This window comes from Umezawaea sp. (assembly GCF_057122925.1).
The window spans coordinates 1-57,164 of record NZ_DBNGPQ010000081.1 but is presented as its reverse complement, the minus strand read 5'-3'; the positions used below and the strand labels follow the sequence as shown (position 1 = coordinate 57,164).

Below are 57,164 nucleotides of genomic sequence, written 5' to 3'. Positions count from 1 at the left end.
GCCGACGCGGGTGACGCGCGCAACGCCCAGCACGAGAAGGACAAGAAGGCCGGGCAGGACGCGCTGGACGCGTCGAACCAGCGCGCGTCCGACGGCGGTGCCGGTGTCGCCAACTCGAACGAGCTGCTGGACGCGGGCGCGCCGGGCCTCAAGTACTTCGAGAACTTCCTGCCGGTCTACGAGTACGCGAAGAAGATCATCGACGGCGGCAAGGTCAACACCGACGTCGGCAAGATGCGCGAGCGCTACGACGAGCAGCGCGACATCAACTTCCACAAGATCGACATCGACATCGTCGAGCTGCGCCAGGTCGCCCAGGACTCCCGCGACCGCCAGGGCGACGCCGAGAAGTCGATGAGCAAGCTCTGGTCCGGTTGGGACGGCAAGGCCGCCGACGCCTCCCGCGCGTTCGTGACGGGCATGTCGCAGAAGGCCGCCACCCACGCCGACGCCATCGACCACATCTCCGAGGTCACCAGGGCCGCGTGCCACACCGTGTCCGGTCTGGTGAACGCCAAGGCCAGGACGGTCCTCGAAGGCGTGCGCAACGTCAACGACATCGCGGGCCTGAGCCCCGACCAGATCAAGGAGGTCGTGGACGGCTGCACCGCCGAGGACGAGGCGAAGCTGCGCCGCGTCGCCGGGTTCGTGAACTACACGATCGACGACAGCTGCGGCGACGGCGACGAGTGGAAGCGACTCGTCCGCGACGAGGCGAACAAGTGGATCCGCAGCACGTTCAAGGCCGATGTGGACGGCAAGTGGCAGGTGTTCGACACCATCTGCACGACCACGAAGGACTCCGTCGACAAGGCCTGGGAAGAGCTGGGCAAGCAGATCGACGCGTTCAACACCAAGCCGTTCGACCCGCCGAAGCAGGAGACCCCGGCGGAGAAGCCGGGCGAGAACGGCAACGGCAACAACGGGAACTCGGGCAACACCGGGAACACCGGCACGGGCAGCACGGGCAGCGGCAGCACCGGCACGGGAAGCAGTGGCACGGGCGGCAGCGGGACCGGCGGCAGCGGCACCGGGTCGCCCCCGCCGACGCCCGCCGTCCCGGAGATGCCGAAGCCGGAGAACCCGCTCGACAAGGACGGCGACGGCAAGCCCGACGACGCCAACGGCGACGGGAAGCCGGACGACGCGAACGGTGACGGGAAGCCGGACGACGCGAACGGTGACGGCAAGCCGGACACCCCGGGGGGCGAGGGCGGCAAGCCGGGCGAGGAGAAGAACCCGGAGAGCGTCACGATCACCAGTGGCGCCAACGAGATCAAGGTCACCGAGCCGGACGCCCGCGGGCACGTGAAGGTGACCGTCGACACGCCGAACGCGCCGCCGAAGACCTACGACCTCGACTTCAGCAAGAACCCGGACGCCGCCAAGGCCCTGATGGGCCAGAACGGCGCCGCGGGCCTCGCGCAGGCCCTCTCGGGCCAGGGCGGCGGCACGGGCCAGGCCGGTGCGGGCCCCGTGCCCGGCTCGGGCCTGACGCCCGGCAGCGCACCCGCTCCTGGCGGTGGGGCGATCCCGATCGAGGCGGGTGCCGACGGCAAGGCCGTGATCGAGGCGGACGGCCTGTCCATCACCGCCGAGGTCGACCCGCTGACCGGTGAGATCAGCCTCACCGTCGACGACGGCGAGGGCGAGCCGCAGCAGTACGGCGTCGAGTTCGGCGAGGACGAGCCCGAGGGCGGCGGCCTCGCGGGTGGCGGACCGGCCGACGGGGGCAGGCCCGACGTCAGCGCGATGCCCGCCTTCACCGACGGCGAGCAGGGCTTCAGCACCATGCCCGCGTTCGCCGACGGCGGCCAGGGCGGGGGCACCGACGCGGCGTTCGGCCGGGACCTCGGTGGCCAGGGCTTCGCGGAGCCCGCGTTCGCGGACGCGGGTGGCCAGGGCCTCGGCGGGCAGGGGTTCACGGAGCCGGGGTTCGCGCCTGCTCCCGGTGAGCCGGGCCTCGGTGGGCAGGGCTTCACCGAGCCGGGGTTCGCGCCGGGTCTCGGTGACCAGGGCTTCAGCGGGCAGGGCTTCACGGAGCCGGGGCTCGCGCAGGGCTTCTCCGGGCAGGGCTTCACCGAGCCCAGCTTCAGCGACCAGGGCTTCGCCCAGCAGGGTTTCGCGCAGCAGGGCTTCACCGAACCGCAGGCGGCGCAGCCCGCCGGGTTCTCCGCGCCCGGCTTCGCCCAGCCGGGAGCCGACCCGGTGTTCCGGGAGCCGTCCCAGGACGGCACCACGTCCACGTCGGGTGCCTCGGCCCTGGGCGGTGGCGGTTTCGACCGCGCCGACTCGGTGCTCGGTCCGCAGGCCCCGACGTCCACGCCGGACCCCGCGATCGGCCCGCAGATCCCCGGCGCCTCGGCCGACCCCATGTGGGGTCCGCCCGCGCCGACCGGTGAGGCGGGTCTCGCCGACACGAGGGCGTCCCAGGCGGGCGAGCCCGGTTCGGCCTCCCTGCCGTCCATGCAGGACGGTGCGCACCCCGGCCAGACCGGCGGCGGCATGATGGGCGGCGGGATGATGGGCGGCGCACCCATGGGCGGTGGCGGCCAGCAGCAGGGCGGCGGCGACACGGAACGGGGTGCGAGCCAGTGGCGCACGACCGGTTCGCTGTTCGACGACGACGCCACCCTCGGCCGCGTGCAGGGCGCGCTCGGGGAGGAGAACGCACGATGACCGGGGTGAGGGCCGATGGCTGAGTTCGAGTCGTTGGAGAGCGTCAAGCGGAAGTTCGAGGGGATCAGGTCCGAGCACTCGGCGCGGATGGAGCTGGCGAGCCGCAAGTTCGAGGAGACGGACAAGGCCACCGCCCAGAGCCACAAGGAGTTCGTCGACAAGTCGAAGCGACTCGTCGACCGCTTGCGCGAGATGGCGAAGGCCCAGCGGGAGAACGCGGCCAAGAAGAAGCCGAGCGAACTCGCCTTCGGCATCGAGGACGACGAGCAGGGGCCGGACGAGTTCGCCGACCAGCTCGCCGCCGCGGAGCGCGCCAGGCTGGCCGCCGCGTCCCAGACGGCGGAGGGCTCGTTCCTCCAGGGCGCGCCGCCCGCGGCCCCGAGCCGGTGGGGCAGGGAGCAGCAGCCCGCCCCCGAACCGGTCGCCCAGGCCCCGGTGCGGCCACCGCTGCCGCCGCCGACCCGGCGGCCCGCGCAGCGTCCCGCCTCCGACGACGATGACGACTTCGGCAACGCGAGCTACCTCACGTGACGAGAAGGCCTCCCCGCCGCGGCGGGGAGGCCTTCTCCGTGCTCAGCGGTGCGGAGGTCCGGGAGGCGGACCGTAGCCGGGCGCCGGGGGTCCGTGACCGGTGGGCGGCTGTCCCGGTCCCTGCTGCTGTCCCGGTCCCTGCGGCGGACCCCACGCCCCCTGGCCCTGCTGCCCGTAGCCCTGGGGCGGTCCGTAGCCGGGCTGCTGGGGGCCGGGCGGCCCGTACCCCGGCGCTCCGGCGGGGCGGGGCGCACCCCGCAGCGCGCCCATCGCGGGCGGCAGCACGGTCAGGAGCGAGGCGAGGACGCCGAGGACGACGGCGGTCAGCTGGGAGCCGTCCACGCTGACCCCGGTGAAGCCGAAGTAGTTCTTGTAGACGATCTCCAGCACCAGCGGCGCGACGGCGAGGAGCGCACCCGCCCAGATCAGCGGCACGGCCGCCACCTTGCGCGCCACCAGCAGCACGGCGGCGAAGCCGAAGAGCAGCACGGGCAGGAACTGGGTCCACTCGGCGGCGGTGCTGAGCAGCGCCAGCGTGTCGGGGTCGCCGCCGGTGGCCTTCATCTGCACGTCGACGAGCTGGGGGTTGGTGTCGACCTCGTCGGCGTGCAGCACGCTGATCAGACCGAGCACGGCCCACAGGAGCGCCACTCCGGCCGCGGCGACCGCGCCGATCACGACGAAGGCCATGTTCCCGGCGCGCGGCGGTGGTCCGTGGCCCGGTGGGGGTTGTTGCTGTCCTGGCATCACGGGCTCGACGGTAGCGGGTCGTCCGACCGACCACCCCCGGCTTCGCGCAGGTCTACCTGGTCAGTGCCGGGCGCGGGCCAGCGCGGCGCGCTGGTAGGTCAGGGCGGCGCCCTTGACGTCGTTGTCCAGCAGCGCGTCGTAGGTCTTGTCGCCGGTCAGCGTCCGCAGCAGGAACGCGGTGGTGAACGCCTTCGCGAGCTTGTTCGCGGCGCGTTCCCCCTTGCCGTCCAGCATGAGCTCGCTCCAGTGCCTGCCCTCGGCGAACCCGAGGTGGCCCACCTTCGGCAGGGTGCGCACCTGCACCGGCCCGAGCCAGGCCTCCGCGATGGCCTCGGAGTGGCCGACGGGCGGGGCGATGCGGTCCTCGCCCGCGGCGAGGTGCAGCCCCGGCACGGTGACGCGGCGCGCGGCGTCCAGGGCGGACGGTCGGGTCTCGGTGGCGGCCAACGTGATCACCGCGCGGACGCGCTCGTCGTCGGCGGCGGCCAGCACGGCGGCGCCACCGCCGAGCGAGTGGCCCGCGACGGCGAGCTTGGCCGGGTCGACGCTGATGTCGCCGTCGCCGAGCCGGACGCCCGAGCAGATGTCCAGGGTCGTGCGGAGGTTCGCGGCGTGCAGCCGCGCGGACAGCAGAGGGCCGCGCTGGGTGTTCGGCGCGGCGGCGACGATGCCCCACGACGCGAGGTGGCGGAGCAGGCCGACGTAGCGGCCGACGGGTTGGAGCCAGCCGTGGCCGAACGCCACGGCGGGCAGCCCGAGGCCGGACGCGGGCGTGAACACCGCCCCTGGCAGCCCGACGAGTGCCAGCTCGCCCCGCAGCACCTCGTGCTTTCCGGGCTTGCTGAGCTGGTCCAACGCCTGCTTCGCCGAGTAGCCGCTCACCCCTGGAACCGTAGTGGATGGCGGTCGTTCCCGAGACTCGCGCCACACGGCCGGATTGGTCTACACCAAATTGACCTGTGACCTGCGCAAACCCCGACCGGTGACACTTTCGGGTTACGGCCGTGGTCTAGCTACTCTGTCCGGGTGTGCGGAATCGTGGGATACGTGGGTCACCGGGCGGCGCTCGACGTCGTGCTCGACGGACTGAGGCGGATGGAGTACCGGGGGTACGACTCCGCGGGCGTCGCAGTCCTGGACGGGGAGGGCGGTCTGACCGTCGAACGCAAGGCGGGCAGGCTGGCCAACCTGGAGGCTCGGCTCGACGAGGTCGGGCGCGGGTCCTTCGGCGGGACGGCGGGCATGGGCCACACCCGGTGGGCGACGCACGGCGCGCCCGTCGACCGGAACTCGCACCCGCACCGGGACTCGACCGGGCGGGTCGCGGTCGTCCACAACGGCATCATCGAGAACTTCATCGCGCTGCGGACCGAGCTGGAGTCGGCAGGCGTCGAGATGACCAGCGACACCGACTCCGAGACCGCCGCGCACCTCGTCGCGCGGGCGTACGCCGAGGGCGAGACCGCGGGTGACCTGACCGAGAGCGTCCGCTCCGTGGTCCGCCGCCTGGAGGGCGCGTTCACGCTGGTCGTGACGCACGCCGACGTGCCGGACCAGGTCGTCGCGGCCCGCCGCTCCTCGCCGCTCGTGGTCGGCGTCGGCGACGGCGAGCACTTCGTCGCCTCGGACGTGTCGGCGTTCATCGAGCACACCCGCCAGGCCGTCGAACTGGGCCAGGACCAGGTCGTCGTGATCACCGCGGGCGGCTACGAGGTCACCGACTTCCACGGCGAGCCCGCCACCGCGAAGCCGTTCACCGTGGACTGGGACCTGTCGGCCGCCGAGAAGGGCGGCCACGACTACTTCATGCTCAAGGAGATCGAGGAGCAGCCGGAAGCCCTCGCGAACACGCTGCGCGGGCACTTCGACGGCGGCCGGATCGTCCTGGACGAGCAGCGCCTGTCCGACCAGGACCTGCGCGACGTCGACAAGGTGTTCGTCGTGGCCTGCGGCTCGGCCTACCACTCCGGCCTGGTCGCGAAGTACGCCATCGAGCACTGGACCCGCCTCCCCGTGGAGGTCGAGCTGGCCAGCGAGTTCCGCTACCGCGACCCGGTGCTCGACCGCGACACGCTCGTCGTCGCCGTCTCGCAGTCCGGTGAGACGGCGGACACCCTGGAGGCCGTGCGGCACGCCCGCGAGCAGAAGGCCCGCGTGCTGGCCGTGTGCAACACCAACGGCGCCCAGATCCCGCGCGAGTCCGACGCGGTGCTCTACACCCACGCGGGCCCGGAGATCGGGGTCGCGTCCACCAAGGCGTTCCTCGCCCAGATCGCGGCGAACTACCTGGTCGGCCTGGCCCTGGCGCAGGCCCGCGGCACCAAGTACCCGGACGAGGTCGCCCGCGAGTTCCGCGAGCTGGAGGCCATGCCCGACGCGGTGGCCAAGGTGCTCGGCACGACCGAGCAGGTCCGCGCGCTCGGCCGCGAGCTGGCCGACTCGAAGGCGGTGCTGTTCCTGGGTCGCCACGTCGGCTACCCGGTGGCCCTCGAAGGCGCGCTCAAGCTCAAGGAACTGGCGTACATGCACGCCGAGGGCTTCGCGGCCGGTGAGCTGAAGCACGGTCCGATCGCGCTGATCGAGGAGGGCCTGCCGGTCGTCGTGGTCATGCCGTCGCCGAAGGGCCGCGCGGTGCTGCACTCGAAGATGGTGTCCAACATCAGCGAGATCCAGGCCCGCGGCGCGCGCACGATCGTGATCGCCGAGGAGGGCGACGAGACGGTCCGGCCGTTCGCCGACCACCTCATCGAGATCCCGGCCGTGCCGACGCTGCTCCAGCCGCTCATCTCGACGGTGCCGCTCCAGGTGCTGGCCGCCGAGATCGCCCGCAGCCGCGGCTACGACGTCGACAAGCCCCGCAACCTCGCCAAGTCCGTCACGGTCGAGTAGGTCGCCCTAGGCTTGATCCATGCGCGGTTTCTGGAACACCGAACACGTCAAGGCGGCCGAGGACCGGCTGCTGGCCAGGACCCCGGACGGCGCGCTGATGCGGCGCGCCGCCTTCGGCGTGGCCGTGGTCGCCCTGGAGCTGCTGGCGGGGCGCAGGCGGGTTGGCCTGCTCGTCGGGGCGGGCGGCAACGGCGGCGACGCCCTGTGGGCCGGGTACTTCCTCCGGCGCCGGGGCGTGGCCGTGACCGCGGTCCTGCTCACCCCCGACCGCGCGCACCCGGCGGGCCTGGCCGCGTTCCGCAGGGCGGGCGGCCGGGTCGCCACCGAGCTGCCCGAGGTGGACCTGGTCGTCGACGGGATCGTGGGCCTCTCGGCCCGCGGCCCGCTCCGGCCGGACGCCGCCGAGCACGTCGCCAAGGTCACCGCGCCGATCCTCGCCGTGGACCTGCCCAGCGGAGTCGACCCCGACACCGGCGTGACCAGCGGTCCGTTCGTCGAGGCGCACACCACCGCCACGTTCGGCTGCCACAAGCCGGTGCACGCGCTGGCCGACTGCGGCGACGTGCGGCTGGTCGACATCGGCCTCGGGCCCGAGCTGCACGGCCCGGACCTGATGGAGCTGGAGCACGCCGACGTGGCGCTGGCCTGGCCCGTGCCCGGCATCGGCGACGACAAGTACACCCAGGGCGTCACGGGCATCGCCGCCGGATCGGCCACCTACCCCGGCGCCGCCGTGCTCTCCACCGGCGCCTCGGTCCTGGCCACGTCGGGCATGGTCCGCTACGCGGGTCAGGCGGCCGACGCCGTCCGAGCCCGCTGGCCCGAGTCGATCTGCACCGGCTCCATCACCGACGCGGGCCGCGTCCAGGCGTGGTCCGTCGGACCGGGCCTCGGCACCGGGCTGAGCGCCGAGAACGTCCTCCGCCACGTGCTGGAGGCCGGTGTCCCGGTCTGCGCGGACGCCGACGCCATCACGATGTTCGCCAACAACCCGGACCTGTGGGACGCCCGCGACCCGGACACCACCGTCGTCCTCACCCCGCACGACCGCGAGTACGCGCGGCTGATGGGGGAGGAGGTCGGCACCGACCGGGTGGCCGCGGCGAAGCGGGCCGCCGAGCGGTTCAACGCCGTGCTGCTGCTCAAGGGGAACACCACGATCATCGCCGACCCCGGCGGCGCGGTCGCCGTGAACCGGTCCCGGTCGGCCTGGCCCGCGACGGCCGGTTCCGGTGACGTGCTGTCCGGCGTGCTCGGCTCGCTGCTCGCCGCGGGCGTCCACCCGCCGCTCGCGGCGGCCTGCGCCGCGCACGTGCACTCCCTCGCGGGCGAGATCGCCGCCGACGGCGCCCCGATCCCGGCGTCGTCGCTGATGGCCGCCATCCCGGACGCGATTCGTTCCGTGCGGGCTGTGACACCATGATTGGCGTCATGGCTGCCTCCACCCCCCGCGCCGAGGTCGTGGTCGACCTCGCCGCCTTCCGCCGCAACGTCGCCGTGCTGTCCGGCCTGGCCGACCGCACCGGCGCGGCGACCATGGTCGTGGTCAAGGCCGACGGCTACGGCCACGGTGCCGTGGACGTGGCCCGTGCCGCCCTCACCGCGGGCGCGACGTGGCTGGGCTCCTGCTCGCTGGCCGAGGCGCTGGCCCTGCGCGCGGCGGGCATCACCGCGCGCGTGCTGTCCTGGCTCGACCTGCCCGGCGAGGACTTCGCCGCGGGCGTGGCGGCCGACGTGGACATCTCGGTGGCGTCGACCCGGATGCTGCGCACCGTCGCGGAGGCCGCTCGGGCCGCGGGCGGGCGGGCCCGGATCCACCTCAAGATCGACACCGGTCTCTCCCGCAACGGCTGCCAGCCCGCGGACTGGCCCGCGCTGGTGGCGGAGGCCGCGGCCACCCCGGCCGTCGAGGTCGTGGCCGTCTGGTCCCACCTGGCCTGCGCGGACGAGATCGGCCACCCGTCGATCAGCCTCCAGGCCGAGCGCTTCGACACCGCCTACCGGCAGGCGCTGGCCGCCGGGCTCCGGCCGCTGCGCCACCTCGCCAACTCGGCGGCCCTGATCACCCGCCCCGACCTGCACTTCGACCTGGTCCGGCCGGGTATCGCCGCGTACGGCCTGAACCCGGTCCGCGTGCCGGTGGACCTGCGTCCGGTGATGACGTTCCGCGCGGGCGTGGCCCTCACCAAGCGCGTCCCGGCCGGGGAGTCGGTGTCGTACGGCCTCACCTGGACGACCCCGAGGGACACCACCCTCGCGCTGGTGCCCGCGGGCTACGCCGACGGCGTCCCCCGCAGCCTGTCCGGACGGATGGAGGTCCTGCTGGGGGGCCGACGGCTCCCGGTCGTGGGCCGCGTCTGCATGGACCAGGTCGTGGTGGACTGCGGCGCCCTCGACGTGGCCGAGGGCGACGAGGTCGTCCTCTTCGGCCCCGGCGACCGCGGTGAACCCACCGCGCGGGAGTGGGCGGACGCGATCGGCACGATCGACTACGAGATCGTCACCGGTATGCACCGCCCGAGGCTGCGCCGCACCTACGTGGGCGTCCCGGAGCTGGTCGAGACGTGAACTCCCTCTGGAAAACCCTGGGCCTGGCCACCGGTGTCCTCGGCGCCGCCGCGACCGGCGCGGTCGTGGGCGCGGCGGCCCACCGCAAGAAGGTCTCCGAGGAGCGCAAGGCCAGGGACCCGCTGGCCGACGAGCCGCTGGGCGAGCTGCCCGCGGACCGGGAGTCGACCGTCGCGGCGGACGACGGCGTCCCGCTGTCCGTGGAGGAGGTCCTCCCGGCCGACGGCGGCGACCCCGAGCTGAACGTGGTCCTCGTGCACGGTTTCGCGCTCGACCGCCGCTGCTGGCACTTCCAGCGCCGCGACCTGGCGGCGCTGGTCGAGCCGCGGGTCCGCCAGGTCCTCTACGACCAGCGCAGCCACGGCCGGTCGGGCCGGTCCACGCCCGAGGGCAGCACCATCGAGCAGCTGGCCCACGACCTGGACGCGGTGATCCGCGCGGTCGTCCCGGACGGTCCGCTGGTGCTCGTCGGCCACTCGATGGGCGGCATGACGATCATGGCGCTGGCCGAGCAGCGGCCGGAGCTGTTCGCCGACCGCGTGCGCGGCGTGGCCCTGGTCGGCACGGCGGCCGGGGCCGTCGGCGGCGCGGGCCTGTCGAAGTCGGTGCTGTCCCGCTACAACCCCGTCACCCTCGGCGTCGGCAGGCTGGCGGGCATCCAGCCGGGGTTCGTCGAGTGGGCGCGGCGGCGGGCGGACAAGGTCACCTGGGGCGGCATCAGGGTCCTGGCGTTCGGCGACCGCAAGGTCAGCCCGCTGCTGGTGGACCTGATGGAGAAGATGATCAACCAGGCCAGCGTCAAGGTCCTCACGGAGTTCCTGGAGACCCTGGGAACCCACAACCGCTACCGCGCCCTGGCCGGACTCCGCCACTGCGAGGTCCTGGTCGTCAGCGGTGACGCGGACCGGCTCACGCCGTTCTCCCACGCGGAGCGCATGGCGGAGGAGATGCCGGACGGCGAACTGGTGCGCGCGCCCGGCGCGGGCCACATGGTCATGCTGGAACAACCGGAACTGGTCACCGGGCACCTGATCGGTTTGATTCGGCGGTCCGCCGTCGAGCAGGACGAAAGTCGACGGCGATGGTGGCGACGAGCGTGAGCAAGACCCTGGAACTGCCCCGTGTGGAGGACACCGAGGCGTTCGGCGAACGGCTGGGGAAGGTCCTGCGGGGCGGTGACCTGCTGCTGCTGGCGGGACCGCTGGGCGCGGGCAAGACGGCGCTGGTGCGGGGCCTGGCGGTGGGGCTGGGCGTCACCGGCCGGGTCAGCTCGCCCACGTTCGTCATCGCGCGGCTCCACGAGCCCGCCGAGGGCGGTCGGGGCATCGCGCTGGTCCACGTCGACGCCTACCGGCTCGGCGGCGACCTGGAGGAGCTGGACGACCTCGACCTCGACACCGACCTGGTCGACTCGGTCGTGGCGGTCGAGTGGGGCGAGGGCGCGGCCGAGCGCCTCTCCGAGGACCACCTGCTGATCCGCCTGGAGCGGCGGGACGACGACGTGCGGCTGGCCCACCTGCTCCCGCACGGCTCGTGGGTGGACCGCGAACTGCCCTAGGGGCCGGCGACCCCCCTGACCACGCCCAGTTCCACGAGGTCCTGCGGGCGCAGCTTCAGCTGGTCCGCCGTGGCCTTCACCTGCGACGGGTCGCGCTTCAGGATCGCGGCGGCCAGTTCGGGGGCGATCACCGAGAAGTAGGCGTCCGGGGCGATCCACGTCTGGTCCGGTGACGCCAGGGCCAGCGCCCCGCCGGAGCCGCCCTCGCCGACGACCAGCGTCGTGACGGGCACCCGTGCGGCGGCCAGCGCGCCGAACAGCTCGGCGATGGCCGGTCCGACTCCCGCGCGTTCGGCGGCGGCGTCGTTGGCGGCCCCCGGCGTGTCCACCAGCGTCAGCACCGGCAGCCCGAGCCGTTCGGCGAGCCGGACGACCCGGCTGGCGGTCCGGAACCCCGCGGGTGTGTTGGCGGTCCCGGTCTGCGCCGCGTAGACGACGGACCGGCCCTCGTGCAGCCCGATCCCGCAGAGCATCCCCGGATCGACCCCGCCCGCCCGGTCGCCGCTGAACGGGATCCGCGCCGAGAAGTAGTCGTCAAGGTAGGCCTGCGCGCGGGGTCGTTCGGGGGCGCGCGCCCGTTCCACGGCCGCCCACCCGTCGGCGGGCAGGTCCGTCGCGCCCAGCGCGCGGGGCACCGACGCGGGCCGCAGGTCGCCGCCCATCAGCAGCGGCAGCAGCGCTCCCAGGACACCGCCCAGCTCGGCGGGCTCCACGACGAGGTCCACCGCGCCCGCCGCGAACTGGCCCTCGCTGGTGTAGGCGGGGTCGTCCAGGTCGGCGGCGGGCCGCACCCGTGACCCGGCGAAGCCCACCTGCGCGCCGGGCACGGCCAGCACCACGTCGGCACCCGCCCCCAGCGAGGCCCAGATGCCACCGGTGGTCGGGTCGCACAGCACGGACACGTGCGGCAGGCCCGCCTCGGCGTGCCGCGCGCACAGGCCGGAGATCCGCTGCAACTGGCGCAGCGACGCCATGCCCTCCTGCATCCGGCTGCCGCCGGTGGCGATGACCGACACCACCGGCAGGCCCTCCGCGCCCGCCTCGGTGAACGCCTCCTCGATCAGGTCCCCGGTGGCCGTGCCGACGGAGCCGCCGAGGAACCGGAAGTCGAACGAGATCGCCACGGCGTCGCCGCGCCGTTCCCACGACACCGACTCGTCGCCGCCGGTCTTGGACCGGGCCCGCCCCAGCTGGGCACCGTAACCCGCCCAACCGAGGGGGTTCATGCGCCGAGGGAACGCTTGAGGACCTTGCCCATGTCGTTGCGCGGCAGCGCTTCCAGGAACCGCACCACCCGCGGCCTCTTGTGCGGCGACAGCAGCCCGGCCACGTGGTCGGCCAGCTCGGCCTCGCTCGGGAACTCCCCGGTGGCGGGCACGACCCACGCCACGATCCGCTCGCCGAGGTCGTCGTCCGGCTCGCCGGTCACGGCCGCCTCGGCCACGCCGGGGTGCTCCAGCAGGGCGTTCTCGATCTCACCCGCACCGATCTTGTACCCGCCGCTCTTGATCAGGTCGGTGGCCCGCCGCCCGACGATCCGCACGTACCCGTCCGGGTCGAGCACGGCCATGTCACCGGTCCGGAACCAGCCGTCCACGAACGCGGCGGCCGTGGCGTCGGGCCGGTTCAGGTACTCCAGGAACAGGTTCGGCCCGCGCACCTCGATCTCGCCGATCCCGGTGTCGATCTCCCGGATCGCGTCGGCCGCGCCCTCCTCCCCGGCCAGACGGACCTCCACGCCGTCCAGGGGAAGACCGACGGTCCCCGGCCTGCGGTCGCCGGACGCGCGGACGCTGGTGTTCATCAGCGTCTCGCTCATCCCGTACCGCTCGACGACCCGCTGCCCGGTGGCCGCCGCGATCCGCTCGTGCACCGTCGCGGGCAGCGCGGCGGACCCGGACACCAGCAGCCGCGCGGCGGAGAACCCGGCGGCCAGGGACGGGTCGGCCTCCACCTCGGCGGCGATCCGCGAGTACATCGTCGGCACGCCGAACATCACGCCACCGCCCGCCAACGCCTCCGAGGCGGCGGCGACGGAGAACTTCCCGAGGTGCTTCGCGGTCCCGCCGCGCCGCAGCGGGCCGAGCACGCCGAGGCCGAGGCCGTGCACGTGGAACAGCGGCAGCGCGTGCACGACGACGTCGGCGGCCGTCCACTCCCACGCGGTGGCCAGCGAGTCCAGGTTGCTGCTCAGCGCCCGGTGGGGGAGCACCACGCCCTTCGGCGGGCCGGTGGTCCCCGACGTGTAGATGATCAGCGCGGGCGTCTCAGGGTCGAGCGACCGCACCTCGACCGGCGGCCCGGACGGCAGCGTCCCGTCCAGCACCAGGTCCGGCGAGCTGTCGGACATGATGTGCGCCAGCTCGCGCTCGCCGATCTTCGGGTTGATCGGCACCACGGGCACCCCGGCGAGCAGCGCGCCGACGATCGCCACGACCGCCTCGACGGTCGAGTGCGCCCACACCGCGACCCGCGACACCCCGGCCAGCCCGCCCGCGACCGACCGGGCCTCCTCGGCCAGCTCCCGGTAGGTCATGGTCCGACCGGGGAAGTCGAGCGCGATGTCGTCCGAGGGGGAGGCGAGCGCGGGGATCAACATCTGCGCAACGATGCCGGCCCCCGCGCCCGTCGTGCATCACAAGTGTGGTTCGAGCCACGCCACCAGGTGCGACTTCGGCTTCGCCCCCACCGCCCTGGCCACCAGTTCGCCGTCCTTGTACAGGTGCAGCGTGGGCGCGGCCATCACCGCGAGGTCCCGCGCGGTGCGCGGGTTGGCGTCGATGTCGAGCTTCGCGACGGTCAGCGCGCCCCCCTGTTCCGCCGCGATCTGCTCCAGCACCGGCTCGACCATCCGGCACGGCCCGCACCACACGGCGCTGAACTCGACCAGCACGGTCCCGGTGCCCACCACGTCGGCGAACGTCTCATCAGTCAGCGTCCTCAAGCTCGCTCCCACCACTCGTCGCGCACACAGGTGTGGAGAAGGGCACCCCGGCCAGCGCCAGCTGGTCCCGCAGCCGGTCGCGCACCGCCGTCATCCGGTCGATCAGGTCGTCGACCTCGGCGAGCTTGCGCCGGTAGACCGCGACCGACGCCGGGCACGAGTCGCCCGTCGGGTGCCCGTCCCTCAGGCACTCCACGAACGGCCGCGTCTCCTCCAGGGCGAACCCGATGCCGGTCAACGACCGGATCTCGGCGACCAGCCGCAGGTCGGAACGGTCGTAGGTCCGGTAGCCCCTGCCGTCCCGCCGAGCGGGCAGCAGGCCCTGCGCCTCGTAGTAGCGCAGGGCCCTGGTCGTCGTCCCGGCCAGCTCGGCCAGTTCCCCGATGCGCATGGCGACCTCCTCCGCGGGCGATGCTCCACCTTGACGCCGACGTCAAGGCAAGGGCGAGTGGCGAACACCCGTACCCTTGACAACCGTGCTCGTCCTCGCCATCGATACCGCCACACCCGCGGTCACCGCCGGTGTCGTCGACCTGACGGCTGATTCGCCGCCCCGACTGCTCGCCGAGCGGGTGACGCTCAACGCGAAGGCCCACGGCGAGCTGCTCACACCGCACCTCCAGGACGCCCTCGCGGAGGCGGGGAAGACGTTCGCCGACGTCGACGCGATCGTCGTCGGGGCGGGCCCCGGCCCGTTCACCGGCCTGCGGGTCGGCCTGGTCACGGCCGCCGCGCTCGGCCAGGCGCTCGGCCGCCCGGTGTACCCCGTGCCGACGCCGGACGCCGTCGCGCTCGCCGCGGCGACGGGCGAGCCGCTGCTGGTCGCCACCGACGCCCGGCGCAAGGAGGTCTACTGGGCCGTCTACGACGCCACCGGTCGCCGGGTCGAGGGGCCGGGGGTCGACCGGCCCGCCGACCTGGCCGACCGCGGCCTCGACGTGCGCGCGGCCGTGGGGGAGGGTGCCGCGCTCTACGCCGACGTCCTCGGCCTGCCGGTCGTCGCACCGCACCACCCGACCCCGCTGGCCCTCGTCGGGGTGGCCGCCGCCGAGCTGCTGGCGGGCGCCGAGCCCGGCCCGCTGACCCCGCTCTACCTGCGCAGGCCGGACGCCGTCGAGCCCGTCGGCCGCAAGAGGGTGACACGGGCATGAGCCGCGCCAGTCTGGTGTCGATCTCGCCGCTGCGCCGCGAGGACGTGCCGCGCTGCGTGGAGATCGAGCACGAGCTGTTCCCCGGCGACGACCCGTGGAGCGCGACCTCGTTCCTGTCCGAGATGGCGGTGGGCAACCACTACCTCGGCGCGTACCTGGCCGACGGCACGCTCATCGGCTACGGCGGACTCGCCGTCACGGGCCGCGCCCCGGACTTCGAGGCGAGCGTCCACACCCTCGCCGTCGACCTCGGCCACCAGCACCTCGGCATCGGCAAGCGCCTGCTCCGCGCCCTCCTGGAGCGCGCGGACGAGGTCCACGCGCCGGTGTTCCTGGAGGTCCGCACGGACAACGTGCCCGCCATCAGCCTCTACGTCGCGCACGGCTTCGAGAAGATCGGCCTGCGCCGCCGCTACTACATGCCATCCGGTGCCGACGCGTACACGATGGCCCGCCCCGCCGTTGTGAGGGAAAACCCGTGACCGACAGGCTCATCCTCGGCATCGAGAGCTCGTGCGACGAGACCGGTGTCGGCATCGTCCGCCTCAGCCCGAACGGCGAGGTGGAGCTGCTGTCGGACGAGGTCGCCTCCAGCGTCGAGCAGCACGCCAGGTTCGGCGGCGTCGTCCCCGAGGTCGCCAGCCGCGCCCACCTGGAGGCCATGGTCCCGACCATGCGCCGCTCGCTGGAGATCGCGGGCGTCGGCCTGTCCGACATCCACTCCATCGCCGTCACCGCCGGTCCCGGCCTCGCGGGCGCCCTGCTGGTCGGCGTCTCCGCCGCCAAGGCCTACGCCGCCGCGCTGGACAAGCCCCTCTACGGCGTCAACCACCTGGCGGGCCACGTCGCCGCCGACACGCTGGAGCACGGCCCGCTCCCCGAGCGCTGCCTCGCGCTGCTGGTCTCCGGCGGCCACTCCCAGCTCCTGCTGGTCGAGGGCCTCGCCCACAAGATCACCGAACTGGGCTCCACCGTCGACGACGCCGCGGGCGAGGCCTACGACAAGGTCGCCAGGCTGCTCGACCTCCCGTACCCCGGCGGCCCGCCGATCGACAAGCTCGCCAAGACGGGCAACGGCTGCGCCATCGCGTTCCCGCGCGGCCTCACCGGCCCCCGCGACGCCCGGTACGACTTCTCCTTCTCCGGCCTGAAGACCTCCGTGGCCCGCTGGGTCGAGAAGGCCGAGCGGGCGGGCGAGGAGATCCCGCTCGCCGACGTGGCCGCGTCGTTCCAGGAGGCCGTCGCCGACGTGCTGACCATGAAGGCCATCAGGGCCTGCAAGGACCTGGACGTCGACACGCTCGTCATCGCGGGCGGCGTCGCGGCGAACTCCCGCATCTCCGGTCTGGCCGCCGAGCGCTGCGCCGAGGCGGGCATCGACCTCCGCGTCCCGCGCCCGAAGCTGTGCGGCGACAACGGGGCGATGATCGCCGCCATCGGCGCCCACCTGGTGGCCGCGGGGGCCAAGCCGTCCCCGATCGACCTCTCCACCACCCCCGGCCTGCCCGTGAGCACGATCCAGGTGTGGTGAGGAGCCTGGTCCCGAGGCGTCCCGACCGCGAATCCACGCCCGCGCCGAACTGTCGGCCGCCCCTCCGTTGAGCGTTGGCACTCAAGTGGGTAGAGTGCTAATCACACGGCGCCAGTACCGCCCCGACCCCCGCGACGGCGGGGTGGCAGGTGCCGTAACCACCTGCCAACGCTTTCAATGACCGTGGAGGTCAGCCCGGTGAGCGTGAACATCAAGCCGCTCGAGGACAAGATCGTCGTCCAGGCCAGCGAGGCCGAGACCACGACCGCTTCCGGCCTCGTGATCCCGGACACCGCGAAGGAGAAGCCCCAGGAGGGCAAGGTCATCGCGGTCGGCCTGGGCCGAATCGACGACAAGGGCAACCGCGTCCCCGTGGACGTGGCTGTCGGCGACGTCGTCATCTACTCGAAGTACGGCGGCACCGAGGTCAAGTACAACGGCGAGGAGTACCTCATCCTCTCTGCCCGCGACGTGCTGGCCGTCATCAACTAGTCGTTCGGCTGACACGCAAGCGCCCCGGCGACCCCAGATCCGGGGCTACCGGGGCGTTTCGCACAAGAGAGGCTAGGCAATGCCCAAGCAGATCAGCTTCGACGAGGACGCTCGTCGGGCACTCGAGCGCGGCGTGAACAAGCTGGCCGACACGGTCAAGGTCACCCTTGGTCCGGCAGGCCGCCACGTCGTCCTCGACAAGAAGTTCGGTGGCCCGACGGTCACCAACGACGGTGTCACCATCGCTCGCGAGATCGAGCTGGAAGACGCCTTCGAGAACCTGGGCGCGCAGCTGGCGAAGGCCGTCGCGACCAAGACCAACGACGTCGCCGGTGACGGCACGACCACCGCCACGGTGCTCGCGCAGGCCATGGTGCGCGTCGGTCTCCGCAACGTCGCCGCGGGTGCGAACCCGACCGCGCTCGGCCTCGGCATCCAGGCCGCCGCCGACGCCGTCGTGGACGCGCTCAAGGCGAAGGCCACCCCGGTGAAGGGCCGCGACAACATCGCGCAGGTCGGCACCGTGTCCTCGCGCGACGAGTCCATCGGCGCCCTCCTCGGTGAGGCCATCGAGAAGGTCGGCGAGGACGGCGTGATCACCGTCGAGGAGTCCTCGACGATGCTCACCGAGCTCCAGATCACCGAGGGTGTCCAGTTCGACAAGGGCTACATCTCGGCGCACTTCGCCACGGACCTCGAGGCCCAGGAAGCGGTCTTCGAGGACGCCCTCATCCTGCTGCACCGCGAGAAGATCTCGGCCCTGGCCGACTTCCTGCCGCTGCTGGAGAAGGTCGCCGAGTCCGGCAAGTCCCTCGTCGTGATCGCCGAGGACGTCGAGGGCGAGGCGCTGTCCACCCTGGTGGTCAACGCCCTGCGCAAGACCCTCCGCGTCGTGGCCGTGAAGGCGCCGTTCTTCGGCGACCGCCGCAAGGCGTTCCTGGACGACCTCGCGGTCGTCACCGGCGGCCAGGTCATCGCCGCCGAGGTGGGCCTCAAGCTGTCCGAGGTCGGCCTCGACGTGCTGGGCTCCGCCCGTCGCATCGTGGTGTCCAAGGACAACACGACCATCGTCGACGGCGGTGGCTCGAAGGCCGACATCGCCGGTCGCGCGGAGCTGCTGCGCCGCGAGATCGAGGCGACCGACTCCGACTGGGACCGCGAGAAGCTCCAGGAGCGGCTCGCGAAGCTCTCCGGCGGCATCGCCGTGATCAAGGTCGGCGCCGCCACCGAGACCGAGCTCAAGGAGCGGAAGCACCGCATCGAGGACGCGGTCGCCGCCACCAAGGCAGCGGTCGAGGAGGGCATCGTGCCCGGCGGCGGTTCCGCCCTCGTGCACGCCGCCAAGGTGCTCGACGGCGGTCTGGACCGCACGGGCGACGAGGCGACCGGTGTCGCCATCGTCCGCGAGGCCCTGAGCTCGGCGCTGTTCTGGATCGCCACGAACGCGGGCCTCGAAGGCGCCGTCGTGGTGAACAAGGTCCGCGAAGGCGACTGGGGCTTCGGCTTCAACGCCGCCACGCTGGTCTACGGCGACCTGCTCGACTGGGGCATCATCGACCCGGTCAAGGTCACCCGCAGCGCGGTCACCAACGCCGCCTCGATCGCCCGCATGGTGCTCACCACGGAGAGCGCCATCGTGGAGAAGAAGGAGCCGGAGCCCGCTGCCGCGGGTGCGGGCCACGGCCACGGGCACGGCCACTAGTTCGACAGCTCGCGACGAGGGGCGGCACCAGATCCTGGTGCCGCCCCTTTCGCGTCCCCGCGCTCGGGCGCGGACGCGAAGGGCGGCCCCTCCGCGGAGGGACCGCCCGTCACGCACCACGACGACGGCAGGCACCCCGGTCAGTCGGCTCCCTCGACAAGCCGGCCGAACCCGAGGGTGAACCGCCCCCGGTCAGGTGGTCAGCGCCAACTGCCGCTTCCTCGATTTGATGATGCTGTCCCGCTCCGACTCAGACAAACCTCCCCAGATCCCGTACGGCTCCTGCACCGCCAGCGCGTGGCGCCTGCACATCTCCAGCACCGGACAGGCGAGGCACACCGCCTTGGCCCGTGCTTCCCTCCGGGCCCGTGCCGGGCCTCGCTCCCCGTCCGGGTGGAAGAAGAACGCGCTGTCCATTCCGCGACAAGACCCGGTCATCTGCCAGTCCCACACATCGGCGTTGGGTCCGGGGAGCCTTCGGGTGTCCGCCATGTCGAGACCGCCTCCTTGGCCCACTGCTGTGGACTGCTCCATTCGGCTTAATGTTGATCCACCGTAGAACCGCGCCAAAACTTGTTCAAGGGCTCTGGCACGAGAAAGCTCGTTATTCAACCGATGGGTGATCAGCTCGTGCTCGGGCGTTCACCCGCCGGAGTTGCCGCGAGGGCGTCGCAACCGGACGATGACCGCGTGACGACGCATCCGGAGCACCCGGCCGCCCCGGCGGGCGGTGGGCGGGAAACCGGCGCGGCGGAAGAGGATCCGGCCGCCCAACTCGTGCTGTCGGTGGCGGCCGTCGCCCGTCGGCTCGGTGTCGCGCCCGCCACCCTGCGCACGTGGGACCGCCGTTACGGGCTCGGACCCAGCGATCACACGACCGGGCGACACCGCCGGTACGCGCCGGGCGACATCGCCCGCCTGGAATTGATGCAGCGGGCACTGCTGCGGGGCGCGTCGTCGGCGGAGGCCGCGAAGTACGCGCTGGCGTCGAGGGTGCCCACGCCCCGGACCGCCCGGATCGTGGCGCCCGCACCGGTCCCGCTGCTCACCGGCGGCGAGGTCGGGGCGAGGGCGGGTGGGCGCGGGCTGCGGATGCCGGGGGCGAGCCGCCGGGCGCGCGGGCTCGGCCGGGCGGTCCTCGCGATGGACTCGGCCTCCGCGCAGCAGATCCTGGCCGACTCCCTCGGCGAGGACGGGGTGGTCGCGACGTGGGACGAGGTGGTCCGCCCGCTGATGGGCGCGATGGCCGCGCGGTGGGAGCACTCGGGCGCCGGGGTCGAGGTCTCGCACCTGCTGAACGAGTGCGTGCTGGCCGCGATGATCCGCGTGACGCCCGTGGTGACCACTCCCCGCAACCACCGCCCGGTGCTGCTGGCGTGCATGCCCGACGAGCGCCACAACATCCCGCTCTACCCGCTCGCGGCGGTCCTGTCGCAGCGCGGCGTGGGGATTCGTCAGCTCGGGGCGGCGCTGCCCGCGGAGGCGCTGCGGTCGGCCGTGCTCAGGGTCGCGCCCGCCGCCGTGGTGCTCTGGGCGCAGCTCCCGCGCTACGCCGATCCGGGGGCGCTCGCGGTGGTGCCGCGGACGAGGCAGCGGGTGCGCCTGTTCGTGGGCGGTCCCGGCTGGGAGCGCGGTGTCGTCCCCTCCACGGCCGAGCGGATCGATGACCTGGGCACGGCCGCCACCGCGGTCGAGCGGGCCGTCTGCTGATGACGTCGTCGGAACCCGGCACGATGTGACCGTGGAAGACCAGTTGAGACGTGCGGCGTTCGGCGACCGCCCGGAGACACCCGTCTGGAGCACCCTCGCGAACGGGTCGGCGCGGGAGCGCTGGCTGGCCGCGGTGGTGCTCGGCGGGCAGGGGCACTACGCGGCCGCGGCCACCGCCCTGGGCGCCCTGCTGCACGACCGGGACCGCCTGGTGGCCTCGCTGGCCGCCTCCACGCTGGCGTCGCACCGGCGCCAGCTGGGCGGCCACGCGGTCGCTCGGGGCCTCGACGCCCGCGCGCTGGCGACCGCCCCGGCCGGTGGCACCGCCGACCGGGACGGCGTCGACGGGGCGGGAGCGCGCGCCGACGCGCTGCTCGGGCTGGCGGCCGACGCCATCGGCGCAGGTAGGACGGGCGAGGCGCGGCGGCTGCTCGCCGAGGTCGAGCCGGGCTGCTGGCGGACCGCCGTGCGCCGGGGGTGGGTGGCCGCCGAGGTCGAGCTGGCCGAGGGGCGCGCGGAGGCGGCCGTCGCGCCCGCGGAGGCCGCCGCGGTGACCGCGCGTGAGGCCGGGGCGGTCCGCCACGCGCTCAAGTCGGACGTCGTCCTCGGGACCTCGTTGGTGGTGTGGGGGACCGTCGGGGGTGTCGCTCGCGGCGTTGAGCTACTAGAGTGTGACCTAAATCACATTACCAAACGAGACCTGTGGTCGTTGATCTGGCCGACGGCTCTGGTGCTCTCCGACCATGACCCATCTGCGGCGGGTAATCCTCCCGTACGGGCTACCGAGGCTCTGAGCTGCGTGTTACGCAGGGCTGACCCGATCGGTCGACGGCTGGCGCGGGACTCCCCCTGGGTGCCGACCGCGCTGCTCCGTTCCGGGGAACCCCCGAACGCAGACCCCCTGTCGAAGTTCTTGACGGATTAAGCACCGGATCGTGTCAAGGTTGGGCCTCCAGCGTCCGATAGGGGAGATGAAACGTCACTCGGCTGCAGGAAGGAGTCCCCGTGACTACGGTCCTTATTTGCGACGACCGGCGCAGCGTGCGGGAGGGCCTCACCCGTGTCATGTCGGCCGTCCCCGGGGTTAGTCGCATTGACTGCGTAGCGCACGGTGACGAGTTGTTGGCTCGCTTTTCACGGCAGCCAGTCGACGTCGTGCTGGTAGGTACCCAGCGCGCCGTCCCGACCGGTGTTGAAGCAACCCGGCGACTCGTCTCGGCCAACCCGCAGGCCAACGTCATCGTGTTCGGTGCCCCGGACGACGCGGGCAGCATCGCCGCCGCGATCGCGGGTGGCGCCCGTGGTTACCTCCGCTGGGACGCCTCGCGTCCCGAGCTGGTGGCCGCGCTGGCCCACACCCTCGCGAGCACGTCGGTGCCTGCACCCCGTCAGCCCTCGGACCCCGGCGTCCAGCTCACGGAGCGCGAGCTCCAGGTGCTGCGCGGCATGAGCCAGGGCAAGAGCAACGGTCAGATCGGGCGCGAGCTCTACCTGTCCGAGGACACCGTGAAGACCCACGCGCGGAGGCTGTTCCGCAAGCTGGGTGTCCGCGACCGCGCTCAGGCGGTCGCCCACGGCTTCCGCCGCGGCCTCGTGTCCTAGATCACGACCGCGGGTATCCTCATCCAGCCCGGCGCTTCGTCGCCGGGCTGGATTCGGTTTGTGCGGTGGCAGGTCAGAGGGGTCTCCGTGGCCCCTCCCGCCGCCGTTTGCCCACCTGGCCGGTACCGTGTGCGTCACTAGTACGAGTGACGTCGATCGTCTTGTGCTGTTCGTTGTCGAGACGCCAAGGCGTAACACCGGGGCTGCTGTCTGCGATGACCAACTTGGGGGACGGACTGGACGCCGAAGTAGGCGCGGCCGTCGAAGGTGACAGGGCCGCCATCGAGCGCCTGTTGGCTTCGATCCGTCCCCTGGTGGTGCGGTACTGCCGCGCCCGAGTCGGAAGGCAGGAGAGGTCTTTCGCTTCGGCGGACGACGTGGCCCAGGAGGTGTGTCTCGCGGTGTTGACGGCCTTGCCCAGCTACCGCGATCAAGGTCGGCCGTTCCTCGCGTTCGTGTACGGCATCGCCGCGCACAAGGTGGCCGACTCCCACAGGTCCTCGTCGAGGAACCGCTCCGAACCGGTGGCCGAGGTCCCGGACGGTCCCGAGACCGACGCCGGTCCGGAACAGCGGGCCATGCAGGGCGAACTCACCGGTCAGATGGCCCAGCTCCTGCGGGTGCTGCCCGAGAAGCAGCGGGAGATCCTGCTGCTGCGCGTGGTGGTCGGGCTGTCGGCCGAGGAGACCGCCGCCGCGGTCGGGTCGACCGCCGGAGCCGTCCGGGTGGCGCAGCACCGCGCGCTGTCCAGGCTCCGCAAGACGTTGGCAGCCGAGGAGGTGGTCTGAGTGGCCGACCAGCACGAGCACGAGAAGGACAACGGAGAAGTCGTGCGCGGACAGCAAGGGAGAGCACCTCTCCCCTCGGACGATCGGTCGACGGACACCGCCGACCAGTTCCCCGACGACCTGACGGGCATCCAGGCCGACGACGCGCTGCTCGACGCGCTGGGCGGCAAGGACCCCGACCGCGTCGGCGACCTGGTCCAGGACGACCTCAACGCGCTGCTGCTCGCGTGGCGGCACGACGTCGACAGCCAGGCCATCTCCGACCTGGTCGACACGGACACCGCCGTGGCCACGATCGCGGCCGCGCGGCCGAAGGCGCCGTCCCGGCACCGCTTCCTGATCCCGCTGGCCAGCGCGGCGGCCATCCTCGCCATCGCGTTCACCGGCGTCAGCCTGGTGGCCCGCGACGCGCACCCCGGCGACCCGCTGTGGGGCCTCACCCGCGTGCTGTACTCCGACCACGCGCAGTCGGTCGAGGCCGCCGTGGCCGTGAACACCGACCTGGAGGCCGCCCGCGCCGCACTGCGCGAGGGCAGGGTCAACGAGGCCAAGAACGCGCTGGAGAAGGCGGGCGTCGCCCTCCCGATGGTGTCGGCCGACGACGGTCACGTGGACCTGTCGCAGGAGCACACGAAGCTGCTGGACGAGCTGGTGAGCACCACGGCGACCACCGTGAACACGGGGACCACGCCGTCGGGCACCACGTCGGTGCCGGACCCCACCGGCACGTCGTCGAGCACGTCGCCCACGACGGAGCCGACCACGACGTCGGAGTCGCCGACCGCCTCGGCGTCCAACACGTCGGAGCCGACGACGAGCACGACCAGCGAGCCCGCTCCTCCGCCGCCCCCGCCCCCGCCGCCGCCGGACGACACCGATCCGACCGGCGAGGTCACTCCGCAGTCCGGCGACACCACGCCGACCTCGTAGCTCCCTCCGCAGGTGTGACGAAGCCCGCCCCGGTTTCCGGGGCGGGCTTCGTCACACCGTCAGCGGGCGTCCTCGGTGGCGGTGACGCCGTCGGCGTACCCGCGGCAGTACTCCCACGTCACGTACGACGCCGGGTCCGGGTCGTACGCGGGCTCGTGCGGGCGCATCCGGCCGTCGTTCAGGAGCTGTTCGAGGCTGGCCCGCAGCAGCGCCCAGTCGTGGAAGTGCGGCTCCTCGCACTCGCCGCAGTCCACGACGATCCCCCGCACACCACTGGGTTCCAGCAGGGCTTGGTACACCGCTAGGTCGCTGAGGTCACCCACGAGTTCGGCGCGTTCCTCGTCGCCCATCTCGGGGTGCTCGTGGTCTTCTTCTGGCTCGGCCATGGCCTTCGCGGGATCTTCCGGATCCTCGGCGAAGGGGTCTGGCGGCAAGGCGTCGTGCGGCACGACCCCGCACGGTACCGGGCGGAGGCCGGTGACCGCCCAGATACCATGACGTGAACGCCCCGGACCTGTCCGCAGGGACGAGAATCAGATGCTGCCCCCAAGCGGAACCCCGATCCGCTCGCGGTGGGTCCGCAGCACGACGGAAGGCTTGTCACCCGCTATGACCAGCGAGCTCAACGTTGACGGAGTCCCGAGCAAGTTCGCGATGCTGGGACTGACCTTCGATGACGTCCTGTTGCAGCCTGCGGAATCAGACGTCGTGCCCAGCAACGTCGACACCAGCACCAGGATCTCCCGCAACATCACGCTGCGCATCCCGCTGGCCTCCGCCGCGATGGACACCGTGACCGAGGCGCGCATGGCCATCTCGATGGCCCGCCAGGGCGGGATCGGCGTGCTGCACCGCAACCTGTCGATCGAGGACCAGGCCAGCCAGGCGGAGACGGTCAAGCGCTCCGAGGCAGGCATGGTGACCGATCCGGTGACCTGCACGCCAGAGGACACGATCGCGCACGTGGACGACCTGTGCGCCCGCTACCGGATCTCCGGCGTCCCCGTGACGGACCCGTCCGGCAAGCTCGTCGGCATCATCACCAACCGCGACATGCGCTTCGAGGTGGACCACAAGCGCAAGGTCAGCGAGGTCATGACGAAGGGCCCGCTGGTCACCGCGCAGGTCGGCGTGTCGGCCGAGGCCGCGCTGGGCCTGCTGCGCCGCCACAAGATCGAGAAGCTGCCCATCGTGGACGGCGACGGCAAGCTCCGCGGCCTGATCACGGTCAAGGACTTCGTCAAGACCGAGCAGTACCCGCTGGCCAGCAAGGACCCCGACGGCAGGCTGCTGTGCGCCGCCGCGGTGGGCGTCGGCGACGACGCGTTCGCGCGTTCGATGGCGCTGGCCGACGCGGGCATCGACGTCCTCATGGTCGACACCGCCCACGGCCACTCGCGCGGCGTGCTGGAGATGGTCGCGAAGCTCAAGAAGGAGCTGGGCGACACCGTCGACGTCGTCGGCGGCAACATCGCGACCCGGCTCGGCGCGCAGGCGCTGGTCGACGCGGGCGCGGACGGCGTGAAGGTCGGCGTCGGACCCGGTTCGATCTGCACGACCCGCGTGGTCGCGGGCGTCGGCGTCCCGCAGATCACCGCGATCCACGAGGCGTACCTCGCGTGCCGCCCGGCCGGTGTGCCGGTGATCGGCGACGGTGGCATCCAGTACTCCGGCGACATCGCCAAGGCCATCGCCGCGGGCGCCAGCGCCGTCATGGTCGGCAGCCTGGTCGCGGGCACGGCCGAGGCCCCCGGCGACCTGATCCTGGTCAACGGCAAGCAGTTCAAGACCTACCGCGGCATGGGTTCCCTCGCCGCGATGTCCGGTCGGGGCGACACCAAGTCGTACTCGAAGGACCGCTACTTCCAGGACGACGTGCTGTCCGAGGACAAGCTCGTGCCGGAGGGCATCGAGGGCCGCACGCCGTTCCGCGGTCCGCTCGCGCAGGTGGCGTACCAGCTCGTCGGCGGTCTCCGCATGGCGATGGGCTACACCGGTTCCCGCACGATCCCGGAGCTGCAGAACGCGCAGCTCGTGCGGATCACCGCGGCGGGCCTGAAGGAAAGCCACCCGCACGACATCACGATGACCGTCGAAGCCCCCAACTACACCACCCGCTGAGAGGATCAAAAGTGCGCGATCTGGTCGAGATCGGCATGGGCCGGACCGCGAGGCGGGCCTACGAGCTGGACGACATCGAGATCATCCCCTCTCGGCGGACTCGTTCGTCGAAGGACGTCTCGACGGCGTGGCAGATCGATGCCTACCGCTTCGACATCCCGCTCATCACCCACCCGACCGACGCCATCGTGTCGCCGGGCACGGCCGTGGCGGTCGGTGAGCTGGGCGGTCTCGGGGTGCTCAACGCGGAAGGCCTGTGGGCCCGGCACGCCAACGTCGAGGAGGCCCTGTTCCGCCTGGTCGAGGCGACCGAGGACACGGACGACCCCGGCGCGCCCGTCCGGGTGCTCCAGGAGCTGCACTCGGCTCCCGTCCGCATCGACCTGGTCGCGGCGGCCATCAAGGAGGTCCGCGACTCCGGTGTCACCGTCGCGGTCCGCGTCAGCCCCCAGCGCGCGGCCGAGCTGACCCCCGACCTGCTGGCCGCGGGTGTGGAGATCCTGGTCGTGCAGGGCACGATCATCTCCGCCGAGCACGTGCTGCGCGACGGCGAGCCGCTCAACCTCAAGTCGTTCATCGCCGACCTGGAGGTCCCGGTCATCGCGGGCGGTGTCGGTGACTACCGCACCGCCATGCACCTGATGCGCACGGGCGCGGCGGGCGTCATCGTCGGCTACGGCTACACGCCGGGCGTCACGACGACGGACTCCGTCCTCGGCATCGGCGTCCCGATGGCCACGGCCATCGCCGACGCCGCGGCCGCCCGCCGCGACTACCTGGACGAGACCGGTGGCCGGTACGTCCACGTCATCGCCGACGGCGGTGCCCAGACCAGCGGTGACATCGCGAAGTCCATCGCCTGCGGCGCGGACGCCGTGATGCTCGGCGAGCCGCTGGCCTCCGCCACCGAAGCGCCCGGCCAGGGCCTGTACTGGACGGCGGCGAGCGCCCACCCGTCCGTGCCGCGCAGCTTCGTCTCGCCCGGCGTCGACCAGGAGGTGGACCTCCGCACGCTGCTCTTCGGCCCGTCCGTCGACCCGCGCGGCGTCACCAACCTGTTCGGTTCGCTGCGCAGGGCGATGGCCAAGTCCGGCTACTCGGACCTGAAGGAGTTCCAGAAGGTCGGCCTCACGATCCGCGGCTGATCCACGCTCCACCACGATGGGCGCTTCCCACTGGGGGGCGCCCATCGCTGCGTCCGCACGCCACCTGCTCGCTGCGCCGGGACGTTCGCACGCCACCTGCTCGCTGCGCCGGGACGTTCGCACGCCACCTGCCCGCTGCGCCGGGACGTCCGCACGCCACCTGCCCGCTGCGCCGGGACGTCCCCACGCCTCGCACGTCCCCGCGGACCGGCTCCTCTCCCCGGAGCCATCCCGCACCACTCACCCCGCACCACCGCGCCCCGCGGACCTCCGCCCTGCCGCACCCCGCGCCTTCGCACTCACGCCCTGCCGCCTCCGCGCCTCCGCCCTCCCCGAAACCCACCTCCCGACCGGGGGACCCGTGCCCCGGCCTGCTCAGCCGATCCGCCACACCCAGCCGCGGCTCCCGTTCGACGCCACCGGGTAGGTGGAGGCGACCGCCGTCGCGGCCTCGGCCACCTGCACCTCCACGGTCCCGCTGTACCGCGAGTGGGGCAGGATCGTGTCCGAGAGCCGCTCCTCCCGGTCTGTGCACGTGCCCGGCCGCGCCTCCTGCACGGACCCGTCGTCGGCGATGCCGTTGAGCGAGAACGGGTTGAAGATCGACGGTGCCGACCGGGCCCCCTCCTCGCTGAGGTCGCCGGTCGTCATCGAGACGTGCAGCAGCAGCGTCTTCCGCCCCGCGGCGTGGGGTGCGCCGTACTGGTGGCACTGCGGGTTGACCTCGATCTTGTCGACGCTGAACGTGATCGCGCACGTGTCCAGGTCGTTGGCGCAGTCGAAGCCCGCCACCTGGCCGACGTCCTTGGCGATGAACCCCTGCGGCGTGAGTTCGCGGGTCGTCGGTGTCGCGCTCGTCGCGACCGGACTCGGCGTCGGGTTCGTCGCCGGGCCGCCCGCGCTCCTGCTCGCGCCGCAGCCCGCGGTGGTCAGCGCCAGCCCGACGGTGACGACCGCGGTGGATCGGGCGGCGACGGGCGTGAGCCGGTGCATCGTCGGTCCTCCTGCGGGCTCGGCTGGCGAAGTGGTTCTCCCGTGTCCACATCGAGCGCCCGACGACACCGTTACCCACTTCACTCGTTGGAGTGAAATCACGATTCTCGTTCGCCCCCAACGCCTTTCCACCCCGGCAGGACTGTCAGACCCCGCCGGTGCCGTGCACGTCGGGGGGCCCTCACGGCAGGGGGACCACCGCGTCGCCGCGCCCGCTACCAGACCCGGCCCCCACCCCCGGCAGCCGATAGATGATCTTCCGACCCGTCTCCCTCGGTAGAGTGAAGCGGCGGGGACGTGGACCAAAAGCGAGGAAGGGCTACGTGGACAACCTGGTCGAGCTTGGACTGGCCGATGACGACGACACCGACGCCGCCGCGGCCGTCGAGGAGCCCGCGGACAGCCGTGCGGGCTTCGCGGGCTCGGTGGTCGTGCTGGTCGTCGCGGCCGTGGCGGGCGTCGCGCTGCTGGCCTGGCTGCTGCTCTTCTGGCTGGCCCCGCCGTTGATGGCGTGGCTGGAGGGCTACGGCCTCTGAACCGGTTCGGATCTAGGCGTTACCGGAAGTAACCCCTACTCTCGGGTACATGCGTGAACTCGCCGGTAACAACGTGGACTTCGACGTCGTCGTGGTCGGCTAGGGGTTCGGCGGCAGCGTCGCGGCGCTGCGGCTGACCGAGAAGGGCTACCGGGTCGCGGTCGTCGAGGCCGGGCGGCGGTTCGCCGACGACGAGTTCGCCGAAACGTCGTGGGACCTGCGCAAGTACCTGTGGGCGCCGAAGCTCGGCTGCTTCGGGATCCAGCGCATCCACCTGCTCCGCAACGTCATGGTGCTCGCGGGCGCGGGGGTCGGCGGCGGGTCGCTGGTGTACGCGAACACGCTGTACCGGCCGCTCAAGCCGTTCTTCGCCGACCGGCAGTGGGCGCACATCACCGACTGGGAGGCCGAGCTCTCGCCGTTCTACGACCAGGCGAGCCGGATGCTGGGCGTGGTCACGAACCCGACCACGACACCCGCCGACGTGGTGATGCGGCAGGTCGCGAGCGACATGGGCGTGGCCGACACCTACCGCCCGACCCCGGTCGGCGTGTACTTCGGCGAACCGGGCGAGAAGGCCGCCGACCCGTACTTCGGGGGCGTGGGACCGGAGCGCACGGGCTGCACGGAGTGCGGCGGCTGCATGTCGGGCTGCCGGGTCGGCGCGAAGAACACGCTGGTCAAGAACTACCTCTACCTGGCCGAGCGTGCGGGCGCGAAGGTCCTGCCGATGACCACCGTGACCGGTCTCGACCAGGTCGGCGACACGTGGGAGGTCCACACCCGGCGCACCGGGGCGACCCTGCGCCGGGGTGGGCGCACGATCACGGCGGGCCGGGTCGTGCTCGCCGCGGGCACGTGGGGCACCCAGCAGCTCCTGCACCGGCTGCGCGCCGACGGGACGCTGCCCGCCCTGTCGCCGAAGCTGGGGGAGCTGACCCGGACGAACTCGGAGTCGATCGTCGGAGCCGCCCGCCAGACCGTCGACCCGGACCGCGACTTCACCAGCGGCGTGGCGATCACGTCGTCGTTCCACCCGGACGCGATCACCCACATCGAGCCGTGCCGCTACGGCAAGGGCAGCAACGCGATGGGCCTGCTCCAGACGCTCGCCACGGACGGCGGGTCCAGCACGCCGCGCTTCCTCCAGTTCCTCGGCCAGGCCGTCCGCCACCCGCGCCGCCTGGTGCGGTTGCTGTCGGTGAAGCGGTGGAGCGAGCGGTCGCTGATCCTGCTGGTCATGCAGAGCCTCGACAACTCGATCACCACGTTCGCGAAGCGCGGCCTGTTCGGGCGGCACCGGCTCAGCTCCCGCCAGGGCCACGGCGAGCCGAACCCGACGTTCATCCCGGCGGGCCACCGCGCGAACGTGCTGACCGCCGAGCACATCGGCGGCGTCCCCGGCGGCACCTGGGGTGAGCTGGTCGGCATCCCGCTGACCGCGCACTTCATCGGCGGCTGCCCGATCGGCGAGGACGCCGAGCACGGCGTCATCGACCCGTACCACCGCGTGCACAACTACCCCGGCCTGTCCGTGGTCGACGGTGCCGCCATCTCGGCGAACCTGGGCGTCAACCCGTCGCTGACCATCACGGCCCAGGCAGAGCGCGCGTTCTCGCTGTGGCCCAACAAGGGCGAGGTCGACCAGCGTCCCGAGCAGGGTGCGGGCTACCGGCGGCTGGCGCCGGTCGCGCCGCACAACCCCGTCGTGCCCGCGTCCGCACCCGGTGCGCTGAGGTTGCCCGTCGTGGAGATCAGGACTCGCTAGCCTGGCCCCATGGGTTCGAAGCCGTTCGCGTCCAGCACCGACCTGGCGCCGAAGGTGGAGGAGTTCGTCACCCTCGCCGACGGCGTCCACGCGCTCACCGCCGAGGGCGACCCGAACGTCGGGGCGGTCGAGGCCGAGGACTTCCTCGTCTGCTTCGAGGCGAGGGCGACCCCGGCCGCCGCCCGGCTGTGGCTGGACCGGTTGCGGGAGCGCACCGACAAGCCCGTGCGCTACCTGGTGCTCAGCCACTACCACGCCGTTCGCACGCTGGGGGCGAGCGCGTTCGACGCGGACGTGGTCGTCGCCCACGAGCGCACCCGCGCGCTCATCGCCGAACGCGGGGAGCAGGACTGGGACAGCGAGCTGGGCCGCATGCCCAGGCTGTTCCTCGAACCGGACACGATCCCCGGCCTGACCTGGCCGACCATGACGTTCTCCGACCGCCTCACCATCCCGCTGGGCGGTGACCGGGGTGATCTGGAGCTGAGGTACCTCGGCCGCGGCCACACCGCGGGTGACGTCGTCGGGTGGCTCCCGCAGCAGCGGATCCTGTTCGCGGGTGACCTGGTCGAGTCGCGCGCGGCGCTCTACACCGGCGACGCGTTCCACGACGAGTGGGCGACGTCCACGCTGGACAACGTGGCCGCGCTGGGCGCCGAGGTGCTGGTGGGCGGCCGGGGCGCGGTGGCGCGCGGCAGGGCCGAGGTGGACGCGGCCATCGCGCAGAGCAGGCACTTCCTGGACGAGCTGCGGCGCACCGTGGGCACGGTCCACGGCCGGGGCGGCACCCCGCGGGAGGCGTTCGAGGCGGCGCGCGCCGCGCTCGCGCCGCGCTTCGGCGGCTGGCCGATCTTCGAGCACTGCCTCCCGTTCGACGTGCAGCGCTACTGGGACGAGTGCGACGGCGTCGACTGGCCGAAGATCTGGACGGCCCGACGTGATCGCGAGGTCTGGGCGGCCCTCCAGTGACCCCGGTGGTCGTGGTCGGCGCGGGCCCGGTGGGCCTCACGGCGGCGCTGCTGCTGGCCAGGGCGGGCGTGCCGAGCGTGGTCCTGGAGGCGGCCGACGAGCGCGCCGCGGTGGGCAGCCGGTCGATCTGCGTGCAGCGCGACGTCCTGGACGTCCTCGAACGCGTGGGCGTCGGGCGGGCGGTGGTGGCGGCCGGTGTCACCTGGTACCGCGGTCGCACGTTCCACCGCGGCGAGGAGGTGCTCACCACCGAGTTCCCCGAGTCGGTGGACGACGACTTCCCGCCGTTCGTGAACACCCCGCAGACCGTGGTCGAGGAGCTGCTGGAACGGCGGGTCCGCGAGTCGCCGCTGGTGGACCTGCGCTGCGGGTCGGCGGTGACGGGGCTGGTGCAGGACGAGCACGGCGTCCACGTGTCCACCGCGACCGGGACCGTCGACGGGACCCACTGCGTGGCGGCGGACGGCGCCCGTTCCACCGTGCGGCACCTGCTCGGCATCAGCTTCGACGGCTGCTCGTTCGACGACCGGTTCCTCATCGCCGACATCGCGGTCGACCTGCACGACGGTCCGCCGGAGCGGCACTTCCACTTCGACCCGCCGTGGAACCCCGGCCGCCAGGTCCTGCTGCACCCGCAGCCCGGCGGGGTCTGGCGGGTCGACTGGCAGGTGGCCGAGGGGGTCGAGCTGACCGAGGACCACGTGCGGGCGGTCGTCGGCGACCGGCCGTTCGAGGTCGTCTGGCACTCCACGTACCGCTTCCACCAGCGCAGGGCGGGCACGCTGCTGCGGGGCCGGGTCCTGCTGGCGGGCGACGCGGCCCACGTCATGAGCCCGTTCGGCGCGCGCGGCCTCAACTCCGGGATCTGCGACGCCGACAACGCGGCGTGGAAGATCGCCTTCGACCGCGCGGGCCAGGCGGGGCCCCGGCTGCTGGCCTCCTACGACCTGGAACGCGGTGCGGCGGCGGACGAGAACCTCCGCGTGACCGGCGAGACGATGCGCTTCCTGGTCCCGAGGACGCCGGAGGAGCGCGCTCGCCGCGAGACCGCGCTGGCCACGCGCCGGAACATCGACTCGGGCAGGCTCTTCACGCCGTTCGCCTACGCCGGGTCGCCGCTGACCACACCGGGCTGCGACGGGGGGCTCCAGCCGAACAGCCGCTGGTGCGGGCCGGACTTCTCCGCCCTGCCGGACGGCACGCTGCTCCGCCCGGACGGCCACCGGGCCGCCCGGACCGGCACCCCGGCGGCGCACCGGCGCGCCACCGGCTGGCCCTGACGCCGGGCTAGAGCTGGATGCCCGTCAGCACCATGGTCCGCTCCTCGGTGAAGTCCTCCATCGCCGACCGCACCCCCTCGCGCCCGGTCCCGGAGCCCTTCACCCCTCCGTAGGGCATCTGGTCCGCCCGGTAGGAGGGCACGTCGCCGATGATGACGCCACCGACCTCCAGTTCGGCCGCGGCGTCGAAGGCCACCTTCACGTCACGGGTGAAGACGCCTGCCTGCAACCCGTACTCGGTCGCGTTGGCCGAGGCGAAGGCCTCCTCGACCCCGTCCACCACGGACACCGCCAGCACCGGCCCGAACACCTCCTGGTGCCACAGCGACGCCTCGGCGGGCACGCCCTCGACCACGGTGGGTTCGACGGAGGTCCCGCTCCGCCCGCCGCCGACGTGCAGCTTCGCCCCGAGCGAGACGGCCTCGTCGATCCACTCCTGCACCCGCTCGGCGTTGGCCTCGTCGATCAGGGGCCCGACCTCGACCTCGGGGTCGTGCGGGTCGCCGGTCTTCAACGCCGCCACGGCCGCCACCAGCCGGGGCACGAAGTCGTCGGCCACGGCCCGGTCCACGATCACCCGCTGCACGGCGATGCAGGACTGCCCGCCCTGGTAGTTCCCGAACAGCGCGATCCGCGCGGCCGCGTGGTCCAGGTCGTCCCAGTCGGCGCAGACGATCGCCGCGCTGTTGCTGCCCAGCTCCATCACCACGTGCTTGCGGGGCGCGGAGTCCATCAGCGACCACCCGACCCCGGTGGACCCGGTGAACGAGATGACCGGCAGCCGGGGGTCCTTCACCAGCGACTCCATGTCGCCGCCCGCGACGGGCAGCACCGAGAACACGCCGTCCGGCAGGTCCGTCTCGGCCAGCAGCTCGCCCAGCAGCAGCGCCGACAGCGGGGTGGCGGAGGCGGGCTTGACGATCACCGGGGCGCCGACGGCCAGCGCGGGCGCGACCTTGTGCGCGACCAGGTTCAGCGGGAAGTTGAACGGCGCCACCGCCAGGACGGGCCCGCGGGGCACCCGGCGGACCAGGGCCATCCGGCCCGCGCCGTTCGCGTCGGTGTCCAGCCGCTGGAGCTCCCCACCGCCGCGCCTCGCCTCCTCGGCGGCGAACTTGAACACGCTGACCGCGCGCCGGACCTCGATCTCGGCCCACTTCAGCGGCTTGCCGTTCTCGGCGGTGATCGTCTCGGCGATCTCCTCGATCCGCTCGGCCAGCGCCTTCGACACGTGCTCCAGCGCGGCGGCGCGGACGTGCGCGGGCGTGCGCCGGAACTCCTTCGCCACGGCGGCGGCCGCGGCGACGGCCCGCTCGACCTGCTCGGGACCGGGCACGGCGACCGTCGCCACCTCCGTCCCGTCGTACGGGTGGTGCACGGTGATCTCCCGCACGCCCTGTTCGGGGCGGCCGGCGATCCAGCAGGGCCGGGGTTGAGGAGTGATCGCGTCCATGGGTCAACGGTATGCCAGCGCGGCCAGACCGGCGCGCACGTGCTCCGCGTGCGAGAGGTAGTGCTCGTCGTGCCGCTCCACCCGCTGCACGTGGAACGCCGGGTCCTCCCTGATGGTCCGCACCATGTGCGCCAACCGTTCCAGGACCTGTTCGGCCAGCCCGTCGCTGGGGCAGCCGTACTCCGCGCAGAACAGCTCGGCCCGGCGCCACCGGGAGGCGGGTGTGCCCCACTCGGGTGAGAACGGCGCCAGGCAGTAGACCGCGTAGGCGACGTCCCACCACCGCGGCGCGGGGTGGGCGGTGTCCCAGTCGATCACGCCGACGGGTTCCCCGGAGGAGAACACGACGTTGTACGGCGCCAGGTCGCCGTGGCAGACGACCTCGGCGGGCTCGCGCGGCGGGAACTGCCAGCCCGACGTGCCCACCAGGTCGACCGAGGCGTCGTGCAGCCGCCGCACCATCCGCGCGTAGGCGACCAGCGTCGCGTCGCCCCTCAGCGCCTCGGGCAGCGGCGGGTGGCCAACCTCACCCGGCAGGTACGACAGGACCTCGCGCCCGGCCGGGTCGACGCCGTGCACCTCCGGCACGAACCCCACCGGGGCCAAGCGCCGCAACAGCTCGTGCACCCGCGGGGTCCACGGACCGGTGGGCCGCCGCACCGTGCCGCCCACCCTGACGACCTCGTTCAGACCACCGCCGGTCAGGAGTTCCTCGTCCACGTCTGACATCCTTGCGCGGTGTCCGAAACCAGCAACCGGCCGGTACTCGTCGTCGACTTCGGGGCGCAGTACGCGCAGTTGATCGCCCGTCGAGTGCGCGAGGCCCAGGTCTACTCCGAGGTCGTGCCGCACACCGCGAGCGTGGCGGAACTGCTCGAACGCGACCCGCTCGCGATCGTCCTGTCCGGCGGCCCCTCCAGCATCTACGAGGAGGGTGCTCCGCAGGTCGACCCGACGCTGTTCGACGCTGGCGTGCCCGTGTTCGGCATCTGCTACGGCTTCCAGGCGATGGCCGTGGCGCTGGGCGGCACCGCCGAGCACACCGGCACCCGCGAGTACGGCCGCACCGAGCTGGGCGTGACCGAGGGCGGCGGCAGGCTGCACGACGACCTGCCCGGCCACCACCCGGTGTGGATGAGCCACGGCGACTGCGTGACCAAGGCGCCCGAGGGCTTCACCGTCACGGCCACCAGCGACGGCGCCCCCGTCGCCGCGTTCGAGGACACGACCCGCCGGTTCGCGGGCGTCCAGTACCACCCGGAGGTCGGCCACTCGCCGCACGGCCAGGAGGTGCTGCGCCGGTTCCTGCACGAGATCGCGGGCGTGAAGCCGCAGTGGACGACCTCGTCGATCGTGGACGAGCAGGTCGAGCGGATCCGCGAGCAGATCGGCGACGGCAAGGCCATCTGCGGCCTGTCCGGCGGCGTGGACTCGGCGGTCGCGGCGGCGATGGTGCAGCGCGCCATCGGTGACCGGCTGACCTGCGTGTTCGTCGACCACGGTCTGCTGCGCGCGGGCGAGCGCACCCAGGTGGAGCGCGACTTCGTGGCGGCGACCGGCGTGAAGCTGGTGACCGTCGACGAGCGCGAGCGGTTCCTGGAGGCGCTGGCGGGCGTCACGGAACCCGAGCAGAAGCGCAAGGTCATCGGCCGCGAGTTCATCCGCGCGTTCGAGCAGGCGGCGCGGGACCTCCAGGCCGACGGCGAGTACGACTTCCTGGTGCAGGGCACGCTCTACCCGGACGTCGTGGAGTCCGGCGGCGGCACCGGCGCGGCGAACATCAAGAGCCTCCACAACGTCGGGGGCCTGCCGGACGTCCTCCAGTTCAAGCTCGTGGAGCCGTTGCGCGCGCTGTTCAAGGACGAGGTCCGCCGGGTCGGCACGGAGCTGGGCCTGCCCGAGGTCATCGTGCAGCGCCAGCCGTTCCCCGGCCCCGGCCTGGGCATCCGGATCATCGGCGAGGTCACCGGGCCGCGCCTGGAGATCCTGCGCCAGGCCGACGCCATCGCCCGTGAGGAGCTGACCTCCGCGGGTCTGGACCGGACCATCTGGCAGTGCCCGGTCGTGCTGCTCGCGGACGTGCGCAGCGTCGGCGTCCAGGGCGACGGCCGCACCTACGGCCACCCGATCGTGCTGCGCCCGGTGTCCAGCGAGGACGCCATGACGGCCGACTGGACGCGCCTGCCGTACGAGGTGCTGGAGCGCATCTCCACCCGCATCACCAACGAGGTGGCGGACGTGAACCGCGTCGTGCTGGACGTGACGAGCAAGCCGCCGGGCACCATCGAGTGGGAGTAGTCCTCCCCTGAACGCCACGAAGGCCGTGACCCCTCGGGGTCACGGCCTTCCGCGTGAGTGGCGGGGGTGCTAGCGGCGCTGGCGGAGCACCGATCCGGCCAGCAGGGCCAGCCCGACGACGATCGCGCCACCGGCGATCACCCACCGCAGGTCGAAGAAGTCGGGCCAGTTGGTGCCGCCGGTCAGCACGAACGCCGACACCAGGGCCGCTCCGAGCCCGAACACGAGCGCTACCACGTCGAAGCCGCCGCGCGGCTCCACCTCCTGGTCAGCCACGGTTGACCACGACCTCTCCCAGTCCGGCGTGCACGTTGAGCACGATCTTGAGGCCTCCGTCGAGCTTGTCCTCGCCCTCGGAGGTGAACTCGAACGCGGGCGCCCGCCCGTCGCTCTGCTTGCCGAGGCACTGCACGGACCCGACCTCGGTCTCGCAGCGCACGTCCACGTCGGCGTTCTTCGGCACGGTCACCTGGACGGTGCCGACACCCGCGTAGACCTCGGTCTCGACCGTGCCCGAGCCGGGCAGCGCGGTCAGGTCGAGCTCGATGGTGCCCGCCCTGGTCTCGTACTTGTCCTGCACCTGCTCGATCGCCACGGGCTTGTCGGTGAAGTCGCCGATGCGGTCGCCGCCGCCGAACTCGTCGAAGTTCGCGATCGTGCCGACCACCGCGACGAGGCTCAGCGGGATGACCAGGCCGATCAGGCCGCGCCCGCCGCGGCTGAACGCGCCCGCCACGAGCCCGAGCGCCATGACGCCGATGACCAGGCCCAGCGTGCGCAGCGGGGACAGCCACTCGACGTAGGGGCCCGCGATGACCGCTCCGGCCACGACCAGGAGCGACACGCCGAGCGTGATGCCGGTGATCGGTGACCGGTGGCGGGACCGCCGCGCGGGCGGGGTCTCCGGCGACTGCGCCACCGCCTGCCCTGGTTCGGGCAGGTCCCACGCGAAGGGCGCGGCACCCAGCGGGTCCCACGCGGGTGGGGTGTCCGCGGTCTTCTCCTGGCCCGTGCCCATGGTCGTCACCTGATCCGTGGTGGAGGTCGTGGTGGTCGTCGGGACGGGCCGGTTCACCGCGCCCCGGTTCTGGTGGAGGAGGTAGATGGCGCCGACCGACAGCAGCACGCCCGCCACCATCGTGAAGCCGCCGTCGAAGAAGAAGCCCGTCGCCGGGAAGACCGCGATGCAGAGCAGCACCGTCAGCGGGATCGGGGTCGAGCTGCGGCCCTTCCCGATCAGCGCCTCGACGGGGGACACCTCGTCGTCCTCCTGCGCCAGCGCGAGCCAGCCAAGCAGGTAGATGAACACACCGGCACCGTTGCACAACGCCATCGCGACGAAAGCGACCCGCACGATCACCGGGTCGATCCGGTACCGCTCCGCGATGCCCTCGGCCACACCGGCGATCTTCCGCCCGCGGTGCGGCCGTCTGGGCCTGCTGACCCAGAAGTCCTTCAACGTCTCCTCGACGTTGGCAGCTGTCAGGTTCCCACTCACGTCACCGAGTTTGCGGCTTCGCGCCGCTCAGCACATCGGGGGTGCACCCTGAACACCGACTCGGGTGGAACCCTGATGATTCACGTACCGGCACGTGTGACGATCGGGTGGTGAGTTCGCAGGTGGAGACGGCAGCAGGGGCGGACCTCGCGGTCCGCAGACGCCGCAACGGGCGCGTGGTCGCGGGGGTCGCGGGCGGTGTCGCGGACCACCTCGGCGTCGAGGTGTTCTGGGTCCGCGCGGTGTTCGCGGCGCTGACGGCGCTCAACGGCGTCGGGGTCATCGCCTACGGCCTGCTGTGGGTCTTCGTGCCGCAGCGGACCGCGGACGCGGAGGGGGAGCCGCCGCTGAAGCCGGGGGAGCGCCAGCAGGCCATCGGTCTGCTGGCGCTGGGGCTCGGCGCGGCCGTGGTGGTCACGCTGCTGACGGGGGCGGTCAGCGGGTGGATCGTCGGCCCGCTGGCGGTGGCCCTGGTGGGTGCGGCCGTCGTGTGGCGGGAGGCGGACGAGGCGCAGCGCCGCCGCTGGCGGGACGGGGCCCGCAGCGGGGTGTTCGGCAAGAGCGGCCGGTCGACGCTGATCCGGATCGCCGCGGGCGTGGCGCTGGTCGCGCTCGGCATCGGGGTGCTGGTGGTCACCACCTACCAGCTCGACCAGATCCAGTTCACGCTGGTCGCCGTGCTCGCCACGCTGGCGGGCGTCGCGCTGCTCACCGTGCCGCTGTGGATCAAGCTGGTGAACGACCTCGGCGAGGAGCGCAGCGCGCGCATCCGCACCGAGGAGCGGGCGGAGATCGCCGCCCACCTGCACGACTCCGTGCTCCAGACGCTCGCGCTGATCCAGAAGCAGGCGGAGGCGCCGCGCGAGGTCCGCAGGCTCGCCCGCGGCCAGGAGCGCCAGCTCCGGGACTGGCTGTACGGCCGCGACGTCGGGGACACCGCGCGGCCGTCCACGGTGTCCGCCGCCATCGCACTGGCCTCGGGGGAGGTCGAGGACACGTTCGCCGTCTCGGTGCAGCAGGTCGTCGTCGGGGACTGCCCGCTGGACCACAACCTGCTGGCGGTGGTGCAGGCCGCGCGCGAGGCGATGGTCAACGCCGCCAAGCACGCGGGGGTGGCCGAGATCAGCGTCTACGGGGAGGTGGAGGAGGACAGCGTCCACGTCTTCGTGAGGGACCGGGGCAAGGGGTTCGACCCCGAGTCCGTCCCGGAGGACCGGCATGGCCTCGCCGACTCGATCCGGGGGAGAATGGTGCGGCACGGTGGGGAGGCCAAGTTGCGCACGAGCCCTGGAGAGGGCACCGAGGTGCACTTGGAGATGCCGAGGAAGCAGGAGGCCAGGTCATGACCGACGGCAAGAGGGTCAGGGTGTTCCTGGTCGACGACCACGCGCTGTTCCGCGCGGGGGTTCGGGCCGAGCTCGATTCGATCAGCGACGAGATCGAGGTCGTCGGCGAGGCGGGCTCCGTCGGCGAGGCGGTCGCCGGGATCGGCCACCACGAGCCGGACGTGGTGCTGCTCGACGTCCACATGCCCGACGGCGGGGGAGCCGCGGTGCTGGCCCAGGTGCGGACGGCCCTGCCGGACGTGGTGTTCCTCGCGCTCTCGGTCTCCGACGCCGCCGAGGACGTCATCGCGGTCATCCGCGCGGGCGCCCGCGGCTACGTGACCAAGACGATCTCCAGCCAGGAGCTGGTGCGCGCGGTCGTGCGGGTGTCCGACGGCGACGCGGTGTTCTCGCCGCGGCTCGCGGGCTTCGTGCTGGACGCGTTCGCCGACCGGCCCGGCGCGGCCCCCATCCGGGACCCCGAGCTGGACCTGCTCACCCCGCGCGAGCGGGACGTGCTGCGGCTGCTGGCGCGCGGCTACGCGTACAAGGAGATCGCCTCCGAGCTGTTCATCTCGGTGAAGACGGTCGAGACGCACGTGTCGAGCGTGCTGCGCAAGACGCAGCTGTCCAACCGCTACGAGCTGTCCCGCTGGGCGTCCGACCGCAGGCTGGTCTGAGTTGGGCCAGCGCACGTCACAACCGGTTCACCGCTTGGCCCGCTTCGCCACCGAGGTGCTCGCACCCTGGGTGTGGGTGCTCACGCTGCCGTTCGCCGTGGCCGCCGCCGCGACCCGCGCGCTGTGGCCGACGGTCGCGTGGGGGCTCGTCGTCGCCGTCACGGCCTCGGTGGTCCCGATGGTCGTCATCGTGAAGGGCGCCCGCAGCGGTCGCTGGGAGGGCCACCACGTCACCAACCGCGAGGGCAGGCTGGTTCCCCTGGTGGCGGCGGGCGGTTCGCTGGCGGTCGGCACCACCGTGCTCGTGCTGGGTGGAGCGCCCCCCGAGATGCTCGCGCTGGCGGGCAGCATGTTCGCGTCGCTGGTCGTCAGCATGGCCATCACGTTCGGCCTGAAGTGGAAGGTGTCGCTGCACGCGGCCGTGGCGTTCGCCGCGGTGGTCGTGGGCGCCGTCGTCCACGGGCCGTGGCTGCTGGTGCTCGTCGTGCCCGCCCTGCTCGTGGCGTGGTCGCGGGTGGAGCTGGGCGACCACACGACCGCGCAGGTGCTGGTCGGCTCGCTGATGGGCGTCGTCGTGGGCGGCGGCGGGTACGCGCTGCTGGAGCTGGCGCTCACAGCTTCGCCGAGCTGACGATCTTCTGCGCGCCCTCGGCGGTCTCGACGCCGACCCGGTAGGTCTCGACGTTCGTGCTGCCGCCGAGCACGAAGGTCAGCTCGACGTCCACGGCGTAGCCGCCGTTCTGCCCGGCCGACACGGTCAGGACGTCCGGCCGCACCTCGTCGTACTTGGCCCAGAAGCCCTCGTACTCCTCCAGCGGCGGCCGGAAGTTCTTCGCCAGGTTCTCCCACGCCGTCGTGGGGTCGTCGGCGACCAGGAGGTAGTGGTTGCGCACGAAGTCCGCCGCCGCGTTCACCGGGCTCGGCGCGCCGGAGACGTCGACGGGTGGGGGCGTCGTGTCGACCGCCGGGAGGTTCGGGTCCTGACCCGGCACGTTCTCGCTGTACGTGGTGGGCACGCGGTCGTCGTTGGCGGGCGGCAGGAACACCAGCACGCCCGCGATCCCGGCCACCAGCACGGCGGCGGCGACCACGGGGGCGATCCACTGGGGAGTGGGTCTCGGCCCGCCCGCGCGGGGCTGGACGACCGGGGTCTGCCCGCGACCCGCGAGCAGGTCGACCGTCTCGGCGGCGGTGGGGCGCTGCGACGGGTCGTTCGCCAGCAGCCGCCGGAGGGGTCCGGTCAGCGCGCCCGCCCGTGACGGCGGGTCGATCCGGCCGGTGGCCGCCCGGTAGATGAGGCCGAGGTTGTTGTCGGTCGGCCCGTACGGCGACTTGTGCTCGGTCATCGCGTAGAGGGTCGCGCCGAGCGAGAACACGTCCGACCGCGCGTCGGGGGCGTCACCGCGGGCGACCTCGGGGGCCAGGTAGGCGGGGGTGCCGGAGATCATGCCCGCCTCGGTGAGCGTGCCGTCGCCGACCAGGCGGGAGATGCCGAAGTCGGTGAGCTTGACCGTGCCGTCGTGGCCGATCAGGACGTTGCCGGGTTTCACGTCGCGGTGCGTGATGCCCTTCGCGTGCGCCGCCGCCAGCGCGGCCGCGACCTTGCCGCCGATCCGCGCCGCCTCGTTCGGGTGGAGCGGCCCGTGCTCGGCCAGCAGCGCCGCGAGGCTGCGGGACGGCAGGTACTCCATGACGATCCACGGCAGGTCGTCCTGGACGACCACGTCGTAGACGCCGATGGCGTTCGGGTGCTGGAGCCGGGCCGCGATGCGGGCCTCGCGCATGGCGCGGGTGCGGGCCAGGTCGGTCGCCGCCGGGTCGAGGTCGGGCAGCTTGAGCTGCTTGACCGCCACCTCGCGGTGCAGCAGTTCGTCGCGAGCCCGCCAGACCACGCCCATCGCGCCGGCACCGATCTGCCCCAGCAGGAGGTACCGCTCGCCGACCGCGTTCACCACGCGAGCAGGTTAACCGGCGGTCGGTCCACGGGCGACGACAACGGTCGTCTCAGATGGAGGGTCGCGCTACTCCTCCTGGTCCGCGATCTTGGGCTCGCCGTCGACCAGCGTCACCAGGACCCGGTAGGTGTCGACGGTCCTCCTGCCGTCCTCGACGAGGTCGACCTTGCCGATCACCAGGAAGTCCGGGCCCTTGGCGGCGACCTCGGGGTTGGCCTGCGGGACCACCTCGTCGTACCGCGCCACGGACTCCACGAACTCGTCGTAGGGCGGCCGGGTCGCCTCGGCCATCTTCTCCCACGACGTCCGCGACTCGTGCTTCATCGCGCGGAAGTAGCCGAGCACGAAGTTCGACGCCACCTGGTCGGTGAGGACGACGGCCTGGCCGGACCCCGTCGTGGAGGTGGGGGCGCCCTGGTCGGTGCCGGGCGTTCCGCCGCCGGTGGGCAGGAACGACGTCGCGACGAGGGCGACCACCGCCAGCAGGCACGCCGCGGCGACGGGGAGGAGCCACCGGGGCCGCGACCGCGGGGCGGAGGCGGGAGCGGGTGGCGGGAGGTGCGAGGTGGACGCGGGTGGCGGGAGGTGCGAGGCGGGCCGTGCGATCGGCCACGTCGGACCCGCGGGCGGCGGGACCTGGACCGGGATGCCCTTCGGGGTGGGGATCACCTCGGTGGGCAGGACGTCCAGCAGGTCCGCGGCGCGGGCCGCGGTGGGCCGCTCGGCCGGGTCGACGGCCAGCAGCAGTTCGAGGGGGCGGGACAGCGAACCCGCGCGGGTGGGGCGCGCCACCCTGCCGGTGGCGGCCCGGTGGAGCAGGCCGAGGTTGTTGTCGCTGACGCCGTAGGGGGACCGGGCCTCGACGGCCGCGTACAGGGTCGCGCCGAGCGAGAACACGTCCGACCGCGCGTCCGGTGCGTCGCCGCGCGCCACCTCGGGCGCCAGGTACGCGGGGGTTCCCGCGAGCGCGCCCGCCTCGGTGATGGTGGTGTCGCCGGTCGCGCGGGAGATGCCGAAGTCGGTGAGCTTCACGGCTCCGTCGTGGCCGATCAGGACGTTGCCGGGCTTCACGTCGCGGTGCACGATGCCCTTCGCGTGCGCCGCGGCCAGCGCTCTCGCGATCCTCTCGCCGATCCGGGCCGCCTCGGCCGGGTTCAGCGGGCCCCGCTCCTCGACCAGCGCCGCGAGGCTGCGGGACGGCAGGTACTCCATGACGATCCACGGCAGGTCGTCCTCGACGACCACGTCGTAGACCACGATCGCGTTCGGGTGTTGCAGCCGGGCCGCGATGCGGGCCTCGCGCATGGCGCGGGTGCGGGCCACCTCGGACGCCGCCGGTGCCAGGTCGGGCAGCTTGAGCTGCTTGACCGCCACCTCGCGGTGCAGCAGCCCGTCGTGAGCCAGCCACACCACACCCATCCCGCCGCTGCCGATCTCCTCCCGGAGGGCGTACCGACCGCCGACAGCGTTCACGCCGAGCAGGCTAGCGGGCCGGTCAGCTGCTGGCGACGAGCTTCGCCAACTCCCGGTCGAAGTCGATCCACAGGTCCTCTTCACCGGGCTGCACGACGTCGTAGGTGAGGTCGAGGAACTCGGCGATGTGCTCGGCCACGGCCGACAGGATCGCGAACCCGGTGGGGGCGTTCAGCTCCAGCAGGACTCGCTCCGGGTCGTCGGCCGCGGGCCGCACCATGATGTCGCCCTCGCCGGACGGCGTCAGCAGCCCGTCGGCCAGCAGGTCGCGGGCGAACATCCACTCGACCTTGCCCTGCCCGGTGTGGAACAGCACGGCGACCGCGTACGGGTCCTCCGGGTTGTACTGGAGTTCCGCTTCGACCGGTGCCGGCGCGATGCCGGGGACCAGCAGCTGGAACGTGGTGCTCGCGGTGATGATCGTGTTCTCGGCCATCTGGCTCATCCCTTCCCTACCTGCGTTGTTCACGCTCTCATGGGAAGAGACGTCCGAGACAGCGCTCCGAGACGCTATTCGCCTGACAACCACGCTATCGGGGGAGACGCACGTCTCACTCGTGCCTGTTTGCCCTGGTGGCCTGTCTCAACTGGCTCCGCCGCCGCGTCACGCTGAGTGATAGTTGATCACTTCAGGATCACGGGCTGTACCGGTCGGGTGTCGACGGGTGCGACAACCGTGACGGGGCGGCGACGGGTCAGCGCGATGCCGAACAGCACGACGACCATGCCCGCGACGACCCGGACGCTGAGCGCCTCGCCCAGGAACGCCGCCCCGAGGAGCACCGAGACGACGGGCAGCAGGTAGCCGACCGTGGTGGCGTTGGTCGGGCCCTCGTCCGCGATCAGCCGGTAGTTGATGACGAACGCGACCCCGGTGCCGAGCACGCCGAGGATGACGACCGCGACCACCGCGCCGAGGTTCAGGTGCACCGGCTGGAGGCCCGCCACCGGCACCACCAGCGTCGTGAGGCCGGTGCCGATGACCAGCTGGGTCGAGGAGAGCTGCATCGACGTCAGGCCCTGCCCGGACAGCGTGCGGCCGATGTACACGTACGCCACGGCGTAGCTCGCGGCCGCCGCGAGGCACGCCAGCGCGCCCCAGCTCGCCAGCCCCGACCGCTCCCACGGCGCGAAGATCAGCAGCGTTCCGGCGAAGCCCAGCACCAGGCCCGCCAGCCGCGCCCCGCCGCGCTGCTTCTCGAACCCGAGCAGCAGGCCGATCGCCAGCGTCCACAGGGGCGTGGTCGAGTTGATGACGCCCGCCACACCGGAGTCCACGGTCTTCTCGCCGACCGCGAACAGGATGAACGGGATGACGTTGCCGAAGATCGCGGCGATGGTCAGGTGCCCCCACGCCGTGCGGGACCGCGGCAGGCGGTGACCGCGGGCGTAGACGAGCGCGACGATGACGGCGGCGCCCAGCGCCGTCCGCACGACCGCGATCTGGACCGGCGACAGGCCGGTCAGGGCGATCTTGATCCACAGGAAGCTGGAGCCCCAGACGAGTGCGAGTGCGCCGAACCTGATCAGCGTGCCGGGTGTGTTCACGTGGTCCACGATGCGTCCGGCAAAGCGTCAGCACAAGTGAAAAGAACTGCATGACCTTGTAGCGGAACTGTAAGGTCGAGGCCATGCTCGACGTACGCAGGATGCAGGTCCTCAGAGCCGTCGTGACCAGCGGTTCCATCACCGCGGCGGCCACGAACCTGGGCTACACGCCGTCCGCCATCAGCCAGCAGGTGGCGGCGCTGGAGAAGCAGGTGGGCATGGCCCTGCTGGAGCGCGTCGGGCGCGGCGTCCGCGCCACCGAGGCCGGGAAGCTGCTCACCGAGCACGCGGCGGCCATCACCGACCGCCTGGTGGAGGCCGAGGCGGCGCTGACGGACCTCAGGGCGGGCCGCACGGGCCGTCTCCGCGTCCGCTACTTCGCCACGGCGGGCGCCGCGCTCGTGCCGCCCGCGGTGGCCAGGTTCCGCGCCGAGCACCCGTCGGTGAAGCTCGACCTCAAGCTCACCGAGCCGCTGGACCCGATGCTGGAGATCGTCGCGGGCCGCGCCGACGTGGCGATCGTGGTCCACCCCCGCACCGCCGAGGCGGCGCCCGGCGTCCAGCTGGTGCACCTGCTGGACGACCCGTACCTGGCCGTCCTGCCGCGCGGGCACGAGCTGGTCCGCAAGCGCGTGCTCGACCTGAACGACCTGGCCGACGACCCGTGGGTGGACTCCGCGATACCGCCCGGCGCGTGCCGCGACATCGTCCTCGACGCCTGCGCGGGTGCCGGGTTCGCGCCCAACTTCGTCGTCGAGTCCGACGACTACCCGACCGCGCAGGGCTTCGTGGCCGCAGGCCTCGGCGTCACGATCGTCCCGAAGCTCGGCCTCGGCGTGGCCCACCCCGGCGTCGTCGTGCGGCGCCTGCGCAGGCCCGAGCCGCACCGGGGCATCTACGCGGCCTTCCGCGAGGCGGGCGCCGTCAACCCGGCCGCGGCGAGCCTCCTGGACGCCCTCAAGGAGGCCGCGGCGGCGAGTTGACTAGTAGGTGCCGAGCCTCTGCTCGCGCTGGAGCAGCACCACGGAGCCGGACCAGTTCAGCACGATGAGCTTGCGCTCCTTGGTGACCGCCTTGTCCTTGGCCGTGTACTTCAGGTCCACGACGTACGCGAACTCCTCGTTGAGCGTGATGTTCTCGATGTCGACGCTCTTGATGCCCGCCCAGAAGCCCTTGTAGGTCGCGAGACCGCCGCTCTGGGACTGCATGTCCGGGAGCAGCCACTGGAACGCCGCGTCGGGGTCCTTCGGCGCGAGCGCGAAGTAGTCCTTGATCATTTTTTCCTGCGTGGCCCGGTCGGGACCGGCGCCACCGGTGATCTTGGGGGGCTGCTTGGAGCCCCCGCCCGCCTCCGGCGAGTCGTCCACCTCGCTCGGCGGGTTCTGCGGGTTCGACTGGGTGGCCGACGTGCCGGGGTCGGCGCGCTTGTCGGTGTCACCGCCACCGTCGGACAGGAAGCTGGCCAGCATGATGCCGACGACCGCCGCGGCCACGATGGCGAGCGCGGTGATCATCGTCGACCGCTGCTTGCCGGAGCCGGGGCCGGTGCCCGCCGCCCCGAACGACCGCTTGGGCGGGCGCTGCCGCGGCGGCACCGCGGCCGGCCGCTGCTGCTGGTAGGGCTGCTGGTACGACTGCTGCGCGGGCTTGTGCTGCTGCTGCGGCGGAGGTGGTGGGCCGGGGCGCACGTCGATGCGGGTGCCGGGCGGCGGCGTGTTGACCGCTGCCTGCTGCGACATCGCGCGGGTCTGGAGGTCCGACGACACGGGCGTGCCGCGCCACGACGGCGGGCTGACCTGCGGCGCGGCCATCGGGAACTCGGGGGCGGCCCGGCCCGCGGCGATGGCGGCCAGCGCCTCGCGCGCCTCGGCCATCGTCGGGCGGTCCTCCGGCTCCGGGCGGAGCAGCCGCATCAGCAGCGCGGTCAGCGGTCCGGCCTGCTTCGGCGGGTTGACCTTGCCGGACGCGACCTGGTGCAGCAGCGCGATGGTGTTCTCGTTCAGCCCGAACGGCGGCGCGCCCTCGATCGCGGCGTACAGCGTGGAGCCGAGCGAGAACACGTCCGACGGCGAGCCGGGGTCGTAGCCCTTCGCCACCTCGGGCGCCAGGTACGCGGGGGTGCCCGCGAGCATCCCGGTCGCGGTGACCGTGACGTCGCCGGTGGCCCGCGAGATGCCGAAGTCCGTGATCTTCACGACGCCCTCGTCGCCGAGCAGGATGTTGCCCGGCTTGATGTCGCGGTGCACGATCCCGGCGTTGTGCGCGGCGGTCAGCGCCGACGCGACCTGCTCGCCGATCGAGGCCACGTCGCGGGGCGACAGCGTGCCCCGCTCGGACAGCACGGTGGAGAGGCTCTTGGACGGCAGGTACTCCATGACCAGCCACGGCTGGCCGTCGTCCTCCGCCACGTCGTACACGGCGATGGCGTGCGGGTGCTGCAAGCGGGCGGCGATCCGCCCCTCGCGCATGGCCCTGCGCTTCGCCTCGTCCGTGTCAGCCGCGGCCAGGCCGGGCTGGAGCAAGAGCTGCTTGACCGCGACGATGCGGTGCAGGCGCTGGTCGTGCGCCTGCCAAACGACGCCCATCGCACCGCTACCGATTCGGGTTCCCAATCGGTAGCGGCCTGCGACCAGGCGACCATCGTCGGTCACGGCTGCTCCCATGAGTGATTGCGGTGTGTCTTCGTCAGTGGCGACCCAACCTCGGGTTACCGCCACTAGGGCACAAACGTAGTTACACGGGGTTGGGTTCGAATTTAACCCGTCCGTGTGTGGGGTCCACCTTACGAGCTAACTCAACCGCCACCGGGTTGCGGGGCCGAGGTCGTCGTGGGAGTGGTCGTCTTCGTGGTGGTGGTCGTCGTCGTGCTCGTCGTCGTCGACGTCGGCGGCTTGGTCGTCGTCGTCGTGGTGGTGGTCGTGGTGGTCGTCGTCGTGGTGGTCGGCTCCTCGGTCGTCGTCTCCTCCGTCGTCTCCACGGTCGTCGGCTCCGGCTTGGGAGTCGTCGTCGTGGTCGCGACCGTCGAGGAGGAACTGGCCGGGGGGACGATCGGCGACTTCTGGTCCTTCTTGTCGAACACGCCGAGCATGATCAGCAGGCCGCCGAACAGCAGCAGCCCGACCAGCACGGCCGCCGCGACGGCCAGCGGCCGGTTGCCGGAGCCCGGCGGCGGTGCCACCGGACGGGAGGGCCCGACGGTGCGGGGCTGCGCGTGCTGGCCGGTGCGGTACCCGGTGCCCGCGCCGCCCGCCGACACCACGCGGGTGCGGTCGGGGTCGAGCACGGCGGTCGGACCGGCGACGGGCAGCACGCCGGGCGTGCTGGCGGCCCGCAGACCGGTCAGGCTGGGGTTGCGGCCAGCGGCCACGGCCGCCAGCAGGTCGCGGGCCTGGCCCATCGTGGGCCGGTCCGCGGGGTCGACGTTGAGCAGCCGGAGCAGCACGTCGGTGAGCGGGCCCTCGTGCGTCGGCGGGTTGATGCGCCCCGCGGCGACCGCGTGGAGCACGCCCAGGGTGTTCTCGCTGAGCCCGAACGGGGGTTCGCCCTCGGCCGCCGCGTACAGCGTCGAGCCGAGCGAGAACACGTCCGACGCGGGCGTCGGGTCCGAGCCCCTGGCGATCTCCGGCGCCAGGTAGGCCGGGGTGCCCGCGATCAGGCCGGTCTTGGTGACCGTGATGTCGTCGGTGGCGCGCGAGATGCCGAAGTCGGTGATCTTCACCAGACCGCTGTCCGCGATGAGCACGTTGCCGGGCTTCACGTCGCGGTGGACGATGCCCGCCGCGTGGGCCGCCGCGAGCGCTGAGGCGGCCTGTGCGCCGATCCTGGCGACCTGGAGGGGGTCCAGCGCCCCGTACTCGGAAAGCGTGTCCGCGAGGCTGTAGGACGGCAGGTACTCCATGACGAGGCACGGCGCGCCGTTCTCCTCGACCACGTCGTAGACCGCGATGGCGTTCTGGTGGTGCAGCTTCGCCGCGATGCGGCCCTCGCGCATGGCGCGCTGGATCGCCTCGTCGTGCTCGCGGGTGTCCATGCCCGCTTGCAGCAGCAGCTGCTTGACCGCCACGATCCGGCCGAGCCGCTCGTCCTGCGCACGCCAGACGATGCCCATGGCACCGCTGCCGATGCGGTCGAGGAACCGGTAGCGGTCGGCGATCAGTTGACCCTCGCCGCTCACCTGGCCACCTCGCGTGGGTGCTGCGGGACCGCGGCAGGTGCAGCAGGTCTCACGCTGGGGCTCCTCGTCGTGCGCTCCGGTTGGCGGATCAGGGTAGGGCACCGCTCATCGCCGTGTCGGGCTGTCATCGCCAGCAGAGCCTACCCCGGCCGTGACGGCGGCTTTCGGACCGTTGTGCAGGTCACGCACCGTCGAACACGGATCGCGAAGGGATACCCGATACCCGTCCGCGCCGTCACCGGTTCACGAGGAAAGTCGTCGGATTTTGGGCCGGACGGCCTAGCGGCGTGCTCCTAGACCTCGGCGAAGAAGTCGAAGCCGCCGAGGCTGAGGCCGAGGTCGATCCCGAGGTCGATGCCGTTGGACGGCGCCTCGGAGGACGGCGGCGTGCTGGAGGGCGGCGGCGTGCTGGACGACGGGGGCGTGGTCGAGTCGGACGACGGCGGCGGCGTGCTGCTGCTGGGCGGCGGGGTCGTCGTGCCCGGCGACGTCGGGGTGCCCGTCGCGGGCGAGGGCGACTGCGTGGTCGACTCGGACGTCGGGGTGGTCGGGTTCGTCGTCCGCGTGTCGGGCGACTGCGTGGCGGGAGCCTGCTGCTGGGTGGGGGCCGAGCGCGGCTGGGCCTGCTGCTGCGGTGCGGCCTGCTCCTGCGTCCGCTGCTGGGTGGTGGTCTCCGCGGTGGTCGTGCTGGGCGGCGTGCCGGGGAGGGCGAGGGCGCCGATGCCGCCGTTGGTGTTGTTGGAGCCGCGGGCCGCCGGGCGGTCGTCGAAGCGCACGTCGGCGAGGGGGCGCTCGTCGGGGGAGCCGAGCCACTGGGACGCGCCGAAGGCGACCGTGCCGCAGAGGACGACGCCGCCGCTGGCGATGGCGACGAGCTTGCTGATCTTCATGCCGCCGCGTTCCTCGTCGGCGGGGCGGCCTTCGCGGCGCAGCAGCTCGGCGACGTGCAGCTCGCGGCCGGACAGCGACTGGCGGGAGATCGGCGCGGTCGACAGCGCGGCGGGGGGCGTCACCGGCGTGAAGCGGACCGTGTCCTCCTCGACCTCGCGGTACACCGGGATCTCCTGTGTCTCGGCTTCACGCCGGGCGAGGAGCTCCGCTACCGAGAGCTGAGCGGTCGATCCATCTCGCCGACGACGTTTGTCCTCGTTCGACACCGCGTGTCACACCTTCCCAGCAACTGCACTGCGTTCACTGACCGGGAACATGGATACCGAATCGTGACCCCGCTTGTAACCCCTTTGGGGGATTTTCTCGGGTTAAACCTTATTTAAGGAAACTCTGAGTGAGCATTTAGGGGGGTGTCGGCTACGTGCAGTCAACTTCGCTGCGCTGAGAGGAGTTCCGTCGCCGTGATCTTCGGCGTGGACGTGTCGGCGAACCAGAAGCGCTGCTGCACCCTCAGCCACCGCCCGTCGAGCTCCTGCATCGACACCTCGGCCAGCACGCTGCCGTCCGGTTGCGGACTCGTGCCCTCGACCGTGATGGCCTTGATCGTGCTCCACGACCGGATGAAGTCGACCGGGTTGGCACCCACCAGGTCGGCGGTCAGCAGCCGTGCCGCCTCGGCGGGCTTCGCGGGCAGCAGCTCGTAGAAGTCGCGGACGACGTCGATCCTGGTCCGCGGGGTCGGGGCCACCGGGGCCACCGGGGGCGGCGCCGCGGCCGGCTGGGTGGGCGGAGCGCTCGACGCGGTCACCGGGTCGGCCGCGAGCGGCGCGTTCGGCTCGGCGGAGGCGGACGGCTGCGAGGTGGGGCCGCCGGTCTCGGCCGCCGGTGCGGTGGGCCGCTCGTTGCCGAGCCGGGCGCTGAGCAGGTCGGGGCGCAGCGCGGTCGAGCCGCTCAGCTCGATGGGGGCCGCGACGGGCGGCTCGGCCGGGCCCTCCGGCCGCTTGCCCGCCAGGATCGACGCGGCGGCCACGGACGCGACCAGCACGAGCGCGCCGGTCACCAGGCCCGCGGCCTTGGCCGCCCGGTTGGGGCGGCGGTGGTACTTCGCCTCCTCCAGACCGAGGACCTCCTGGACGAGGACGTTGGTGTCGGCCTCTTCCACGGAGGGGATGCGGATCGGGATCGGCTGCTTCCGGATCAGCTCTTCCACGGTGATCGATCCGGCGCGGTCGTGCCGTCTGCCGGTCGTCGTAGGGCGCTGCACTGGCGGCTCCTCCGTACCTTCTTGGTCGGCAGAACTCGTACCGCGATTGGCCTGCGCATAGCCAGTTCGACTCGCGCATTCACCTTTTCGTGGCGTTCAGCGGTCGGAGGGTGTCGCTCGAATGGAGCAGTGGCTACCGCGCGGCGTCGTGCTGTGCGTTCGCTAATGACCGTTAGCCGATTGCTGTGAGCCGTTCGGCGTTGATCAAGGGATCACCACTCAAGGTGAAGGTCAGCTCGCGCCGCTCGGTGCTCGCGGTGCCGTCCTTGTTCGTGATCTGGAGCGTGCTGATGGTGATCCCCCTGCTCGGGTCCACGCTGATGTCCTTGACCTCGACCAGCGACACGTCCGCGAACCGCTGCTCCAGCACCGCCTCGGCGTTGGACCGGAAGGCCTCGGTCGCCATCGTCATGGCCGTCTCGGTGCTGCTCGCCAGCTCCTCGTAGAACTTCTCCGTCCGGTGGGCGATGGCCGTCGAGTCGACCAGCGGCGCCTCCCCGCTCGGCACCGTCGTGACGGTCGGCGAGGTCGGGACAGGCGTGCTCGCCGGTGCTCCGGTGGACGTGGCCGAGGCCCGGCCCGCACCGCCGGACGTGCTGCTGCCACCGCTCGCCGTCGCCGCACCGGACGGTGCCGCCGCCGACGGCGCCCAGGACGCCCGTCCGGGGGCCTGGGGCCTCGTCTCCGGGGGCGGGGCCGCGGGTGAGGGCCTGGACGTGCGGGTGCCGAAGTCGGTCACGATGGGCACGGCGGCCGGGTACTCCGGCATGGTGACGCGCTCGGCGGACCCGGTGGTGCCGACCAGCTTCGCCGCGGCGACGGCCAGCCCGACCAGGACCCCCGCCGACGCCGCGACCGCGAACCAGGCGGCGCGCTTCCACGTGCGGGGCGGCGTCACGGACGCCGGGACGAGGCCGATGTTGAACTTCCGCAGGCCGCTGCCGTCGGAGTCGACCAGCGGGTCGGGGGCGGGCCTGCCGCCGCGCTGCGCGGGCACCTGGCCGGGCCCGAGGGCCCGCCGGGTGTGCGCGCTCGGTTCCAGCCCGTCCTCGTGGTGAGGCCAGCCCGCCGCGCGCTCGCGCAGCCGGTGCTTGCCGCGGTCTCCCGCTCCAGCCCCGTCGTCCATGGTGTGCAGACCCTCCCGCTCCGGCACGGTGCGGGGCCGGGTCAGGTGCCCACGAACACCCACACCTACCTGAGGGTAGGTGCAGGTCGGGGACGTAGCTGTCCGGGGCCACCATGTGACGGGCGGTGACACCCATAAGTGTGAACTTGCTGGACTTGGCGGCCGTTCAGGTCATGCGCCGCTGTTCAGGCGCTTGCGACTGCTCTGGAGGGCGCTCGTGGCGGCCAGCCCGCTGCCGCCCGCGATCAGCGCGCCGATGATGTCCGCGCCGTAGTTGTCGCCCGTGGTGATCAGCAGCCCGATCAGCGCGGCCACGGTCGTGACGCCCGCGACGGTGTACCGGCTGCGGACGTACTGCGCGATCGGTGCGCCGGCGGCGGCCTTCTTCTTGGCGGCCGAGCCGAGCATGGCGAGGTAGCCGTCGTGCGCCAAGGCGGCCAGCACCCCGACGATGGCGATGATGCCTGCGATGAGGCCGATGACGATGCTCATGCCCCCAGTGTGCCTCGCGACAACCGCTGGACCATCGGTGATCCCCCTGATATCCCGGACGGGTGGAGATCTTCTGGCACGACGCCTGCCTGGAGCACGACGCGGGCGAGGGCCTGTGGGAGCTGCCGGGCGACTGGGCCTGGCTCGACGTCCTCGAACAGCACCCCGAGAACGCCGCCCGCCTGCGCACCTTCCGCCACGCGCTCCTCCACGGCCCGGTCGCGGAGCACCTCACGTGGCGCACGGGGAGGTTCGCCACGGACGAGGAGCTCGAACGCGTCCACACCGCCGACTACCTGGCCTCCCTGCGCGAGGCCTGCGCGGGCCCCGACAGGGTCGCCCTGGAGGTCAACACCGTCGTCGGCCCCGGCTCGTGGGACGCGGTCCGGGCCGCGGCGGGCACCTCCCTGGCGGCGCTGGCCGCGGTCCTCGACGGAGCCCCGGTGGCGTACGCGCTGGTCAGGCCCCCCGGCCACCACGCCCAGCCGACGATGGCCGACGGGTACTGCCTGGTCAACAACGCCGCGCTGGTGGCCGAGACCGCCCGTCGAGCAGGCCTGAGGGTCGCCGTCCTCGACTGGGACGTCCACCACGGCAACGGCACCCAGGAGGTCTTCCTGGCCCAGCCGGACGTCCTGACGGTGTCCATCCACATGCGCCACGGCCCGTGGGGCGCGAACCACCCGCAGACCGGAGCCCCCGGCGAGACCGGCGTCGACGGCCGCAACATCAACGTGGAGCTGTCCCTCGGCGCGGGCGACCAGGCCTACCTGCGCGCGCTGGACGAGATCGCCCTCCCGGCGCTGCGCGAGTTCGCCCCCGACCTGGTGGTCTGCGCCTCCGGCTTCGACGGCAGCGCCTTCGACCCCAACGGTCGCCACAACCTCACCGCCGACGGCTACCGGCGGATCGGCCGACGCGTCGCCGACCTCGGCCTGCCCCTGGTGGTCACGCAGGAGGGCGGGTACCTGCGCGGCTACGCCGCCCTCTGCCTGCACGCACTGGTCGAGGGCCTGCTCCGCCTGCCGGAACCCCTGCTCGACGACCCGCTGGCCTACGTGCCCGACGACGTCCGGTGCACCACCGCGGACCTCGACGAGGTCCGCGCGGCCCACGCGCCGCACTGGGACGCGTTCGGCTGACCGGGTCCTCGCGCCGAGGCCGTGCGGAACTCGGAGAGCCCCGCGGGCCCGGCGCGCCGGTCAGCGCCCCATCGCGCCGCGACCCAGCTTCAGCAGGATCATCGCGAGGTCCTTGCCGTCCGGGCCGAGTTCCTTGTAGCGGTTCAGCACGTCGATCTCGCGGTTGTGCACGATCCGCGTCCCGCCCGCGGCCATCCGCGCCGCGCCGATGACCTTGGAGACCTCGGCGCGCCTCTTCACGAGGCGCAGCAGCTCCTTGTCCAGGCGGTCGATCTCCTGGCGCAGCTCGTCGATGTCCGGTGCGCTCGCGGGGGTTTCGACGGCGGGGGTTTCGGTGGTGCTCATGGTGTGACCTCTCGAACTCTGCTTGAGTCCCGGACCCCCGAAGCGACGAAAGCCCCGGATGTCCGAGGACTCCGGGGCTTCAGTGGCTGTTCGCGCGCTAGGCGACCACGGGAGCCGGAGTCCGGGTCCCGTAGTAAAACTCGAAGTGAGTCGCACGCACAGCCACATAGTGCCACAGCCCCGCGCCACCTGGCGACCGCGTACCACCACGTGGACGGGCGACCGCGCGCCACCGCGACACGGGCACCCGACCGACCCCGTTCCCGCTGCGGGCAAACGGTTCCGCTCGTCCTTCGGCGGTGAGCGGAACCGGTCGCCGCGGGGGACGGGTAACGTGGACCCACGATGAGCGCCTTGTTCGACTTGCCCGCGAGTCCCCCGTCCCCTCGGCCGTCCGGGTTGCTCGACGACCTGAACCCCGCGCAGCGCCGGGCGGTGGAGCACACCGGCTCGCCCCTGCTGGTGGTGGCGGGAGCGGGCTCCGGTAAAACGCGGGTCCTCGCCCGCCGCATCGCGTACCTGCTCGCCGAACGCCGGGTGCACCCCGGCGAGATCATGGCGATCACCTTCACCAACAAGGCCGCGGCCGAGATGAAGGAGCGCGTCGCCGACCTCGTCGGCCCGCGCGCGCGGTCGATGTGGGTGTCGACGTTCCACTCGATGTGCGTGCGCGTGCTGCGCCGCGAGGCCAAGACCCTCGGCATGTCGTCCAACTTCTCGATCTACGACTCGGACGACTCCCGCAGGCTGATCACGTTGGTGGCCAGGGACCTCGACCTCGACCCGAAGCGCTACCCGGCGCGGACGCTCGCGATCCACATCTCGAACCTCAAGAACGAACTGGTCGACGCGGAGACCGCGGCGGCCCGGGCCGCGAACGACCTGGAGCGCCGGGTCGCCGAGGTCTACTCGTCCTACCAGCGCCGCCTCGGCGAGTCGAACTCCATGGACTTCGACGACCTGATCATGCGCACGGTCGAGCTGCTCCAGAACTTCCCGGCCGTCGCCGAGCACTACCGCAGGCGCTTCCGCCACGTCCTCGTCGACGAGTACCAGGACACGAACCACGCGCAGTACACGCTGGTGCGCGAGTTCGTCGGCACCGGGCAGGACGGCGTGCCGCCCGGCGAGCTGTGCGTCGTGGGCGACGCGGACCAGTCGATCTACGCGTTCCGCGGCGCGACGATCCGCAACATCGTCGAGTTCGAGCGCGACTACCCGCAGGCGACGACCATCCTGCTGGAGCAGAACTACCGGTCCACGCAGAACATCCTGACGGCCGCGAACGCCGTCATCTCCCGCAACCCGGACCGCCGCGACAAGCGCCTGTGGAGCGACCTCGGCGAGGGCGAGAAGATCGTCGGCTACGTCGCCGACAACGAGCACGACGAGGCCGCGTTCGTCGCGGGCGAGATCGACCGCCTGGTCGACGGCGGTGACGCCACGAACGGCGAGATCGCCGTCTTCTACCGCACGAACAACCAGTCGCGCGTGTTCGAGGAGATCTTCATCCGCCTCGGCCTGCCGTACCGGGTCGTCGGCGGCGTCCGCTTCTACGAGCGCCGCGAGGTCCGCGACGCCCTCGCGTACCTGCGGGCGCTGGCGAACCCGGACGACACGGTGTCCGTGCGCCGCATCATGAACGTCCCCAAGCGGGGCATCGGCGACCGCGCCGAGGTGTGCGTCTCGAACCACGCCGAGAAGTACCGGATGAGCTTCCACGCGGCGCTGCGCGACGCGGTGGCGGGCAAGGTCCAGTTCCTCAACCCGCGGTCCCAGCGGTCCATCGCCGGGTTCATGGAGCTGATGGACGAGCTGGGCGAGCTGGTCGAGCGCGGCGACGACGTGGCGGACATCCTCGAAGCGGTGCTGGAGAAGACGGCCTACCGCGCCGAACTGGAGGCCAGCGAGGACCCCCAGGACCACACGCGCGTGGAGAACCTGAACGAGCTGGTCACCGTGGCCCGCGAGTTCGGCGACCTCACCGCGGCGGCCCCGGTCTCCTCGGACGCCGAGGCCATCGAGGTCGTGAACATCCCCGCGGAGGACGAGGGCCTGCCCACCGAGAGTTCCCTTGCGGCCTTCCTGGAGCGCGTCTCGCTGGTGGCGGACGCCGACTCCATCCCCGACGCGGACTCCGACGGCATGGTCACCCTGATGACCCTCCACACCGCCAAGGGCCTGGAGTACCCGGTCGTCTTCAGCACGGGGTGGGAAGACGGCATCTTCCCGCACATGCGCGCCCTCGGGGACCCGCGGGAACTGGCCGAGGAACGCCGCCTGGCCTACGTCGGCATCACCCGCGCCCAGCAGCGCCTCTACCTCTCCCGAGCCCTGGTCCGCTCGGCCTGGGGCCAGCCGTCGGCCAACCCCGCGTCCCGCTTCCTGGACGAGATCCCGACGGACCTCGTGGACTGGCGCCGAGTCGAGCCGGAACGCTCCGGCCCCGCCGCGGCCACCACGTGGCGCAGGGGCGGCGGCGACTCCGCCCAGGCTGGCCTGGCGGCCCGCGGCATGCGCACGTCCCAGTTCAAGGGCTGGAACGAGGCCCCGGCCATCACGCTGGAGGTCGGCGACCGCGTCACCCACGACAAGTACGGCCTGGGCAGCGTCGTAGCCGTAGACGGCTCGGGCCCGCGAGCAACGGCCACGATCGACTTCGGCAGCGCCGGAACGGTCCGCCTCATGCTCATCGGCGGCGTACCCATCACCAAGCTCTAGCCGGACACCCAGAACGCCGCCGCCCTCTCCGACGGGCAGGCGGCGTTCTGCGCTGCCGGAAAGCCGCAGCACCTCACCACACGGCGCCAACAACCCCCGCCGACCGCCCAACCGACCGGCGTCCCGAGCGGGGCCAACCGAC

Annotated in this window: 54 protein-coding genes (1 of these 54 running past the window's edge); 30 read left to right on the top strand and 24 right to left on the bottom strand. The window is 72.5% G+C overall.

All coding sequences use genetic code 11. From position 1 onward, the window contains the following. Positions 1-2,679, top strand: partial view of a hypothetical protein gene (locus tag AC156L_RS18185; protein ID WP_330879547.1) — the 3' portion only. 270 nt of this gene lie to the left of the window's left edge; only the last 2,679 of its 2,949 coding nucleotides appear in the window; its start codon lies off the left edge, out of view; the stop codon is at positions 2,677-2,679. Positions 2,680-2,694: 15 nt separating this feature from the next. Continuing rightward, positions 2,695-3,210, top strand: coding sequence for a hypothetical protein (locus AC156L_RS18180; protein WP_330879546.1), 516 nt, complete (start codon positions 2,695-2,697; stop codon positions 3,208-3,210). A 42-nt stretch (positions 3,211-3,252) separates the two neighbouring features. On the opposite strand, the gene AC156L_RS18175 is transcribed toward AC156L_RS18180, so the two are convergent. Next, positions 3,253-3,900, bottom strand: coding sequence for a hypothetical protein (locus tag AC156L_RS18175; RefSeq protein WP_484407046.1), 648 nt, complete (start codon positions 3,898-3,900; stop codon positions 3,253-3,255). A 120-nt stretch (positions 3,901-4,020) separates the two neighbouring features. After that, positions 4,021-4,842, bottom strand: coding sequence for a dienelactone hydrolase family protein (locus tag AC156L_RS18170; RefSeq protein WP_330879544.1), 822 nt, complete (start codon positions 4,840-4,842; stop codon positions 4,021-4,023). A gap of 144 nt (positions 4,843-4,986) precedes the next feature. On the opposite strand from AC156L_RS18170, the gene glmS reads away from it, so the two are divergent. Genes glmS through tsaE form a run of 5 tightly spaced genes read left to right on the top strand, consistent with a single transcriptional unit; the run spans position 4,987 to position 10,975 of the window. Next, on the top strand, positions 4,987-6,849 hold the full coding sequence (glmS, locus tag AC156L_RS18165) for a glutamine--fructose-6-phosphate transaminase (isomerizing) (RefSeq protein ID WP_330879543.1): 1,863 nt from the start codon (positions 4,987-4,989) through the stop codon (positions 6,847-6,849). 19 nt (positions 6,850-6,868) lie between these two features. Further along, positions 6,869-8,272, top strand: a complete 1,404-nt coding sequence (locus AC156L_RS18160; RefSeq protein WP_330879542.1) for an NAD(P)H-hydrate dehydratase — start codon at positions 6,869-6,871, stop codon at positions 8,270-8,272. Positions 8,273-8,280: 8 nt separating this feature from the next. Then, positions 8,281-9,417: an alanine racemase gene (gene alr / locus AC156L_RS18155; protein WP_330879541.1), complete on the top strand. Its 1,137-nt coding sequence runs from the start codon at positions 8,281-8,283 to the stop codon at positions 9,415-9,417. Further along, on the top strand, positions 9,414-10,517 hold the full coding sequence (locus AC156L_RS18150; RefSeq protein ID WP_484407044.1) for an alpha/beta fold hydrolase: 1,104 nt from the start codon (positions 9,414-9,416) through the stop codon (positions 10,515-10,517). The genes alr and AC156L_RS18150 overlap by 4 nt, the downstream gene beginning before the upstream one ends. Continuing rightward, a complete protein-coding gene (gene tsaE, locus AC156L_RS18145) occupies positions 10,499-10,975 on the top strand; it encodes a tRNA (adenosine(37)-N6)-threonylcarbamoyltransferase complex ATPase subunit type 1 TsaE (RefSeq protein ID WP_330879539.1) in 477 nt (158 codons plus the stop codon). The genes AC156L_RS18150 and tsaE overlap by 19 nt, the downstream gene beginning before the upstream one ends. On the opposite strand, the gene AC156L_RS18140 is transcribed toward tsaE, so the two are convergent. The 4 genes from AC156L_RS18140 to AC156L_RS18125 are packed head-to-tail and all read right to left on the bottom strand — an operon-like array spanning position 10,972 to position 14,310. Further along, entirely contained in the window at positions 10,972-12,201 is a 1,230-nt protein-coding gene (locus AC156L_RS18140; protein ID WP_330879538.1) for a carboxyl transferase domain-containing protein, read from the bottom strand. The two genes, tsaE and AC156L_RS18140, sit on opposite strands and share 4 nt — an antisense overlap. After that, positions 12,198-13,574 carry an acyl-CoA synthetase gene (locus AC156L_RS18135; RefSeq protein WP_330879537.1) on the bottom strand — a complete coding sequence of 459 codons (1,377 nt, stop codon included), beginning with the start codon at positions 13,572-13,574 and terminating at the stop codon, positions 12,198-12,200. The genes AC156L_RS18140 and AC156L_RS18135 overlap by 4 nt, the downstream gene beginning before the upstream one ends. A gap of 36 nt (positions 13,575-13,610) precedes the next feature. Continuing rightward, positions 13,611-13,919, bottom strand: coding sequence for a thioredoxin family protein (locus tag AC156L_RS18130; RefSeq protein ID WP_330879536.1), 309 nt, complete (start codon positions 13,917-13,919; stop codon positions 13,611-13,613). After that, the gene (locus AC156L_RS18125) at positions 13,903-14,310 is read right to left on the bottom strand and encodes a MerR family transcriptional regulator (protein WP_330879535.1); all 408 of its coding nucleotides are present in this window, start codon (positions 14,308-14,310) and stop codon (positions 13,903-13,905) included. The genes AC156L_RS18130 and AC156L_RS18125 overlap by 17 nt, the downstream gene beginning before the upstream one ends. Before the next feature lie 85 nt (positions 14,311-14,395). On the opposite strand from AC156L_RS18125, the gene tsaB reads away from it, so the two are divergent. The 5 genes from tsaB to groL all read left to right on the top strand — a co-directional run bounded on the left by tsaB (position 14,396) and on the right by groL (position 18,795). After that, a complete protein-coding gene (gene tsaB, locus AC156L_RS18120) occupies positions 14,396-15,070 on the top strand; it encodes a tRNA (adenosine(37)-N6)-threonylcarbamoyltransferase complex dimerization subunit type 1 TsaB (RefSeq protein WP_330879534.1) in 675 nt (224 codons plus the stop codon). Then, positions 15,067-15,552 (top strand): ribosomal protein S18-alanine N-acetyltransferase, encoded by a 486-nt coding sequence (gene rimI / locus AC156L_RS18115; protein ID WP_414720063.1) that lies wholly within the window; start codon positions 15,067-15,069, stop codon positions 15,550-15,552. Before tsaB ends, rimI begins: the two co-directional genes overlap by 4 nt. Next, a complete protein-coding gene (gene tsaD, locus AC156L_RS18110) occupies positions 15,549-16,601 on the top strand; it encodes a tRNA (adenosine(37)-N6)-threonylcarbamoyltransferase complex transferase subunit TsaD (RefSeq protein WP_330879533.1) in 1,053 nt (350 codons plus the stop codon). Before rimI ends, tsaD begins: the two co-directional genes overlap by 4 nt. Positions 16,602-16,799: 198 nt before the next feature. Then, a complete protein-coding gene (gene groES / locus AC156L_RS18105) occupies positions 16,800-17,093 on the top strand; it encodes a co-chaperone GroES (RefSeq protein WP_106187556.1) in 294 nt (97 codons plus the stop codon). A 79-nt stretch (positions 17,094-17,172) separates the two neighbouring features. Then, positions 17,173-18,795: a chaperonin GroEL gene (gene groL / locus AC156L_RS18100; RefSeq protein WP_330879532.1), complete on the top strand. Its 1,623-nt coding sequence runs from the start codon at positions 17,173-17,175 to the stop codon at positions 18,793-18,795. A 192-nt stretch (positions 18,796-18,987) separates the two neighbouring features. Here the strand turns inward: groL and AC156L_RS18095 are convergent, their stop codons facing one another. Next, entirely contained in the window at positions 18,988-19,287 is a 300-nt protein-coding gene (locus tag AC156L_RS18095; protein WP_330879531.1) for a WhiB family transcriptional regulator, read from the bottom strand. A 198-nt stretch (positions 19,288-19,485) separates the two neighbouring features. On the opposite strand from AC156L_RS18095, the gene AC156L_RS18090 reads away from it, so the two are divergent. From AC156L_RS18090 to AC156L_RS18070, 5 genes are all read left to right on the top strand, one after another. Then, entirely contained in the window at positions 19,486-20,505 is a 1,020-nt protein-coding gene (locus AC156L_RS18090; protein ID WP_330879530.1) for a MerR family transcriptional regulator, read from the top strand. Positions 20,506-20,536: 31 nt separating this feature from the next. Next, complete coding sequence (locus AC156L_RS18085; RefSeq protein ID WP_330879529.1) at positions 20,537-21,430, top strand: hypothetical protein; 894 nt, start codon at positions 20,537-20,539, stop codon at positions 21,428-21,430. Positions 21,431-21,510: 80 nt separating this feature from the next. Continuing rightward, entirely contained in the window at positions 21,511-22,107 is a 597-nt protein-coding gene (locus tag AC156L_RS18080) for a response regulator transcription factor (protein ID WP_015805222.1), read from the top strand. 215 nt (positions 22,108-22,322) lie between these two features. After that, positions 22,323-22,895 carry a sigma-70 family RNA polymerase sigma factor gene (locus AC156L_RS18075; RefSeq protein WP_330879528.1) on the top strand — a complete coding sequence of 191 codons (573 nt, stop codon included), beginning with the start codon at positions 22,323-22,325 and terminating at the stop codon, positions 22,893-22,895. Next, the gene (locus AC156L_RS18070) at positions 22,896-23,825 is read left to right on the top strand and encodes an anti-sigma-D factor RsdA (protein ID WP_330879527.1); all 930 of its coding nucleotides are present in this window, start codon (positions 22,896-22,898) and stop codon (positions 23,823-23,825) included. It abuts the gene before it with no gap. Between the two features lie 59 nt (positions 23,826-23,884). Here the strand turns inward: AC156L_RS18070 and AC156L_RS18065 are convergent, their stop codons facing one another. Continuing rightward, complete coding sequence (locus AC156L_RS18065) at positions 23,885-24,274, bottom strand: DUF5319 domain-containing protein (RefSeq protein WP_330879526.1); 390 nt, start codon at positions 24,272-24,274, stop codon at positions 23,885-23,887. Positions 24,275-24,434: 160 nt separating this feature from the next. Between AC156L_RS18065 and guaB the strand changes: the two genes are divergently transcribed. Next, positions 24,435-25,946, top strand: a complete 1,512-nt coding sequence (gene guaB / locus AC156L_RS18060; RefSeq protein ID WP_330879525.1) for an IMP dehydrogenase — start codon at positions 24,435-24,437, stop codon at positions 25,944-25,946. 11 nt (positions 25,947-25,957) lie between these two features. Continuing rightward, positions 25,958-27,091, top strand: a complete 1,134-nt coding sequence (locus tag AC156L_RS18055; RefSeq protein ID WP_330879524.1) for a GuaB3 family IMP dehydrogenase-related protein — start codon at positions 25,958-25,960, stop codon at positions 27,089-27,091. 375 nt (positions 27,092-27,466) lie between these two features. Here AC156L_RS18055 and AC156L_RS18050 read toward each other — a convergent pair whose 3' ends face one another. After that, positions 27,467-28,084 carry a hypothetical protein gene (locus AC156L_RS18050; protein ID WP_330879523.1) on the bottom strand — a complete coding sequence of 206 codons (618 nt, stop codon included), beginning with the start codon at positions 28,082-28,084 and terminating at the stop codon, positions 27,467-27,469. Positions 28,085-28,407: 323 nt separating this feature from the next. Between AC156L_RS18050 and AC156L_RS18045 the strand changes: the two genes are divergently transcribed. From AC156L_RS18045 to AC156L_RS18030, 4 genes are all read left to right on the top strand, one after another. After that, positions 28,408-28,620, top strand: a complete 213-nt coding sequence (locus AC156L_RS18045) for a hypothetical protein (protein ID WP_330879522.1) — start codon at positions 28,408-28,410, stop codon at positions 28,618-28,620. 127 nt (positions 28,621-28,747) lie between these two features. Further along, positions 28,748-30,388: an FAD-dependent oxidoreductase gene (locus AC156L_RS18040; RefSeq protein WP_484407106.1), complete on the top strand. Its 1,641-nt coding sequence runs from the start codon at positions 28,748-28,750 to the stop codon at positions 30,386-30,388. Positions 30,389-30,397: 9 nt separating this feature from the next. After that, on the top strand, positions 30,398-31,357 hold the full coding sequence (locus AC156L_RS18035; protein ID WP_330879520.1) for an MBL fold metallo-hydrolase: 960 nt from the start codon (positions 30,398-30,400) through the stop codon (positions 31,355-31,357). A 5-nt stretch (positions 31,358-31,362) separates the two neighbouring features. Then, positions 31,363-32,637 carry an FAD-dependent monooxygenase gene (locus AC156L_RS18030; RefSeq protein WP_484407042.1) on the top strand — a complete coding sequence of 425 codons (1,275 nt, stop codon included), beginning with the start codon at positions 31,363-31,365 and terminating at the stop codon, positions 32,635-32,637. A 7-nt stretch (positions 32,638-32,644) separates the two neighbouring features. Here the strand turns inward: AC156L_RS18030 and AC156L_RS18025 are convergent, their stop codons facing one another. Both AC156L_RS18025 and AC156L_RS18020 read right to left on the bottom strand, forming a co-directional pair. After that, positions 32,645-34,090, bottom strand: coding sequence for an aldehyde dehydrogenase family protein (locus AC156L_RS18025; protein ID WP_330879518.1), 1,446 nt, complete (start codon positions 34,088-34,090; stop codon positions 32,645-32,647). A 3-nt stretch (positions 34,091-34,093) separates the two neighbouring features. Then, complete coding sequence (locus AC156L_RS18020; RefSeq protein ID WP_330879517.1) at positions 34,094-34,810, bottom strand: aminoglycoside phosphotransferase family protein; 717 nt, start codon at positions 34,808-34,810, stop codon at positions 34,094-34,096. Positions 34,811-34,828: 18 nt separating this feature from the next. On the opposite strand from AC156L_RS18020, the gene guaA reads away from it, so the two are divergent. Further along, positions 34,829-36,388 carry a glutamine-hydrolyzing GMP synthase gene (gene guaA / locus AC156L_RS18015; protein WP_484407040.1) on the top strand — a complete coding sequence of 520 codons (1,560 nt, stop codon included), beginning with the start codon at positions 34,829-34,831 and terminating at the stop codon, positions 36,386-36,388. A 69-nt stretch (positions 36,389-36,457) separates the two neighbouring features. Here the strand turns inward: guaA and AC156L_RS18010 are convergent, their stop codons facing one another. Continuing rightward, positions 36,458-36,664, bottom strand: a complete 207-nt coding sequence (locus AC156L_RS18010) for a hypothetical protein (RefSeq protein ID WP_330879834.1) — start codon at positions 36,662-36,664, stop codon at positions 36,458-36,460. After that, positions 36,657-37,886: a PspC domain-containing protein gene (locus AC156L_RS18005; RefSeq protein ID WP_330879836.1), complete on the bottom strand. Its 1,230-nt coding sequence runs from the start codon at positions 37,884-37,886 to the stop codon at positions 36,657-36,659. Before AC156L_RS18005 ends, AC156L_RS18010 begins: the two co-directional genes overlap by 8 nt. A 110-nt stretch (positions 37,887-37,996) precedes the next feature. Here AC156L_RS18005 and AC156L_RS18000 point away from each other — a divergent pair, with 110 nt between their 5' ends. From AC156L_RS18000 to AC156L_RS17990, 3 genes are read left to right on the top strand one after another with little or no spacing between them, the layout of a single operon-like run. Continuing rightward, complete coding sequence (locus AC156L_RS18000; RefSeq protein WP_330879838.1) at positions 37,997-39,232, top strand: ATP-binding protein; 1,236 nt, start codon at positions 37,997-37,999, stop codon at positions 39,230-39,232. Further along, the gene (locus AC156L_RS17995; protein ID WP_330879840.1) at positions 39,229-39,891 is read left to right on the top strand and encodes a response regulator transcription factor; all 663 of its coding nucleotides are present in this window, start codon (positions 39,229-39,231) and stop codon (positions 39,889-39,891) included. Before AC156L_RS18000 ends, AC156L_RS17995 begins: the two co-directional genes overlap by 4 nt. 34 nt (positions 39,892-39,925) lie before the next feature. Further along, a complete protein-coding gene (locus AC156L_RS17990; RefSeq protein WP_330879842.1) occupies positions 39,926-40,522 on the top strand; it encodes a hypothetical protein in 597 nt (198 codons plus the stop codon). Here AC156L_RS17990 and AC156L_RS17985 read toward each other — a convergent pair. The 4 genes from AC156L_RS17985 to AC156L_RS17970 form a co-directional block, all read right to left on the bottom strand. Beyond that, positions 40,503-41,846 (bottom strand): serine/threonine-protein kinase, encoded by a 1,344-nt coding sequence (locus AC156L_RS17985; RefSeq protein WP_414720078.1) that lies wholly within the window; start codon positions 41,844-41,846, stop codon positions 40,503-40,505. The genes AC156L_RS17990 and AC156L_RS17985 overlap by 20 nt on opposite strands. A 66-nt stretch (positions 41,847-41,912) precedes the next feature. After that, positions 41,913-43,319 carry a serine/threonine-protein kinase gene (locus AC156L_RS17980; RefSeq protein WP_330879844.1) on the bottom strand — a complete coding sequence of 469 codons (1,407 nt, stop codon included), beginning with the start codon at positions 43,317-43,319 and terminating at the stop codon, positions 41,913-41,915. A 22-nt stretch (positions 43,320-43,341) separates the two neighbouring features. Next, complete coding sequence (locus AC156L_RS17975; protein ID WP_330879846.1) at positions 43,342-43,764, bottom strand: SsgA family sporulation/cell division regulator; 423 nt, start codon at positions 43,762-43,764, stop codon at positions 43,342-43,344. Positions 43,765-43,943: 179 nt separating this feature from the next. After that, positions 43,944-44,867, bottom strand: coding sequence for a DMT family transporter (locus AC156L_RS17970; RefSeq protein ID WP_330879848.1), 924 nt, complete (start codon positions 44,865-44,867; stop codon positions 43,944-43,946). A gap of 83 nt (positions 44,868-44,950) precedes the next feature. On the opposite strand from AC156L_RS17970, the gene AC156L_RS17965 reads away from it, so the two are divergent. Further along, a complete protein-coding gene (locus AC156L_RS17965; protein ID WP_330879850.1) occupies positions 44,951-45,850 on the top strand; it encodes a LysR family transcriptional regulator in 900 nt (299 codons plus the stop codon). Here AC156L_RS17965 and AC156L_RS17960 read toward each other — a convergent pair whose 3' ends face one another. From AC156L_RS17960 to AC156L_RS17935, 6 genes are all read right to left on the bottom strand, one after another. Further along, positions 45,851-47,518, bottom strand: a complete 1,668-nt coding sequence (locus tag AC156L_RS17960; RefSeq protein WP_330879852.1) for a serine/threonine-protein kinase — start codon at positions 47,516-47,518, stop codon at positions 45,851-45,853. Positions 47,519-47,661: 143 nt separating this feature from the next. Further along, positions 47,662-49,041, bottom strand: a complete 1,380-nt coding sequence (locus tag AC156L_RS17955; protein WP_484407038.1) for a serine/threonine-protein kinase — start codon at positions 49,039-49,041, stop codon at positions 47,662-47,664. Between the two features lie 293 nt (positions 49,042-49,334). Further along, positions 49,335-50,096 (bottom strand): hypothetical protein, encoded by a 762-nt coding sequence (locus tag AC156L_RS17950; RefSeq protein ID WP_330879856.1) that lies wholly within the window; start codon positions 50,094-50,096, stop codon positions 49,335-49,337. Positions 50,097-50,359: 263 nt separating this feature from the next. Further along, positions 50,360-51,196, bottom strand: coding sequence for a hypothetical protein (locus AC156L_RS17945; RefSeq protein ID WP_330879858.1), 837 nt, complete (start codon positions 51,194-51,196; stop codon positions 50,360-50,362). A 172-nt stretch (positions 51,197-51,368) separates the two neighbouring features. After that, positions 51,369-52,385 (bottom strand): hypothetical protein, encoded by a 1,017-nt coding sequence (locus tag AC156L_RS17940; RefSeq protein ID WP_330879860.1) that lies wholly within the window; start codon positions 52,383-52,385, stop codon positions 51,369-51,371. A gap of 108 nt (positions 52,386-52,493) precedes the next feature. Beyond that, positions 52,494-52,814, bottom strand: a complete 321-nt coding sequence (locus tag AC156L_RS17935; protein WP_330879862.1) for a hypothetical protein — start codon at positions 52,812-52,814, stop codon at positions 52,494-52,496. Between the two features lie 62 nt (positions 52,815-52,876). Between AC156L_RS17935 and AC156L_RS17930 the strand changes: the two genes are divergently transcribed. Further along, on the top strand, positions 52,877-53,956 hold the full coding sequence (locus tag AC156L_RS17930; RefSeq protein WP_330879863.1) for an arginase family protein: 1,080 nt from the start codon (positions 52,877-52,879) through the stop codon (positions 53,954-53,956). 60 nt (positions 53,957-54,016) lie between these two features. On the opposite strand, the gene AC156L_RS17925 is transcribed toward AC156L_RS17930, so the two are convergent. Beyond that, positions 54,017-54,301, bottom strand: coding sequence for a chorismate mutase (locus tag AC156L_RS17925; protein ID WP_330879865.1), 285 nt, complete (start codon positions 54,299-54,301; stop codon positions 54,017-54,019). 345 nt (positions 54,302-54,646) lie between these two features. Between AC156L_RS17925 and pcrA the strand changes: the two genes are divergently transcribed. Next, positions 54,647-57,022 (top strand): DNA helicase PcrA, encoded by a 2,376-nt coding sequence (gene pcrA / locus AC156L_RS17920; protein WP_330879867.1) that lies wholly within the window; start codon positions 54,647-54,649, stop codon positions 57,020-57,022. The last annotated feature ends 142 nt before the right edge of the window (positions 57,023-57,164 follow it).

Excerpts from the sequence above, each read along its gene's own strand:
- AC156L_RS18180 (WP_330879546.1), top strand. The coding sequence starts at position 2,695 with ATGGCTGAGTTCGAGTCGTTGGAGAGCGTCAAGCGGAAGTTCGAGGGG.
- AC156L_RS18175 (WP_484407046.1), bottom strand. The coding sequence starts at position 3,900 with ATGGCCTTCGTCGTGATCGGCGCGGTCGCCGCGGCCGGAGTGGCGCTC.
- AC156L_RS18160 (WP_330879542.1), top strand. The coding sequence starts at position 6,869 with ATGCGCGGTTTCTGGAACACCGAACACGTCAAGGCGGCCGAGGACCGG.
- alr (WP_330879541.1), top strand. The coding sequence starts at position 8,281 with ATGGCTGCCTCCACCCCCCGCGCCGAGGTCGTGGTCGACCTCGCCGCC.
- tsaE (WP_330879539.1), top strand. The coding sequence starts at position 10,499 with ATGGTGGCGACGAGCGTGAGCAAGACCCTGGAACTGCCCCGTGTGGAG.
- AC156L_RS18140 (WP_330879538.1), bottom strand. The coding sequence starts at position 12,201 with ATGAACCCCCTCGGTTGGGCGGGTTACGGTGCCCAGCTGGGGCGGGCC.
- AC156L_RS18135 (WP_330879537.1), bottom strand. The coding sequence starts at position 13,574 with ATGTTGATCCCCGCGCTCGCCTCCCCCTCGGACGACATCGCGCTCGAC.
- AC156L_RS18125 (WP_330879535.1), bottom strand. The coding sequence starts at position 14,310 with ATGCGCATCGGGGAACTGGCCGAGCTGGCCGGGACGACGACCAGGGCC.
- rimI (WP_414720063.1), top strand. The coding sequence starts at position 15,067 with ATGAGCCGCGCCAGTCTGGTGTCGATCTCGCCGCTGCGCCGCGAGGAC.
- groL (WP_330879532.1), top strand. The coding sequence starts at position 17,173 with ATGCCCAAGCAGATCAGCTTCGACGAGGACGCTCGTCGGGCACTCGAG.
- AC156L_RS18095 (WP_330879531.1), bottom strand. The coding sequence starts at position 19,287 with ATGGCGGACACCCGAAGGCTCCCCGGACCCAACGCCGATGTGTGGGAC.
- AC156L_RS18075 (WP_330879528.1), top strand. The coding sequence starts at position 22,323 with ATGACCAACTTGGGGGACGGACTGGACGCCGAAGTAGGCGCGGCCGTC.
- guaB (WP_330879525.1), top strand. The coding sequence starts at position 24,435 with ATGACCAGCGAGCTCAACGTTGACGGAGTCCCGAGCAAGTTCGCGATG.
- AC156L_RS18050 (WP_330879523.1), bottom strand. The coding sequence starts at position 28,084 with ATGCACCGGCTCACGCCCGTCGCCGCCCGATCCACCGCGGTCGTCACC.
- AC156L_RS18035 (WP_330879520.1), top strand. The coding sequence starts at position 30,398 with ATGGGTTCGAAGCCGTTCGCGTCCAGCACCGACCTGGCGCCGAAGGTG.
- AC156L_RS18025 (WP_330879518.1), bottom strand. The coding sequence starts at position 34,090 with ATGGACGCGATCACTCCTCAACCCCGGCCCTGCTGGATCGCCGGCCGC.
- AC156L_RS17995 (WP_330879840.1), top strand. The coding sequence starts at position 39,229 with ATGACCGACGGCAAGAGGGTCAGGGTGTTCCTGGTCGACGACCACGCG.
- AC156L_RS17975 (WP_330879846.1), bottom strand. The coding sequence starts at position 43,764 with ATGAGCCAGATGGCCGAGAACACGATCATCACCGCGAGCACCACGTTC.
- AC156L_RS17965 (WP_330879850.1), top strand. The coding sequence starts at position 44,951 with ATGCTCGACGTACGCAGGATGCAGGTCCTCAGAGCCGTCGTGACCAGC.
- AC156L_RS17935 (WP_330879862.1), bottom strand. The coding sequence starts at position 52,814 with ATGAGCATCGTCATCGGCCTCATCGCAGGCATCATCGCCATCGTCGGG.
- AC156L_RS17925 (WP_330879865.1), bottom strand. The coding sequence starts at position 54,301 with ATGAGCACCACCGAAACCCCCGCCGTCGAAACCCCCGCGAGCGCACCG.
- pcrA (WP_330879867.1), top strand. The coding sequence starts at position 54,647 with ATGAGCGCCTTGTTCGACTTGCCCGCGAGTCCCCCGTCCCCTCGGCCG.